General features: G+C 72.3%; 55 protein-coding genes (1 of these 55 only partly in view). 29 read left to right on the plus strand and 26 right to left on the minus strand.

The features are described 5' to 3' along the window. Positions 1-46: 46 nt before the first annotated feature. Positions 47-415, minus strand: a complete 369-nt coding sequence (locus tag ACWGIF_RS16540) for a PRC-barrel domain-containing protein (protein WP_453497323.1) — start codon at positions 413-415, stop codon at positions 47-49. 290 nt (positions 416-705) lie between these two features. Between ACWGIF_RS16540 and ACWGIF_RS16545 the strand changes: the two genes are divergently transcribed. The 5 genes from ACWGIF_RS16545 to ACWGIF_RS16565 all read left to right on the plus strand — a co-directional run bounded on the left by ACWGIF_RS16545 (position 706) and on the right by ACWGIF_RS16565 (position 4,251). After that, positions 706-1,701 (plus strand): magnesium and cobalt transport protein CorA, encoded by a 996-nt coding sequence (locus tag ACWGIF_RS16545; protein WP_453497326.1) that lies wholly within the window; start codon positions 706-708, stop codon positions 1,699-1,701. A gap of 132 nt (positions 1,702-1,833) precedes the next feature. Then, on the plus strand, positions 1,834-2,925 hold the full coding sequence (locus tag ACWGIF_RS16550) for a YihY/virulence factor BrkB family protein (protein WP_453497329.1): 1,092 nt from the start codon (positions 1,834-1,836) through the stop codon (positions 2,923-2,925). Positions 2,926-3,056: 131 nt separating this feature from the next. Next, entirely contained in the window at positions 3,057-3,488 is a 432-nt protein-coding gene (locus ACWGIF_RS16555) for a phage holin family protein (RefSeq protein WP_453497332.1), read from the plus strand. After that, the gene (locus ACWGIF_RS16560; RefSeq protein WP_453497334.1) at positions 3,485-3,988 is read left to right on the plus strand and encodes a DUF3618 domain-containing protein; all 504 of its coding nucleotides are present in this window, start codon (positions 3,485-3,487) and stop codon (positions 3,986-3,988) included. The genes ACWGIF_RS16555 and ACWGIF_RS16560 overlap by 4 nt, the downstream gene beginning before the upstream one ends. Next, positions 3,985-4,251 carry a DUF4235 domain-containing protein gene (locus ACWGIF_RS16565; protein ID WP_453497337.1) on the plus strand — a complete coding sequence of 89 codons (267 nt, stop codon included), beginning with the start codon at positions 3,985-3,987 and terminating at the stop codon, positions 4,249-4,251. Before ACWGIF_RS16560 ends, ACWGIF_RS16565 begins: the two co-directional genes overlap by 4 nt. 121 nt (positions 4,252-4,372) lie before the next feature. Here ACWGIF_RS16565 and ACWGIF_RS16570 read toward each other — a convergent pair whose 3' ends face one another. Genes ACWGIF_RS16570 through ACWGIF_RS16580 form a run of 3 tightly spaced genes read right to left on the minus strand, consistent with a single transcriptional unit; the run spans position 4,373 to position 7,520 of the window. Further along, complete coding sequence (locus ACWGIF_RS16570; protein ID WP_453497340.1) at positions 4,373-4,954, minus strand: copper chaperone PCu(A)C; 582 nt, start codon at positions 4,952-4,954, stop codon at positions 4,373-4,375. Then, on the minus strand, positions 4,951-7,257 hold the full coding sequence (locus ACWGIF_RS16575; RefSeq protein WP_453497343.1) for a heavy metal translocating P-type ATPase: 2,307 nt from the start codon (positions 7,255-7,257) through the stop codon (positions 4,951-4,953). Before ACWGIF_RS16575 ends, ACWGIF_RS16570 begins: the two co-directional genes overlap by 4 nt. Beyond that, positions 7,254-7,520: a hypothetical protein gene (locus tag ACWGIF_RS16580; RefSeq protein WP_453497345.1), complete on the minus strand. Its 267-nt coding sequence runs from the start codon at positions 7,518-7,520 to the stop codon at positions 7,254-7,256. The genes ACWGIF_RS16575 and ACWGIF_RS16580 overlap by 4 nt, the downstream gene beginning before the upstream one ends. Positions 7,521-7,846: 326 nt before the next feature. Between ACWGIF_RS16580 and ACWGIF_RS16585 the strand changes: the two genes are divergently transcribed. Together ACWGIF_RS16585 and ACWGIF_RS16590 are read left to right on the plus strand one after the other, a co-directional pair. After that, positions 7,847-8,812 (plus strand): LLM class F420-dependent oxidoreductase, encoded by a 966-nt coding sequence (locus tag ACWGIF_RS16585; RefSeq protein WP_453497348.1) that lies wholly within the window; start codon positions 7,847-7,849, stop codon positions 8,810-8,812. A gap of 66 nt (positions 8,813-8,878) precedes the next feature. Then, complete coding sequence (locus ACWGIF_RS16590) at positions 8,879-9,973, plus strand: carboxylate-amine ligase (protein WP_453497351.1); 1,095 nt, start codon at positions 8,879-8,881, stop codon at positions 9,971-9,973. A gap of 9 nt (positions 9,974-9,982) precedes the next feature. Here ACWGIF_RS16590 and ACWGIF_RS16595 read toward each other — a convergent pair whose 3' ends face one another. The 3 genes from ACWGIF_RS16595 to ACWGIF_RS16605 all read right to left on the minus strand — a co-directional run bounded on the left by ACWGIF_RS16595 (position 9,983) and on the right by ACWGIF_RS16605 (position 12,374). Next, on the minus strand, positions 9,983-10,216 hold the full coding sequence (locus ACWGIF_RS16595; RefSeq protein ID WP_453497354.1) for a DUF6479 family protein: 234 nt from the start codon (positions 10,214-10,216) through the stop codon (positions 9,983-9,985). 123 nt (positions 10,217-10,339) lie between these two features. Continuing rightward, positions 10,340-11,929, minus strand: coding sequence for a phytoene desaturase family protein (locus ACWGIF_RS16600; RefSeq protein WP_453497357.1), 1,590 nt, complete (start codon positions 11,927-11,929; stop codon positions 10,340-10,342). Continuing rightward, positions 11,922-12,374 (minus strand): SRPBCC family protein, encoded by a 453-nt coding sequence (locus ACWGIF_RS16605; protein WP_453497359.1) that lies wholly within the window; start codon positions 12,372-12,374, stop codon positions 11,922-11,924. Before ACWGIF_RS16605 ends, ACWGIF_RS16600 begins: the two co-directional genes overlap by 8 nt. A 261-nt stretch (positions 12,375-12,635) precedes the next feature. Here ACWGIF_RS16605 and ACWGIF_RS16610 point away from each other — a divergent pair, with 261 nt between their 5' ends. The 5 genes from ACWGIF_RS16610 to ACWGIF_RS16630 all read left to right on the plus strand — a co-directional run bounded on the left by ACWGIF_RS16610 (position 12,636) and on the right by ACWGIF_RS16630 (position 15,084). Then, positions 12,636-13,124, plus strand: coding sequence for a flavin reductase family protein (locus tag ACWGIF_RS16610; RefSeq protein ID WP_453497362.1), 489 nt, complete (start codon positions 12,636-12,638; stop codon positions 13,122-13,124). 132 nt (positions 13,125-13,256) lie between these two features. Then, positions 13,257-13,412, plus strand: coding sequence for a DUF6131 family protein (locus ACWGIF_RS16615; RefSeq protein ID WP_453497365.1), 156 nt, complete (start codon positions 13,257-13,259; stop codon positions 13,410-13,412). A gap of 127 nt (positions 13,413-13,539) precedes the next feature. Next, positions 13,540-13,713, plus strand: a complete 174-nt coding sequence (locus tag ACWGIF_RS16620) for a CsbD family protein (RefSeq protein ID WP_453497368.1) — start codon at positions 13,540-13,542, stop codon at positions 13,711-13,713. A 250-nt stretch (positions 13,714-13,963) separates the two neighbouring features. Further along, positions 13,964-14,452 (plus strand): ATP-binding protein, encoded by a 489-nt coding sequence (locus ACWGIF_RS16625; protein WP_453497371.1) that lies wholly within the window; start codon positions 13,964-13,966, stop codon positions 14,450-14,452. A 65-nt stretch (positions 14,453-14,517) separates the two neighbouring features. Further along, on the plus strand, positions 14,518-15,084 hold the full coding sequence (locus ACWGIF_RS16630; protein WP_453497374.1) for a VanZ family protein: 567 nt from the start codon (positions 14,518-14,520) through the stop codon (positions 15,082-15,084). A gap of 82 nt (positions 15,085-15,166) precedes the next feature. On the opposite strand, the gene ACWGIF_RS16635 is transcribed toward ACWGIF_RS16630, so the two are convergent. Continuing rightward, positions 15,167-15,616: an SRPBCC family protein gene (locus ACWGIF_RS16635; protein WP_453497377.1), complete on the minus strand. Its 450-nt coding sequence runs from the start codon at positions 15,614-15,616 to the stop codon at positions 15,167-15,169. A gap of 228 nt (positions 15,617-15,844) precedes the next feature. Here ACWGIF_RS16635 and ACWGIF_RS16640 point away from each other — a divergent pair, with 228 nt between their 5' ends. After that, positions 15,845-16,912, plus strand: coding sequence for a mechanosensitive ion channel family protein (locus ACWGIF_RS16640; protein WP_453497380.1), 1,068 nt, complete (start codon positions 15,845-15,847; stop codon positions 16,910-16,912). A gap of 22 nt (positions 16,913-16,934) precedes the next feature. Here the strand turns inward: ACWGIF_RS16640 and ACWGIF_RS16645 are convergent, their stop codons facing one another. The 6 genes from ACWGIF_RS16645 to ACWGIF_RS16670 all read right to left on the minus strand — a co-directional run bounded on the left by ACWGIF_RS16645 (position 16,935) and on the right by ACWGIF_RS16670 (position 20,839). After that, a complete protein-coding gene (locus ACWGIF_RS16645; RefSeq protein ID WP_453497383.1) occupies positions 16,935-17,597 on the minus strand; it encodes a DUF4230 domain-containing protein in 663 nt (220 codons plus the stop codon). 41 nt (positions 17,598-17,638) lie between these two features. Next, entirely contained in the window at positions 17,639-17,761 is a 123-nt protein-coding gene (locus ACWGIF_RS16650) for a hypothetical protein (protein WP_453497385.1), read from the minus strand. 130 nt (positions 17,762-17,891) lie between these two features. Next, on the minus strand, positions 17,892-18,356 hold the full coding sequence (locus tag ACWGIF_RS16655) for an ATP-binding protein (protein WP_453497388.1): 465 nt from the start codon (positions 18,354-18,356) through the stop codon (positions 17,892-17,894). A 148-nt stretch (positions 18,357-18,504) separates the two neighbouring features. After that, positions 18,505-19,464, minus strand: a complete 960-nt coding sequence (locus tag ACWGIF_RS16660; protein WP_453497391.1) for an anti-sigma factor RsbA family regulatory protein — start codon at positions 19,462-19,464, stop codon at positions 18,505-18,507. Further along, positions 19,461-19,895 carry an STAS domain-containing protein gene (locus tag ACWGIF_RS16665; RefSeq protein ID WP_453497394.1) on the minus strand — a complete coding sequence of 145 codons (435 nt, stop codon included), beginning with the start codon at positions 19,893-19,895 and terminating at the stop codon, positions 19,461-19,463. The genes ACWGIF_RS16660 and ACWGIF_RS16665 overlap by 4 nt, the downstream gene beginning before the upstream one ends. 8 nt (positions 19,896-19,903) lie before the next feature. Further along, a complete protein-coding gene (locus ACWGIF_RS16670) occupies positions 19,904-20,839 on the minus strand; it encodes a SigB/SigF/SigG family RNA polymerase sigma factor (RefSeq protein ID WP_453497397.1) in 936 nt (311 codons plus the stop codon). 210 nt (positions 20,840-21,049) lie between these two features. Between ACWGIF_RS16670 and ACWGIF_RS16675 the strand changes: the two genes are divergently transcribed. From ACWGIF_RS16675 to ACWGIF_RS16685, 3 genes are all read left to right on the plus strand, one after another. Then, positions 21,050-21,394 carry an STAS domain-containing protein gene (locus tag ACWGIF_RS16675; RefSeq protein WP_453497400.1) on the plus strand — a complete coding sequence of 115 codons (345 nt, stop codon included), beginning with the start codon at positions 21,050-21,052 and terminating at the stop codon, positions 21,392-21,394. Positions 21,395-21,580: 186 nt separating this feature from the next. Beyond that, entirely contained in the window at positions 21,581-25,615 is a 4,035-nt protein-coding gene (locus ACWGIF_RS16680) for a HAMP domain-containing protein (protein ID WP_453497403.1), read from the plus strand. Next, a complete protein-coding gene (locus tag ACWGIF_RS16685; protein WP_453497406.1) occupies positions 25,612-28,038 on the plus strand; it encodes a SpoIIE family protein phosphatase in 2,427 nt (808 codons plus the stop codon). The genes ACWGIF_RS16680 and ACWGIF_RS16685 overlap by 4 nt, the downstream gene beginning before the upstream one ends. A 101-nt stretch (positions 28,039-28,139) precedes the next feature. Here ACWGIF_RS16685 and ACWGIF_RS16690 read toward each other — a convergent pair whose 3' ends face one another. The 3 genes from ACWGIF_RS16690 to ACWGIF_RS16700 all read right to left on the minus strand — a co-directional run bounded on the left by ACWGIF_RS16690 (position 28,140) and on the right by ACWGIF_RS16700 (position 32,243). Next, a complete protein-coding gene (locus tag ACWGIF_RS16690) occupies positions 28,140-29,396 on the minus strand; it encodes a vWA domain-containing protein (RefSeq protein WP_453497409.1) in 1,257 nt (418 codons plus the stop codon). Further along, the gene (locus tag ACWGIF_RS16695; protein ID WP_453497412.1) at positions 29,393-30,730 is read right to left on the minus strand and encodes an AAA family ATPase; all 1,338 of its coding nucleotides are present in this window, start codon (positions 30,728-30,730) and stop codon (positions 29,393-29,395) included. Before ACWGIF_RS16695 ends, ACWGIF_RS16690 begins: the two co-directional genes overlap by 4 nt. Positions 30,731-30,791: 61 nt before the next feature. Beyond that, on the minus strand, positions 30,792-32,243 hold the full coding sequence (locus tag ACWGIF_RS16700; protein WP_453497415.1) for a hypothetical protein: 1,452 nt from the start codon (positions 32,241-32,243) through the stop codon (positions 30,792-30,794). A 442-nt stretch (positions 32,244-32,685) separates the two neighbouring features. On the opposite strand from ACWGIF_RS16700, the gene ACWGIF_RS16705 reads away from it, so the two are divergent. Continuing rightward, positions 32,686-33,942: a serine hydrolase domain-containing protein gene (locus ACWGIF_RS16705; RefSeq protein WP_453497418.1), complete on the plus strand. Its 1,257-nt coding sequence runs from the start codon at positions 32,686-32,688 to the stop codon at positions 33,940-33,942. A gap of 3 nt (positions 33,943-33,945) precedes the next feature. Here the strand turns inward: ACWGIF_RS16705 and ACWGIF_RS16710 are convergent, their stop codons facing one another. The 4 genes from ACWGIF_RS16710 to ACWGIF_RS16725 form a co-directional block, all read right to left on the minus strand. Then, positions 33,946-35,295, minus strand: coding sequence for an MFS transporter (locus tag ACWGIF_RS16710; RefSeq protein ID WP_453497421.1), 1,350 nt, complete (start codon positions 35,293-35,295; stop codon positions 33,946-33,948). Positions 35,296-35,410: 115 nt separating this feature from the next. Next, a complete protein-coding gene (locus tag ACWGIF_RS16715) occupies positions 35,411-35,761 on the minus strand; it encodes an ArsR/SmtB family transcription factor (RefSeq protein WP_453497424.1) in 351 nt (116 codons plus the stop codon). Between the two features lie 115 nt (positions 35,762-35,876). Continuing rightward, positions 35,877-36,704: a CbtA family protein gene (locus tag ACWGIF_RS16720; protein WP_453497427.1), complete on the minus strand. Its 828-nt coding sequence runs from the start codon at positions 36,702-36,704 to the stop codon at positions 35,877-35,879. Positions 36,705-36,716: 12 nt separating this feature from the next. After that, on the minus strand, positions 36,717-36,944 hold the full coding sequence (locus tag ACWGIF_RS16725; RefSeq protein ID WP_326593157.1) for a CbtB domain-containing protein: 228 nt from the start codon (positions 36,942-36,944) through the stop codon (positions 36,717-36,719). 363 nt (positions 36,945-37,307) lie between these two features. Here ACWGIF_RS16725 and ACWGIF_RS16730 point away from each other — a divergent pair, with 363 nt between their 5' ends. From ACWGIF_RS16730 to ACWGIF_RS16740, 3 genes are all read left to right on the plus strand, one after another. After that, positions 37,308-37,727: a hypothetical protein gene (locus ACWGIF_RS16730; RefSeq protein ID WP_453497430.1), complete on the plus strand. Its 420-nt coding sequence runs from the start codon at positions 37,308-37,310 to the stop codon at positions 37,725-37,727. Then, complete coding sequence (locus ACWGIF_RS16735) at positions 37,727-38,638, plus strand: MFS transporter (RefSeq protein ID WP_453497432.1); 912 nt, start codon at positions 37,727-37,729, stop codon at positions 38,636-38,638. The genes ACWGIF_RS16730 and ACWGIF_RS16735 overlap by 1 nt, the downstream gene beginning before the upstream one ends. Before the next feature lie 219 nt (positions 38,639-38,857). Continuing rightward, entirely contained in the window at positions 38,858-39,493 is a 636-nt protein-coding gene (locus ACWGIF_RS16740; protein WP_453497435.1) for an alpha-ketoglutarate-dependent dioxygenase AlkB, read from the plus strand. 143 nt (positions 39,494-39,636) lie between these two features. Here the strand turns inward: ACWGIF_RS16740 and ACWGIF_RS16745 are convergent, their stop codons facing one another. Further along, complete coding sequence (locus ACWGIF_RS16745; protein ID WP_453497438.1) at positions 39,637-39,927, minus strand: YkvA family protein; 291 nt, start codon at positions 39,925-39,927, stop codon at positions 39,637-39,639. 55 nt (positions 39,928-39,982) lie between these two features. Continuing rightward, positions 39,983-40,447, minus strand: coding sequence for a MarR family winged helix-turn-helix transcriptional regulator (locus ACWGIF_RS16750; protein ID WP_453497441.1), 465 nt, complete (start codon positions 40,445-40,447; stop codon positions 39,983-39,985). Positions 40,448-40,561: 114 nt separating this feature from the next. Here ACWGIF_RS16750 and ACWGIF_RS16755 point away from each other — a divergent pair, with 114 nt between their 5' ends. Together ACWGIF_RS16755 and ACWGIF_RS16760 are read left to right on the plus strand one after the other, a co-directional pair. Beyond that, positions 40,562-41,137 carry a DoxX family membrane protein gene (locus tag ACWGIF_RS16755; RefSeq protein ID WP_453497444.1) on the plus strand — a complete coding sequence of 192 codons (576 nt, stop codon included), beginning with the start codon at positions 40,562-40,564 and terminating at the stop codon, positions 41,135-41,137. Positions 41,138-41,205: 68 nt separating this feature from the next. Next, positions 41,206-43,011, plus strand: coding sequence for a glycoside hydrolase family 15 protein (locus ACWGIF_RS16760; RefSeq protein ID WP_453497447.1), 1,806 nt, complete (start codon positions 41,206-41,208; stop codon positions 43,009-43,011). 126 nt (positions 43,012-43,137) lie between these two features. On the opposite strand, the gene ACWGIF_RS16765 is transcribed toward ACWGIF_RS16760, so the two are convergent. Next, positions 43,138-45,318 carry a SpoIIE family protein phosphatase gene (locus ACWGIF_RS16765; RefSeq protein WP_453497450.1) on the minus strand — a complete coding sequence of 727 codons (2,181 nt, stop codon included), beginning with the start codon at positions 45,316-45,318 and terminating at the stop codon, positions 43,138-43,140. A 285-nt stretch (positions 45,319-45,603) separates the two neighbouring features. Here ACWGIF_RS16765 and ACWGIF_RS16770 point away from each other — a divergent pair, with 285 nt between their 5' ends. Then, positions 45,604-46,341: a class I SAM-dependent methyltransferase gene (locus ACWGIF_RS16770; RefSeq protein ID WP_453497453.1), complete on the plus strand. Its 738-nt coding sequence runs from the start codon at positions 45,604-45,606 to the stop codon at positions 46,339-46,341. A gap of 47 nt (positions 46,342-46,388) precedes the next feature. Here ACWGIF_RS16770 and ACWGIF_RS16775 read toward each other — a convergent pair whose 3' ends face one another. Next, positions 46,389-47,294, minus strand: a complete 906-nt coding sequence (locus ACWGIF_RS16775; protein ID WP_453497456.1) for an alpha/beta hydrolase fold domain-containing protein — start codon at positions 47,292-47,294, stop codon at positions 46,389-46,391. Between the two features lie 208 nt (positions 47,295-47,502). Between ACWGIF_RS16775 and tdh the strand changes: the two genes are divergently transcribed. The 4 genes from tdh (at position 47,503) to ACWGIF_RS16795 (ending at position 52,818) form a co-directional block, all read left to right on the plus strand. Next, a complete protein-coding gene (tdh, locus tag ACWGIF_RS16780) occupies positions 47,503-48,531 on the plus strand; it encodes an L-threonine 3-dehydrogenase (protein ID WP_453497459.1) in 1,029 nt (342 codons plus the stop codon). A gap of 101 nt (positions 48,532-48,632) precedes the next feature. Further along, positions 48,633-49,841 (plus strand): glycine C-acetyltransferase, encoded by a 1,209-nt coding sequence (locus ACWGIF_RS16785; RefSeq protein ID WP_453497462.1) that lies wholly within the window; start codon positions 48,633-48,635, stop codon positions 49,839-49,841. Between the two features lie 30 nt (positions 49,842-49,871). Then, on the plus strand, positions 49,872-50,786 hold the full coding sequence (locus ACWGIF_RS16790) for a LysR substrate-binding domain-containing protein (RefSeq protein ID WP_453497465.1): 915 nt from the start codon (positions 49,872-49,874) through the stop codon (positions 50,784-50,786). 118 nt (positions 50,787-50,904) lie between these two features. Then, the gene (locus ACWGIF_RS16795) at positions 50,905-52,818 is read left to right on the plus strand and encodes a S41 family peptidase (protein ID WP_453497468.1); all 1,914 of its coding nucleotides are present in this window, start codon (positions 50,905-50,907) and stop codon (positions 52,816-52,818) included. Positions 52,819-52,911: 93 nt separating this feature from the next. On the opposite strand, the gene ACWGIF_RS16800 is transcribed toward ACWGIF_RS16795, so the two are convergent. Next, entirely contained in the window at positions 52,912-53,691 is a 780-nt protein-coding gene (locus tag ACWGIF_RS16800) for a DeoR/GlpR family DNA-binding transcription regulator (protein ID WP_453497471.1), read from the minus strand. 209 nt (positions 53,692-53,900) lie between these two features. Here ACWGIF_RS16800 and ACWGIF_RS16805 point away from each other — a divergent pair, with 209 nt between their 5' ends. Both ACWGIF_RS16805 and ACWGIF_RS16810 read left to right on the plus strand, forming a co-directional pair. Next, positions 53,901-54,803 (plus strand): SIS domain-containing protein, encoded by a 903-nt coding sequence (locus ACWGIF_RS16805; protein ID WP_453497474.1) that lies wholly within the window; start codon positions 53,901-53,903, stop codon positions 54,801-54,803. Beyond that, on the plus strand, positions 54,800-54,897 hold the beginning of the coding sequence (locus tag ACWGIF_RS16810; RefSeq protein WP_453497477.1) for a class II fructose-bisphosphate aldolase. The gene runs 739 nt beyond the window's last position; the window shows 98 of its 837 coding nt (coding positions 1-98); its start codon is at positions 54,800-54,802; its stop codon lies off the right edge, out of view. Before ACWGIF_RS16805 ends, ACWGIF_RS16810 begins: the two co-directional genes overlap by 4 nt.

Below are 54,897 nucleotides of genomic sequence, written 5' to 3' on the forward strand. Positions count from 1 at the left end.
GCACCCGAGTGGGTGCCGGGACCGGCGTCATGCTGCAGGGACCGGTTCAGGCGGGGCGGCCGCCGAAGGGGGCGCCGGTGCCGTAGTAGGTGCCCAGCTCGTCCCGGTAGCCGGCGTCACCGAGGTGCTTGTCCCGATGGAATTCGGGAGCCGCCTTGATCTGTTCCTTGGTGCGATCGACGAAGACCTTCCTGTCCTCCGGGTCGATCCTGACGACCGTGCTCGCCGGAAGCAGAACCTCCTTGCCGAAGATCCATACGCCGGTGTCCACGACCAGGTAGGCGTCACCGACCTCGTCGGAGTGCTTGTCGACCTTGCCGATGTTCCCGTCGGTCGCCTCGACCTTGTAGCCGGTCAGGTCCGTACCGGCCAGGTGGCCCGCGGTCGGCTGGTAACTCCACACATTCTCAGTCACGCGAAAACAACTCCTCCGGTCAATGGGGGGCGGCAGGGAATCGGATTCCCCGCCGACCCTCCTTGTTCCGTACGCCGTTCGCCTGCCCCGCATTCACCGCTCCACACACCCCGGATCGAATGCAGGCCCGGGAAACCCTGCCGGGAGACACCTGATGCTTCGTCATGACCCTTGCCCTCAAGGACGACGCCGAGGGGCAGCGTGCGGGAAACGGCAGGCCTTGAGCTGTTCGAGCTGTGCGGACGATCGCAGGCGCGCATGAAATCGGGGTTCTGAAGCATGCGCGGCCTATGGAATGCGTGGTGTACGAGGAGCGGTCGGGCCGGTCGGAGACGGTCGAGTGCGGCCTTGACGACGAGGCCTGCCGATTGGTGCTGAAGCGGTTGCGCGGGCTGGGCGACGGCGAATTCGGCTGGGTGCGTCTGGTCGACCCGGCCGAGGGCGAGCTCGTGGAGTTGGCCGCGCAGCTGGGCCTGCACCCCCTGGCGGTCGAGGACGCGGTGCAGGCGCGCCAGCGGCCGAAGCGAGAACGCTTCGGTGACGTGCTGGCCGTCGCGCTGAAGACCCTCTGGTACGTCGAGGAGGAAGCAGCGGTGGAGACGGGCGAGTTGATGCTCTTCGTCGGGCCGCGCTACGTACTCACCGTCCGTCATGGCGAGGTGGATCCGGCAGCCGAGGCGGCCCGCCGGCTGGACGCCGACCCGTCCATGCTCCGTTTCGGCCCCCTGTCGGTTCTGCACGCCGTACTGGATGTCGTCGTCGACGCCTACAGCGAGGCCGCCGAGACGGTGCGCGCCGCGCTCGACCGGCTGGAGGACCAGGTCTTCTCGTCCTCTCGCGTGGACCACACCGAGGACATCTACTGCCTGAAACGGGAGGTGCGGGAGTTCCGGGACGCCGTACAGCCGCTGGTCCCGGTCCTTCCCGGCCTTCTGGGCGGGCTGACCGAGGAGGACCGCCCGTCGAAGGTCCTGCCCTACTTCCGCGACGTGTCCGATCATCTGCACCGCACCGACGCCGAGGTGCGGACGCTCGACGAACTGCTCACGTCGGTTCTCGACGCCCAGCAGGCCCGGGTGGGCACCTGGCAGAACGACGACATGCGACGGATCTCCGCGTGGGCTGCCATCTTCGCGGTCCCCACCATGGTCGCCGGGGTCTACGGGATGAACTTCGAGCACATGCCGGAGCTCGGCTGGAGCTACGGCTACCCTCTCGCCGTCGGCCTCATGGCGACGGCGTCAGGCCTCCTCCATCGTGCCTTCCGCCGTAACGGCTGGCTCTAGAAGACCGGATCCGGGAGCCGCGGCGCGCGGAGGACTTCGCCCTCCGGGTGCCGTACGGGCATGAGTGACGCCGGGGTGGAAAGCCGGGGGAGTATGACACTCCTGCCGAGCCGAGGCCATGACGGTGACCGGGTGCCTGCCGAGACCGGTCCGAACACCGAGACCGTTCCGGACACCGACACCGGTCCGGCCACCCAGACCGTTCCGGACACCCACACCGACACCGACACCGGTCCGATCGCCGGCGCGGGCCCGAACGAGCTGGTCGAGGAGCAGGCCCCGGATCAGCCCTCGGACCTCCCCGCACGCTCCTGGAAGGCGGTGCTGCGCGGCACGGTCAAGGAGTTCCAGGACGACGAGTTGGCCGATCGCGCCGCGGCCCTCACCTACTACGGGGTACTCGCGCTCTTCCCCGCCCTCCTGGTCCTGGTGTCCCTGCTGGGCCTGGCCGGTGAGTCGACGACCCAGCGGCTGTTGGAGAACCTTCAGCAGCTGACCCCCGGCTCCGCCCGGGACGTGATCAGAGCCGCGGTCGAGCAGCTGCAGAACCACAGTGGCGTCGGGTCGCTGATGGCGGTCGTCGGTCTCGTCGTGGCGCTGTGGTCCGCCTCCGGCTACGTGGCCGCGTTCATCCGCTCCGCGAACGCCGTCTACGACATGCCCGAGGGCCGTCCGGTGTGGAAGGTGCTGCCGCTGCGCCTCGCACTCACCGTCACCCTGATGATCCTCGCCTGCGCCAGTGCACTCATCGTCGTCTTCACCGGCGGACTGGCCCGTCGCATGGGTACCGCCCTGGGGTTCGGTGACAGTGCGCTGACGGTGTGGTCGATCGCGAAGTGGCCGGTCCTGGTGCTCCTCGTCACGATCATGATCGCGCTGCTGTACTGGGCTGCGCCGAACGCCAAGGGCCGCGGGTTCAGGTGGGTGACTCCGGGCAGCTTCCTGGCCCTGGTGATCTGGATGATCGCCTCGGCCGGCTTCGCGTTCTACGTCGCGAACTTCGGCTCCTACAACAAGACGTACGGCACGGTCGCCGGCGTGATCGTCTTCCTGGTCTGGCTGTGGATCACCAACCTCGCGATCCTCCTGGGCCTGGAGTTCGACGCGGAACTGGCCCGTCAGCGGGCGATCGCCGGCGGGCTGCCCGCTGACGAGGAGCCGTATGTCCGGCCTCGCGACACCCGCGCGTGGAGCGATCGGGAACGCCGCCGAATGGACCGGTGACCCGTATGGACCCGCTGGGGACATCGGGTCCCCGCAGGGCAAAAGCATCTGCCGGTGGCGTGGGTGCCCGGTTGTTTACCGGGTAGGCGCGTCATGACAACGGCAACCGCACCGTAAAGGGGAGACTCCGCATGAGCACCGTAGAGCGGAAGACCCACAGTATCGATGCATCCGCATCCGAATCCGAATCCGTGGGCGTGCTGGTCTCGCGCGCCTCCCAGCAGATTTCGGAGCTGGTCCGCGAGGAGATGCAGCTGGCCCGGGCGGAAATGGCGCAGAAGGGGAAACGCTTCGGGAAGGGCGGCGGCCTTTTCGGCGCCGCGGGCCTGATCGGAATCCTGGCCGCCCAGGCATTGGTCGCAACCTGCATCGCAGCCCTCGCGTTGATACTCCCGGTGTGGGCGGCAGCCCTCATCGTTACGGCGGTGCTGGCGGTCATCGCCGCAGTTACCGCCATGGCCGGCAAGAAGAAGATCGCCGAGGCCGGTGCCCCCGTCCCCGAGCAGACCATCGACAGCGTCAAGGCCGACCTGGCCGAGATCAAGGAGAAAGTGCACCGATGACCGACGAATCCCGAACCAACATCGGCACACCCACCCCCGAGGAGCTGCGCGAGCAGCTCGAGAGCACCCGTGACGAACTCGGACAGACCGTCGAGGCCTTGGCGGCGAAGGCCGACGTCCGGGCGCAGGCGAAGGAGAAGACCGCCGCGGTCAAGGAGCAGGCCGCTCAGAAGACCGCCGCGGTCAAGGAGCAGGCCGCTCAGAAGACCGCCCTGGTCACCGACCGGATCCGCGCGACGGCACACCAGGCCGCGGAGCTGGTGAAGGACAACACCCCCGATCGGGTCCGGGACCAGGCCGCCCACGCATCCGAAGTGGTCGTCCAGGCCACGGCGCGCGCCGGTCAGCTGGCGGAGGAGAAGACCCCCGACCCGGTCCTCGACAAGGCCCGCCGGGCCGCGACGGCGGCACGCGCCAACCGCACGCCGCTGCTCGTGGCAGGTGCGGCTGTGGTCTTCTACCTGCTGGTGCGGCGCATGCGCGGCCGGGGGAAGCGATGAACACGCGCAAGATCGCCTACAAGCCCGTCGGTCTGGCCCTGGGCACCGCCAGCGGCATGCTCGCGGGTGCCGCGTTCAAGCAGGTCTGGAAGATCGTCGAAGGCGAAGGCGACGCTCCCAGCGCCACGGACGAGGACCGGTCCTGGCAGCAGATCCTGATCGCCGCGGCCATCCAGGGCGCGATCTTCGCCGTGGTCAAAGCCGCCGTCGATCGCTCGGGCGCCCTGGCCACCCGTCGTGTGACGGGCACCTGGCCGGGGTGACCCGCTCGCGGTGCCCCCGCGGGGCCGGCCCCATGGGCACGGCCCCCTCAGGACGCGTCCGGCACGCACAGCAGCGGTAACCCGGTCCGGGAGTGCGCGGCGAGCGTGCGTGCGGCGAGCCTCAGCTTCCGGGCCGGACGACGAACGCCACGGTCCGGACCGGGCCGCTGTCACGGAAGTGCAGGACGAAGGGCACCGCGTCGCCCACCTGCCAGCGGCCCTTGACCGTCATCATCACGTCGAGCGTGCTCGGGGTCATCCGCAGTACCGAGCCGGCCGGAATGTCCGCCGAGGTGACCATGCGCATGGAATCCGCGCCTCGGGCACTCTCGTGCCGGCTGAGCCTGGTGTCCTCGGCTTCGGGGGAGGTCACGGAGAGCAGCTGGTCGCCGGAGCCGCCGGTGTTCGTGATCCGGAAGAACGCCGCGGTGCGCTGCCTGTCGGCGTAGGGCAGGAACACCTGCCCGATGCCGACCTCGATGCGGGCCGGAGTGCCGGCGCCTCCGGCCGTGGTCCATGCGGTCAGGCCGACCAGGGCCGCGAGGCATGCGGTGAGCGGTGCGAGTACGGCGATCAGCCTCTCGCGCAGCAGGCGGGTGTCCTGCCTTTCGCGGGCCGGCGACGAGGGGGAGAGGAAATCGTCCGAGTACTTCACGGAACCGGTCGGGTCATCGGTCGGGTCGTCAGTCGGGGAACGCGTCATCGCTGGAGGCCCTTTCGGCCGAGGCTGGGTGCGAAGCCGCCGGGGCGCTTCGGCGAGGGCTGCCAAGCCCGCAGGCGCAGGCTGTTGCCGACCACCAGCAGGGAGCTGACGGACATCGCGGCGGCGGCGACCATCGGGTTGAGCCACCCCACCGCGGCCAGGGGAACGGTGACCGCGTTGTAGCCGAACGCCCAGACGAGGTTGGTGCGGATCGTCCCCAGGGTGCGACGGGCCAGCCGGACGGCGTCGGCCACCGCCTCGATGTCACCGCGCACCAGCGTCACGTCGGCGGCTCCGATCGCCACGTCCGTGCCGCTGCCCATGGCGATGCCGAGATCGGCGAGGGCCAGGGCGGCGGCGTCGTTCACACCGTCGCCGATGACCGCGACGCGGCGCCCCTCCTCCTGCAGGCGGGCCACCAGTTCGGCCTTCCCCTCAGGCGTGCAGCGGGTGTGGACCTCGGCGATGCCGAGCTCAGCGGCCACGACACGGGCTGTGGCATCGCGGTCACCCGTGGCCAGCACCGGTTCCACTCCCAGCCGGCGCAGCCGGTCCACGGCCCGGTAGCTCCCGGGCCGCAGGACGTCCCCGAGGGCGATCAGGGCCTCGTCGAAACCGTCCACCCGGACCAGGACCGGCGTGAGCGCGGACGCCTCCGCCTCGGCCAGCGCCTGCGCCAACGACTTCGGCAGACCGTCGTCGGCAGAGAGCACGTCGACGCGCCGCCCCTCCACGAAACCGGTGACGCCCGACCCTGCAGTGGCCAGGAAGCCGGTGACCGGGGGCAGCGGGCGCCCGGGCAGCGCACGCTCCGCGTACGACGCGAGCGCGCGGCCCAGCGGATGTTCCGAGCCCTGCTCCACGGCCCCGGCCAAGCGGAGGACCGCCTCGCGCCCGATGCCGCCGTCGACCGCGGTGACGCGGGCGACGCTCATGTGCCCGGTGGTGAGCGTGCCGGTCTTGTCCAGGACCACGGTGTCGACGTGCCGCAGTGCCTCCAGCGCCTGCGGACCGCTGACCAGCACGCCCAGCTGCGCGCCCCGGCCGGTCGCGGCCAGCAGCGCGGTGGGGGTCGCGAGCCCCAGGGCGCACGGGCAGGCGACGACGAGGATCGCGACCGCCGATGTCACGGCGGCCTGCGGGTCCGCCCCGGCGCCAAGCCAGAAACCGAGCACCGTGACCGCCAGAGCCAGGATCACCGGCACGAAGACCCCCGCCACACGGTCGGCCAGCCGCTGGGCCCGGGCCTTGCCGGCCTGGGCTTCGGTGACCATCCGGGTGATACGGGCGAGCCGGGTGTCCGCGCCGACCGCGGTGGCCCGTACGAGGAGCAGGCCACCGGCGTTGACCGCGGCACCCACCACCGTCCGGCCGGGGCCGACTTCCACGGGATCGCTCTCACCGGTGACCAGCGACAGGTTGAGGGCGGAGCTGCCGGAGACCACCACACCGTCGGTGGCGACCCGTTCACCGGGCCGCACGAGGAACTCCTGCCCCACTCGGAGCTGTTCGATGGGGAGCCGCCGGTCCGTGCCGTCCTCCCGTACCGTCACGTCCTTCACGGCGAGTCCGGCCAGCGAGCGCAGGGCCGCTCCGGTGCCCCGTCGTGCCCGCCCCTCCAGATGGCGGCCGGCCAGGACGAACAGCGGTACTCCGACGGCAGCTTCGAGGTAGACGTGCGCGATCTCCCCTCCCGCCGAGGGGAGGAACGTGAACGGCATCCTCATGCCGGGATCGCCGGCGCCGCCGAGGAACAGTGCGTACAGGGACCAGGAGAACGAGGCGAGGACCCCGAGGGAGACCAGGGTGTCCATGGTGGCCGCCGAGTGCCGCAGCCCGCGCGCAGCCCGCCGGTGGAACGGCCAGGCACTCCACACGACGACCGGAGCGGCCAGAGTGAGGCACAGCCACTGCCAGTTGCGGAACTGCAGGGAGGGCGCCATCGACAGCACGAGGACCGGGGCGCAGAGCAGAACGGTGATCAGCAGCCGCTCGCGGTCCCGGCGCTCACCGTTCGTCGGCGGCTGCTCAGGCGGGGAATCCTCGTACGGTACGGCCGGCGGGGGCACTTCGGCGGTGTAACCGGCCCGTTCCACCGCTGCGACCAGGTCCTGGCCGGACACGGCCGGCGGATGGCTCACCCTCGCCCTCCCCGTGGCGAGGTTGACCGTCGCGGTCACCCCGTCGAGCCGGGCCAGCCGCTTCTCCACCCGGCTCACGCAGGCCGCGCACGTCATGCCGCCGACGATCAGATCGGTCGTCTCCAGGGTGACGCCCGCGACGCCCGCGGTGTCCGCAGTCATCGTCCGCCCCCCGAATGCGTGCCACCCATGCCACCCATGCCACCCATGCCGCCCGTGCCGCCGCCACCCGGCGTATCGGAGACGGACCCCGGGCCGGTGCCGCTCGGGCGCATGCCGGGGGCGACCGGGCCGGCGGCCGCACCTACTCCGTAGGAGAGGGCGAACATCGCCGCGAGGAGCACGACGAAACCGGCCAGTGCCGGTGGCGGTGCCCACCGCGGCCCGGCGGCGTCGGTGCGGCTTTCGGGTGGTCGTCCGGCCATCGGTCCTCCAGGTGTGCGGTACCTCTGTGGGACGGCGCCAGCCGCCCGCGGGCGGCGATCAGCGGATCGCGGCCGGAAGCCTCCCGGTACGGCGCGGGAACGGGAGGTGAGGGCCGTCCGCGTGGGAGCCGCCGAGGAGGTAGTCGTGCACGGTCCGCGATGAGTTCCCCGGCCGGCACGGATTCCACGATTTGGTGAGCCTTCCCCGTCGTTCCTGCCCCCGGCCCGGGCTCGGGCCCCGGCCGAACTGCCCCTGTGATCGGCCGTACGGATGCTTGTGGCAGGCGGCAGGTTTCGCGGGCCGCGATCGCGGCTAGGCGCCTCACATGGTGCGTATCGGGTACACGATGATGTCCGAGCAGGCCGGCCCGCGTCAGCTCGTCTCCCACGTGGTGGGAGCGGAGAAGGCGGGCTTCGACTTCTCCGTCGTCTCGGACCATTCCTTTCCCTGGCTGGAGTCCCAGGGGCACGCCTCCTACGCCTGGAGCGTCCTGGGCGCGGCCGCGCAGGCGACCTCCCGGATCCCGCTCATGACGTACGTGACGTGTCCGACCTTCCGGTACCACCCCGCGGTCGTCGCGCAGAAGGCGGCGACGGTGCAGATCCTGTCCGAGGGCAGGTTCCGCCTGGGGCTGGGCTCGGGCGAGAACCTGAACGAGCACATCATCGGCGCCGGCTGGCCCGCCGCCCCCGTACGCCTGGAGATGCTGGAAGAGGCGGTCGACATCATCCGGCGGATGTTCACCGGGGAGAGCGTGAGCCATCACGGCGCCCACTTCGACGTCGAGAACGCCAGGCTCTGGGATCTCCCCGACGCGCTGCCGCCGATCGGGATCGCCGTGTCCGGTCCGCGCTCCTGTGAGCTGGCCGGCCGGTACGGCGACCTGGTGATCGCCACGGAACCGAAGCAGGAGCTCCTCCAGCAGTTCGACGCGCACGGCGGGGCCGGAAAGCCGCGCGTCGGTCAGCTCCCGGTCTGCTACGACACCGACCGCGACGCAGCTGTGGCACGGGCGCACGACCAGTTCCGCTGGGCGCTCGGCGGCTGGAAGGTCAACACCGAGATCCCCGGCCCGGCGGGATTCGACCAGGCCGCACAGCACACCCGGCCCGAAGACGTCGCCGAGGCCATCCCGTGCGGCGACGACGTGGATACGTTCGTCGACGCGGTACGCCCCTACGTGGAGGCTGGATTCACCGAGGTCGCCCTGGTCCAGGTCGGCGGCGACCACCAGGAACCGTTCCTGGAGTGGGCCGAGGCCAAGCTGCTCCCGGCCCTGCGGAACCTGTGAGGACGTCCGCCCTGCCGCTGTCGTGCCCTCAGGGGTGATCATGGTGGATCCGGGTAGCCGCAGCACGTGATCACGGTCGGCGTCGAAGAAGAGTACTTGCTGCTGGATCCCGTGAGGGCTCTGCCCGTGCCGCTCGTGGAGGACGTACGGCGCACCGCGGGCCTCGGGCCGCTGGCGGAGCGTGACGAGGTCCAGGACGAGCTGCTGCAGGCCCAGGTTGAGGTCGCCACCCCCGTGTGCTCGAGCCTGGAGGAGGTGGGCGGCCACCTCCTGCGCCTGCGCCACGCGGTCGCGTCCGCCGCCGAGGAGAACGGCTGCCGCCTCGCCGCCACCGGAGCGGCTCCGCTGCGCGGGGCCGGGGTCGTACCCGTGACCCCGACGCCGCGCTACCTGAAGATGGAAGGGGAGGCGCGGCAACTGGTCGACGAACAGCTGATCAGCGGAATGCACGTGCACGTCGCGGTTCCCGACCCGGCGACGGGCGTGGCGGTGCTGAACCGGGTCCGGGTGTGGCTGCCGACGCTGCTGGCCATGTCCGCCAACTCGCCTCTGTGGGATGGGCGGGACACCGGCTTCGCGAGCTGGCGCACCATCGTGTTCGGCCGCTGGCCCGTCAGCGGTCCGCCGCCGTACTTCGAAGGCGGCCCGGACTACGAGCAGCGCCTGGAGGCGCTGGTGGCGTCCGGGGTGATCGCCGACAGGAAGCAGGCGTACTGGCAGGCGCGGCTGTCCGACACCTACCCCACCATCGAGGTGCGGTGTCCGGATGTGCAGCTACGGGCAGACGACGCCGTCATGCTCGCCGGCATCGTCCGCGCGCTGGTCACCACGGCCATCGCCGAGGAGAAGGCCGGCCTCCCGCCGGCCGGGTGCGCGCCGGAGCTGCTGCAGGCCGGAAACTGGCACGCGGCCCGGCACGGCCTGAACAGCACACTGGTGGACCTGGAGGGCCGCCCTCACAGCAGCGGTGACGTCCTGTGCTCACTCCTCGCCCACATCACGCCGGCCCTGGAGGACTCCGGGGACACCCGGCAGGTGAGCGCCCTCGTCCACCGGCTCCTGCAGGAGGGAACCCCGGCGGACCGCCAGCGCCGCGCCCTGGCCGAAGGCGGCCTGGCGGGGCTGCTCGATCTGATCAATGCGGCGACACCCTCCGGCTGACGTCCGGTGTCACGCGCGGGGGTGCTGCGGATCGGCACTGTCGTCGGGCGTCTGCCAGGAGTCCTGGCGGGCCTGCGCCTGAAGGTTCTGCTCGGCCGGGCGCGCCCCGGGATCCCGGCGGCGCGAGAGGCGTCGTGTGCCGTACCAGAACGCGGCGATCAGAAGCGCGGCCACGATGACGCCGGCAATGATCAAGAAGAGGGACGAGGAAACGGTAGCCGCAAGGGGCGCTGAGGCGATCATGCGCCGCGTCTACCCGATATTGCGCGCCCTGCACGTCTGCACGTGCTGCGCGTCCTCCTCGTCCCACACGTCCTGCACGTCCTGCGCGTCGGTCGCCCGGCTGCCCGAGAAGCCCCCGGCGGGTCAGATGCGTTGGGCGCGGTGCAGGAGACTGCGGAGCCCGTGGGCTCGCAGGGCGGCTCGGGCGGCGTTCGCGCCCGGGGCGCCGTGGACCCCGCCGCCGGGGTGGGCGGCCGCGGAGGCGAGGTACAGGCCCTTGACGGGCGTCTCGGGCCTGCCGGTGCCCGGCGTGGGGCGGAAGATCGCCTGTTGGTGCACGGCGGTGGTGCCGTTGTTGATGGCGCCGTTGTGAAGGTTCTCGTTCATGGCCTGGAGGGTGGTCGGGGCCAGGATGCGGCGGGCGCGGATCAGCCCACGGAAGCCGGGTGCGAACCGTTCCACCTGCGCTTCGACGCGGTCGGCCATGGCCTCCTGCTCGCGGGCGTCCCAGCGGCCGGTGATGCCGTCAGGGCCGGCGTCGGAGGTGATGTGCTGCGGGAGGTGGGTGTAGGCCCACGCCGATTCCGTGCCGGCCGGTGAGCGGCTGGGATCCGCCGTGGTCATCTGACCGAACAGGGTGAACGGCTCGTCGGGGACCTGGCCCATGGCGATCTGTGCGGCGAACCGGGTCAGTCCGTCGACGCCGTCGGCCACGTGGACCGTCCCCGCCCCGGCGGCCTGTGGCGCCGTCCACGGCACCGGGCCGGTGAGGGCCCAGTCGACCTTGAAGGTCGCGAAGTCCCACTGGAAGCGTTCCAGATCCCGCAGCAGGCGGGACGGCAGGTGTTCCTCGCCGACGAGGTCGCGGTACAGGGACGGCGCCGACGTGTCGGCCAGGACGGCCCTCCGCGCGCCGACGGTCTCCCCGCCGGAGGTGGCGACCCCCACGGCGCGGCCGCCGCGTACGACGACGGATGCGACCCGCTCTCCGCAGCGCAGGACCCCGCCGCGGCGCCGGAGCCGGCTCACGAGCGCCGCGGTGAGCGCGCCCGCCCCGCCGACGGGGACCGGGAAGCCGTGGCTCTGGCCGAGCATCGCCATCAGCCAGCCGAATCCGCCGCTGCCGACGGCTTCGGGAGCCAGGTCGGCGTGCAGGGCGTTGCCCGCCAGCAACAGGCGGCCCCCGTCCCCCGCGAACTCCTCCTCGCCCAGGCGACGCACCGGCAGGGCCAGGTTGCGGGCGAGCCGCAGCCCCCCTGCGGCGCGGAGCCGGGCTGCCAGGCGGAGTCCGGGGAGAACCGGGGGGAAAGGCGTGAACAGGGCCTGCACCAGGTCCGGGCCGACACGGCTCCACACCTCGTACATGTCCCGCCAGGCGTCCGCGTCGGCCGCCGCGAACGCTCCCAGCCCGGTTGCGGTCTCCTGCACACGGCGCTCCAGCACCGCGCACCGGCCGTCCTTCAGCGGGTGGGCCAGTACGGACGGGGCGTGGCTCCACCGCAGGCCCTCGGCGGCGAGGTCGAGACGCGCGAGGACCGGGGAGGCCGCGGCCAGCGGGTAGAAGGCACTGAAGAGGTCCGACACGTAGTCCGGATGGACACCGCGGTCGCTGCGCACCGCCCCTCCGGGCTCCGGCTGCGCCTCCAGGACTTCCACGCTCCAGCCGGCGTCGGCCAGAACGTTCGCGGCCACCAGCCCGTTCGGGCCGGCGCCGATCACCACCGCGTCAGGCATGGCGGACCACCGGGTGCTCCTCCTCCACGACCTTGGCCAGGCGGGCGAGCATGCCGCGGTGCCGGAGCTGGAGCAGCGCCTCGCTCGCGGAGTTGTGGAGGGTGGCGCCGATGCCGCGCAGCGGGTGTTCGTCGCAGATGACGAGGGTCTCCTCGCCCCACGGACGGAGCTGGAGGAAGACCCTCGCCGTGCCGAGGGACTTGAACGAGGCCTCCAGTTCCAGCTCCCTGCCCGGCTCCCGGTGGCGTACGGTCGTCACCCCGTCGGTCGACCAGGGGCCCAGCCGCACGGTGTAGCGGAGCCGGGAACCGACCTCCGGCCAGGCCTCGTCGAGGGGTGTGGACCCGGACGTTCCCACCACCCAGTCCCCGTACCGGGCCGGATCGGCCAACACGGCCCACACGGCCTGCGGGGGACGACGGATCAACTGATGACGGACAGCCATGAGAGGAGTCCTCCTGCCAGGACGGACGGAGAGCGGCGCGGCCGCGTCGTGGCCCGTCCCCGGCGCGTCGATGGTGGTGTCAAGGTCATGGTGCGGGTACCCGGGCCACCGCGCATCTCACCTCCGCTGGACGAGGGTGGTGCCCGTTCGCCGTCGACGAGCCGTGGACACCGCTGGTGCCTACTCTGGGGACGATCGTGGGCGGACCCGTTCAACGCCTTCCAGTGTGTGGTGGGATTCCCTAGGACAGGAGCAGGCGCCGTGACGGAGCTGGACCCCTTCACCGAGGTACTCGACGACCCGGTCTACGTGGTCACGGCCGCTTCCGGCGGTGAGCGTGCGGGATGCCTGGTGGGTTTCGCCTCACAGTGCTCCATCGACCCGCCGAGGTTCACCGTCTGGCTGTCGATCGCCAACCACACCTACGAGGTCGCGCGCGAGGCCGAGTACCTCACCGTGCATGTGCTCCGCAGGGAGCAGCACGCGCTGGCGGAGCTCTTCGGAGAGGAGACGGGCGACAGGGTCGACAAGTTCGCGGGGGTGGGCTGGCGGCCGGGAGAGGGGGGCAGTCCGGTGCTGAACGAGGTACGCACCTGGTTCACCGGCCGGATCGAAGGGCGCATCGAGGGCGGTGACCACGTGGGCTTCCTCCTGGCGCCCGCGGAAGTGTGCCCGCCGGCCGAGCGCCCGCTGCCCGCACTGCTCCGGTACCGGGAGGTGCGGGACCTGGAGCCCGGGCACCCGGCCTGACGGAACACAGCACCGGAACACAGCACCGGAACACAGCACTGATAAGGACCGTGTTCGAGGGTAGACGGCACTTGAGACGTCACGGCGGATCCAACTGTTCCGCCGAATTCCCAACGTGAAAACGAGGGCATCATGGTTTTCGCCGGACTCATCCTCCTGCTCATCGGCTTTCTGACCGGAATTTCCGTCCTGTGGACCATCGGCATCATCCTGCTCGTGGTCGGGGCGGTGCTGTGGGTCCTGGGCTCGGTCGGGCATGCGGTGGGCGGCCGGCGCCACTACTGGTAGCCGGACCCCTGGGCCCGAGCGCATTTCTCGGCCGCTGCGCCGAGTGGGGGGGTCCCCGGGTTTGACGCCCGGAATCCCGGCCAGGAGGAGAACGTACGCTTTCTATTCCCTCAGGGAGTGATGGGCTGTGTCGGAGAAGGAAAAGAGCCGGGCCAAGGCCGAGCAGGCCAAGGGAAAGCTCAAGGAGACGGCCGGCCGCGCGGTGGGCAACGAACGCCTGACCGCCGAGGGCCGCACCGAACAGGCCAAGGGTGACGCCCGCCAGGCCAAAGAGAAGATCAAGGATGTCTTCAAGCACTGACGTGTAGCAGCATCGGCCGTGGAGGTCCCGCACCCGCGAGGGGTGCGGGACCTCGGCATGTACGGGCCGGGGTCCGAGTCATGGGACGGGCCGGTGTCCGCCCGATGCCCGGGTCGGTCACCCCGTTCACCGCTCTTCACGTGTCCCGGCGATCAGGACGGGCAGACGCGAAACAGGGGACGACGGTGGCGGGCACGGAGCCGCTGCTCTCCATCGGACACGGACAACGTCAACGGTCGGGGTGAGGCGAGTGAGCATCACGGGAGCAGCCACCAGCGGTCCTCCACGGAGTACGGGAGAACCGGTCAAGGGCCAGCGCCGTCGGCTCGCCTTGCGCAGTATCCGCGGCGCGGTCGGCAAGGGCCGGGAGTTCACCCGTCAGACCCTCCGGGACTGGGGGTGGGACCGGTACGAGAGCGCCGAGGACGCCCTGCTCGTCGTGTCCGAGCTGGTGACCAACGCCGCCTTGCACGCGGGTGGCTGTCACGAGCTCGTACTGACCGCCGGTGACACCCTGCGCATCGATGTCGTCGACGGCGCGACGGTGCTGCCACGCGCTCAGGCGGCTGTGGGCCGGCCGGGTGTGCCCGGTGGCCACGGCCTGCAGATAGTGCAGCGGCTCTGCGACCGGTGGGGCACCTACCCCCACGGCACCGGCAAGGTGGTCTGGGCGGAGATCGAGGGCCCCCGGCTCGCCACCGGGCGCCGGGGCCCGCACGCCCCGCCCCCCGGCTCCTGATTCAGGCGCGCGCATCGCCGGAGAGGTCCCGCGTACCGGATCGTCCACGGGGTAGACGCGCCCGCATGACATGGAGGTACGCGCGGCGGCGCGGTGAGAAATCGGTGGACGGGGCCTTACCGGCCACCTGGAGGCGACGCCCTCCGGCACACCCCGCGGTCCGGGCGCTGGCCATGGTGGCCGCCTTCATCGGGACCGTCCTGTTCAGTGCGGTCCTGGCGCGGCTGACGCTGGAACCGTCCGCAGCCTCGGCGGCGCTCGTGCACAGCAACGTCCGCCCCGGCCGGTCGATCAGCGCCTACCTGAACGGGACCTCGACGATCGAGGCGGCGCGCCAGTTGGGCGGAAACGTGCTGCTGGGCGTGCCGTTCGGGGTGCTCCTGCCCGTCCTGCTGCCCACGGCCCGCGGTCTGCTGCGGGTCGCCGCCGTGACGGTCTGTCTGATGACCCTGGTGGAACTCACCCAGGGCGCCCTCGTCACGGGACGCGTCTTCGACATCGACGACGTCATCCTCAACACGGCCGGAGCGCTCCTCGGGTACCTGCTGATCGGCCGGCGGCTGGGGCGGGCCGTGCACCCGCGGCGCAGGCACTGGTGGCACCGCTGGACCCGTCCCGCTTCGGCGGAGTGAGGTCGGGGCGCCGAACGGCCGGGCCCACGGTGCGGGCCCGGCCGGGATTCCCTCGCGATCAGCCGCTCAGCCGCTCAGCCGCTCAGACCTCGCCGCGCCAGGCGCCCGTCTCGACCCCGCGCGACTCGATGAACAGCTTGAACCGCTTCAGATCACCCGCGACCTGACGCTTGACGAAGCCGAGTTTGTCGGCGGCCGACTCGGCCAGACCGTCCGGCACCCAGTTCATGTGCAGGACGACCTTGGTGGTGCTCGCGTCGATCGGCTGGAAGGTGACGAGCCCGGCCTGGCGGGGGTCCCCGTCGACCGTCATCCAGGCGACGCGCCGGTCCGGGAGCTGCTCGGTGATCCGTGCGTCGAACTCGCGCCGCACACCGTTCACGTTCGTCACCCAGTGGGTGAGCGTGTTCGTGCGCTGCTCGATGCGTTCGACTCCCTCCATGAAGGCGGGGAAGTCCTCGAACTGCGTCCACTGGTTGTAGGCCGTGCGTACGGGGACGTTGACCTCGACGTACTCCTCGACGTGCGACATGTGCACCCCTTCCGTGGTTGAGGACATCTCGAGGCGCGGCTACCCGCCCCCGAAGGCCCCATGCACCGGCCCTCGACGTGGGAGGCATCGGTGAACTGGGCGCATGCGAAGCAGAGTTGGCAACGCCCGGAGTGCCGCACAGCTCGGGGGACAAGGGGAGTCGTGTCAGTTCCCTCCCAGGGGGCAGGCGCGTGAACGTCCATGCCGCCTTTCATCCGCTGAGGAGATATGAACAGCGCTCTACGCCTGCCGGCCGTCCTGGGCGGCTCGATCCTGCTCACCCTCACGGCCGTATGGGCCGTCGACCTGCTGTTGCGCCGAGCCGACGCACGGCACCCCGAGACCCCACTCTGGAACCTGCTGCGCCGCTGCCGCCGCCCCCTGCAGATCGTGCTGCTCGCCGCGCTGCTCAAGGGCGCCTACCGGCAGACCGCGTGGCCGCCGCTGCAGGACAACGCGGCCACCGTGGGCCGGATCCTCTCACTCGCGCTGATCGGTGCCGGGGCCTGGCTGATCGTCGCCGTGGCCTCCGCCGTCGTCGAGTCGGGGTACGCCCGTTACGCCACCGGCACCCGCGACCCGGCCCGGGTGCGCCGGGTCCGCACCCAAGTGACGCTGATCATGCGGGTCGTCACGGTCGTCGTGGGCGTCGTCGCTGCCGCCGCGATGCTCCTCACCTTCCCGAGCTTCCGCGCCCTCGGCACCTCGATGCTCGCCTCCGCCGGGATCATCGGCATAGTGGCGGGCGTCGCGGCCCAGTCCACCCTCGGAAACCTCTTCGCCGGCTTCCAGATCGCCTTCGGAGACATGGTGCGCATCGGCGACACGGTCGTGGTGGCAGGCGAGTGGGGGGTGGTCGAGGACATCACCCTCACCTTCCTCGCCGTACGCACCTGGGACGAACGCCGCATCACCATGCCCGTGTCGTACTTCACCACCCGCCCCTTCGAGAACTGGTCCCGCGGCGGCGTCCAGATGACGGGCACCGTCTTCCTCCACTGCGACCACAGTGCGCCCGTCGACCTCATGCGCGACAAGGTCCACGAGATCCTCCTCGACTGCCCGGAGTGGGACGGCCGCGGCTGGGACCTCGCCGTCACGGAGGCGACGTCCTCCACCATCGTGGTGCGGGCCATCGTCACGGCCAAGGACGCCGACGATCTGTGGACGGTACGCTGCGCCGTACGGGAGCGGCTGGTCGCGTGGCTCGTGGAGAAGCACCCGGACGCCCTGCCGCGCGTCCTCCTGGGCCCGGCCCCGGGAGCGGGGGACGCCGGGGCCGAGCGCAGCCGATGACGGCGCGCGACGACGGTACGGCTCAGCCGTACGCGACCGTCACCTTTCGGAAGCCCAGGGAACGCAGCAGCCCCTCCAGCATCGACGTGGTGTTCTTCTCGGCGCGCTCGGCGAGACCGCTGTCGCGGGCGGCTGCGTTGATGTGCTGTACGGCGAGCTTCTGCACGGCCTGCTCGCCGGCCGGGTTGTCGGAGAACAGATCGCCGATCCGGTCCAGCAGGCCCCGCTGCTTCGACACCGCGTACGAGCGGTTCGGGTCGAGGGCGGCCGTCCCGAGCACCGCGTGGGGCAGCCGGATCGAGGCCTCGGTGCGGTCGCCGTTCACGGTGACGTTGCGCTCGTCGAGTCGGCCCAGGTCGACGTACCCGCTGACAGATCCGGAGCCCACGTACAGGGTGCGGGTTCCGCGGATCGCATCCGGCAGGAGCGCCGCGTCCTTCTCCAGGTCCACGACCACCTGGAAGTTGCCGACGGCGCCCTCGTAACGCGCCATGTCCTGGATCGACTTGAGCAGCGCGGGACCGGAGCGGTCCCGGGTCTCCTCGCCGAACAGGCCGCCGAATCCCGGAATCAGGCTGAAGCGCTCCACGAGCACGATCAGCACCACGACCATCGCCAGGCCTACGGCGATCCGTCCCCACCACGGGCGCCGCGCGCCGCCCGGCCGTTCCGAAGAGGTTTCCATGCTTCGCGGATACCCCGTGGAAGGCGGATCCAGCGCGGTTGTCAGCGGTGCCTGGCGAGCGTGTGTACGAGGACGAGCAGGGCGAAGGCGATGACGAGCAGGTGCACCCAGGCGGGGCCGGGCACCGGGGTCAGGGACAGCGTCGTGATCTGATGTGAGGTCATGATGCGCTCCTGCCCGCGGCAGCCGGATCGACGCCCCTCGCCACAGGGCGGGGGCGGTCCGAGCAGGCCGGGCGGTCCGAGCATGCCGGGCGGGCCCGGCAGACCGGGCGGTCTGTGCGGGCCGGCCCGGTCATCGTCCCGTGGGCCTGCCGGACACCAGTCGGGAGGCCTCGATCTCCGCCCAGACGGCCTTCCCGTGTTCATGCGTGTGGACGCCCCAGCGGTCGGACAGCCGCTCCACGATGTAGAGGCCGTGGCCGCCCGGGACACCGCGTTGCGGGGCCGGGTGGCGGCGCGGCGGCGTCGTCGTGCCGTCGCACACCTCGATACGCAAAGCCTCCCCGGCCGTGAGCACGAGTTCGTGACAGCCGTCCGCGTGCAGTGAGGCGTTGGTCAGCAGTTCGGACACGAGGAGCAGGGTGTCCTCGGCGGTCTCGGTCCCGTCCCAGCCCCAATCATGCAGGGCCTGGCGCGTGAAGTCGCGGCCCTTGCCCACGGCGCCGCGGACGCCCGCCAGGGCGAGCCGACGGCGCTGCCCTCCGGCGGGAAGGCCGGCGCTCACTGGATCGCCCGTTTCCGGACCGATGGTCTCCACTGTGCTCTTTCACCCCCACGTTGACACTGGTCTGTGCTCTCGGCATCTGCCCGGCGTGGCCACGGTCGATGTCTCGGACTGTCGGTACGCCCCCCGGCGGGCCGGGCCCGCACGAGCCTGCCCGGGACAGTGTAAGGCGCTGCCGTTCTCAGGACGTCGCCATGTGAAGCCGCAGCGTGAAGCCGCCGTCCGTGGCACGGACCTCGACCAGGTCGCAGAGCTGGTGGATCATCCACAGACCACGGCCGCCGTTGGCCGACGCCAGGGAAGGGCGGCGACGGCCCGCCAGGGGGTCGGCCAGGCGGCCGCCGTCGTGGATCTCGGCGACGACTCCCGCCCCGGCGGCGCCGGCCGTGGTCCACAGCCGGAGGGTGCCTTTTCCGCCTCCGTGGGAGAGGGAGTTGGCCGCCGCCTCGCTGATGGCGAGGATGAGATCACCGCGTCGTGCCGGGGACAGGGCCGTTCCGTGCGCCCAGGCCTCGGCGTAGTCGCGCACCTCGGCGAGTCCTCCGTGGGAGTACTCGAGCCGGGGCACCTCGCCGTCGTGTTCGGGCAGGGGGCGATCGCAGTCCGCGGAGACCGTCGCGACGTCGGTGTAGACCGGGCTCAGCAGGTCCCGGCCCTGCTCGATGAGCGTGGGGTGGGTGCGCCGGGCGTCGGCCACCACCGAGGGCGCCAGACCCCGTACGTCGTAAGGGCAGAGGATGGTGGCCGCCCGGCCTGCGAAGGCCGTGTTGATGAGGGCCTCGTGCCGGGTGGCCTCCAGCACCTCGGCGGGGGAGCGGCCGGGCCATATCGGCTCGCCGACGATCCGGGCGGCCCGGCCCGCGTGCCGGTCGGCGAAATCCTGCAAGGCGGCCAGAATGCGCCCGGGATTGCGGCCCAGCTCCGTCATGTCCGTCCAGGCGATCTCCGGCGTGCTCTCGCCGAGGGTCTCGCGCAGGGCGTCCAGGTGAGGGCCCGGCACGGCGACGAGGACGGGTTCGTCGACGGACAGCGCCCCACGTACGAAATCGCCCACCCCGGTGAGGTACTCGGCGAGATCCCCGTAGAAGAGGGCAGGGTGGACGAAGGCCCCGGGCCCGGCGGGCGCAGGAACAGTGATCATGCTGCGACCTCCAGCGCGGCGCATTCGTCCGGGAACATCTCCACTACCTTGCGCAGCGAGTATGGCGGGTCGTGGAGCAACAGGCGCCGCCCCTGACCGTCCAGGGCGGCCGAGGCCTGCACCAGGGCGGCGACTGCGGTCGTGTCGAGGAAGGCCACGGCGGAAAGATCGAGGTGGACGACGGGCCCGGGGATCCCGGTCACGACTCCGAGCGCGGCGGACAGGGCCTGCCGGGTGTCGAAGTCGCAGCTGCCGCTCAGGCGTGCGCCGGGCCGGTCCCGCAAGGGGAGGGCGGTCAGCGGGGTCGCCGCGCCCGCACCCGTCCGCCTGTCCCCGCACCGCGCGACCGCGCCCGCCCCCGCCACGTCGTCATGGTGCGCTTGTGCGCCGACGGGGGAGGCGGACCGGTCGCGTCGGTGAGAGGACGTCATTCCCGGGCCTACTCCGTCAGCATGCCGGCGCGCAGCCGGGCCAGCGTCCGGGACAGGAGACGGGAGACCTGCATCTGGGAAATGCCCAGCTCGGCACCGATCTCGGCCTGGGTCTTCTCCTGGCCGAATCGCATCTGCAGGATGCGCCGGTCACGCTCGTCCAGCTGTTCCAGCAGGGGTGCCAGGGTGTGGAACTCCTCGAAGAGCTCCATGGCGGGGTCGACGTCGCCCACGCGCTCCGCCAGCGGCCGGGTCGTCCGGCTCGTCGAGGACGGCACGTCGCTCTCCGAGCCGGAGGTGTCGAGCGAACCGCTCGTGTAGCCGTTCGCGGCCACCAGCCCGTCGATGACCTCGTCCTCGGACAGTTCCAGGTGCTGGGCGACCTCCTTGACCGTCGGCGCCCTGCCCAGGACGTCGGTCAGCGCCTCCTGCGCCTTGGCGAGTTCCGTACGCAGTTCCTGCAGGCGGCGCGGGACGTGCACGGCCCAGGTGGTGTCGCGGAAGTAGCGCTTGATCTCACCGGTGATGTACGGAAGCGCGAGGGTGGAGAATTCGACCTCGCGCTCGGGCTCGTAGCGGTCGATGGCCTTGATCAGCCCGATCGTTCCGACCTGGATGATGTCGTCCATGTCGAGACCGCCGCCGAGTACGCGGGCACGGAAGCGCCGCGCGGCGAACTGCACGAGTGAGAGGTTCATCTCGATCAGGGTGTTGCGCGTGTACTGGTACTCGCGCGTCCCCTCTTCCAGCGTGCGCAGCGTGCGGAAGAAGACCCGCGACAGCTCGCGTGCGTCGGCGGGCGCCATTTCGCGGGCGTTCTCCACACGGACCAGATCCTGATCCTGAGTTGGAGCTGGCGCTTCCGCAGTGCCGTGGTCATCACGAACAGTGACCTGCGTGTCTATTGCACGAATAAGGCCTACCACGGTGGCCGAGCGAGACATGGTGGCCGCTCCCTCCCGATTGACTAACGGCTGCCGGGACGCTTGTGCCCCGGCTTCGCAGTTCTAATCATCTTGGTGACGTGAGTCTCTTCTTCGGGTCGCCCCGCGCCGGAAAGGCGGGGGCGCCGTGCCGGGAGACGCCCTCCTCGGTGGAACGAGCAGGCATACTCCCTGAGGACAACGTACAGGTGGCGATCCGGGGAGGCGGACATGACCGGAGCAAGAGACGCGTACCAGGACGGTGTGGTCGGTGACGGCTACCCGGCGGCGGACAGCTGGGTGGTCGCGGCCCGCGGGGAGCTCGATCAGGACACGCTGGCCCCCCTGGAGGAGGCTCTCACCTCCGCGGCGGGCAGCTACCCACTGGTGGTTCTGGACGCGAGTTCCATCACCTTCGGTGACTCCTCGTTCCTGAACCTGCTTCTGCGGCTGCACCACCTCACCGCCCTGCGCATCGCCGCCCCCGGCGAGCAGTTGCAACGGCTCTTCGCCGTGACGGGCGCCGACACGGTCCTCTCCCTGCACGCGAGTGTCGAAGACGCCCTCGGGGCGTGAACTCGCACCGCCTCCGGTGTGGTCGGTCGTGTCCTGTCGCCCCGTCGGGGCCGTTAGCCTTCACCGGACCGGTTCCGCGGTGACGACGGACCCAGGCGGAGTCGGGCGCTCCGGCATGGCCTGAAGCCGGGGGCCGGTCCTTTCCCGCGTATCGGAGCGGTTTGGTATCGAGAGTGAGGTTGGCGAATGGCCGAGCGGGCGGGCACGGATGCACGCAGCGGGGCACCCGTGCTGCCGGGTGAGAGCGGTATCGGCGAGACGGAGCTGCGCCAGTTGCTGGCCGGGCTGACCGCCGTACGCGACGGGGATTTCCGCACCCGGCTGCCCGATGGGGCGGACGGGCTGCTCGGGGAGATCGCCACCGTCTTCAACGGGATGGTCAACCAGCTCTCGCAGTTCACCTCCGAGGTGACGCGGGTGGCCCGCGAAGTGGGCACCGAGGGAACGCTGGGCGGCCAGGCCGACGTGCCGGGAGTCGGGGGAGCCTGGCTGGACCTCACCGATTCGGTCAACTTCATGGCCGGAAATCTCACGGCCCAGGTGCGCTCCATCGCCCAGGTCGCGACCGCCGTGGCCAAGGGCGACCTCTCGCAGAAGATCACCGTCACGGCTCGCGGGGAGATCCTGGAGCTGAAGGAGACAATCAACACGATGGTCGACCAGCTCTCCGGTTTCGCCGGGGAGGTCACGAGGGTGGCCCGTGAAGTCGGCACCGAGGGCCGCCTCGGAGGCCAGGCGGACGTGAAGGGCGTCTCCGGCACGTGGAAGGACCTGACGGAATCGGTCAACGTCATGGCCGACAACCTCACCGCCCAGGTGCGCTCGATCGCCGAGGTCACCACCGCCGTGGCCCAGGGCGACCTGACGCAGAAGATCCGGGTGGACGCGCGCGGCGAGATCCTGGAGCTGAAGGAGACCATCAACACGATGGTCGACCAGCTGTCCGCGTTCGCCGACGAGGTCACCCGGGTGGCCCGCGAAGTCGGCACCGAGGGCAACCTGGGCGGCCAGGCCACGGTCCGTGGGGTCTCCGGCACCTGGAAGGACCTCACCGACAACGTCAACGTCATGGCGTCCAACCTCACCGGTCAGGTGCGGTCCATCGCCCAGGTGGCCACCGCCGTCGCCCGCGGCGACCTCTCGCAGAAGATCACGGTGGAGGCGAAGGGCGAGGTCGCCGCGCTGGCCGGGGTCATCAACACGATGGTCGACACCCTCTCCGCGTTCGCCGACGAGGTGACGCGGGTGGCCCGTGAGGTCGGCACCGAGGGCCGGCTCGGCGGTCAGGCACAGGTCCCCAACGTGGCGGGCACCTGGAAGGACCTCACCGACAACGTCAACTCCATGGCGAACAACCTCACCGGCCAGGTCCGCAACATCGCCCTCGTCACCACCGCCGTCGCCAACGGAGACCTGTCCAAGAAGATCGACGTGGACGCCCGCGGCGAGATCCTTGAGCTGAAGACCACCATCAACACGATGGTCGACCAGCTCTCCTCCTTCGCGGCCGAGGTCACCCGCGTCGCCCGCGAGGTCGGCAGTGAGGGCCGACTCGGCGGCCAGGCCGAGGTCGAGGGCGTCTCCGGCACCTGGAAGCGCCTGACCGAGAACGTCAACGAGCTGGCCGGCAACCTGACCCGCCAGGTCCGGGCCATCGCAGAGGTCGCCAGCGCGGTCGCCGAGGGCGACCTGACCCGCTCGATCACGGTCGACGCCTCGGGTGAGGTCGCGGAACTCAAGGACAACATCAACTCCATGGTCGGGTCGCTGCGCGAGAGCACCCGGGCCAACCAGGAGCAGGACTGGCTCAAGTCCAATCTGGCCCGCATCTCCGGCCTGATGCAGGGCCACCGGGACCTCGCCGCCGTCGCCGAACTCGTCATGGACGAACTGACGCCGCTCGTCGCCGCCCAGTACGGCGCCTTCTACCTCGCCGAGGACGGCCCCCGCGGCACCGTGCTCACCCTCGTCGGCTCCTACGGCCGTCCCTCGGGCGCCGAGGAGCCCACCGTGTTCGCCCTCGGCGAGTCCCTGGTCGGGCAGGCGGCCCGCAGCCACCGGATCATCGCCACCGACCAGGTCCCCGGCGACTACGTCATCTCCTCGGGGCTGGGCCGCACCACCCCGGGCGCCTTGATCATCCTGCCGATCGTGGTGGACGAGCAGGTCCTCGGAGTGATCGAACTCGCATCCTTCACGAGATTCACCCCCGTGCACCGCGACTTCCTCACCCAGCTGATGGAGACCATCGGCGCCAACGTCAACACGATCGTCGCCAACGCCCGGACCGACGAACTGCTCGGCGAGTCCCAGCGACTGACCGCCGAGCTCCAGGCCCGCTCGGAGGAACTCCAGGTCCAGCAGGAGGAACTCCAGCGCTCCAACGCGGAGCTGGAGGAGAAGGCGGCCCTCCTCGCCAGCCAGAACAGCGACATCGAGGCCAAGAACCTGGAGATCGAACAGGCCAGGCAGGAACTGGAGACCCGCGCACAGCAGTTGTCACTGGCCTCCACCTACAAGTCCGAGTTCCTGGCCAACATGAGCCACGAGCTGCGGACACCGCTCAACAGCCTGCTCATCCTCGCGCAGCTGCTCGCCCAGAACCCCACTCGCAACCTCACCCCCAAGCAGGTCGAGTACGCGGGCATCATCCACTCGGCCGGCTCGGACCTGCTCCAGCTGATCAACGACATCCTCGACCTGTCCAAGGTCGAAGCCGGAAAGATGGACGTCCATCCCGAGCGGGTGGACCTGCCCCAGCTGCTCGAGTACGTCGACGCGACCTTCCGGCCGATGACCACGCAGAAGAGCCTCGACTTCACCGTCACCACCGCCCCCGACGCACCCGACGACCTGCTCACCGACGACTCCCGGCTGCGCCAGATCCTGCGCAACCTGCTGTCCAACGCGGTCAAGTTCACCGAGCGCGGCGGCGTCGAGCTCCGTATCGAACCGGCGGCCGTCTCCGAGATCCCCGCCGGTCTTCCCCGGCGCGGCCCGCTGCTGGCCTTCCGGGTACGGGACACGGGCATCGGCATCCCCGAGCAGCAGCTGGAGTCCGTGTTCGGAGCCTTCCAGCAGGCCGACGGCACCACCAGCCGCAAATACGGCGGCACCGGCCTCGGGCTCTCCATCAGCCGCGAGATCGCCCAGCTCCTGGGCGGGGCGGTCACCGCGGAGAGCACACCGGGCCAGGGCAGCACCTTCACCCTCTACCTGCCGGTCAGCCGCGCGGACTACGAGGCCGCCCCCCACTCCGACGCCGTCCACGCCGAGACGCCTGTGACACCGTCGCGCGGCAACGCGTCCAGGGCGGCCGATGCGGACCGTCCGGACACCCCCGCGCTCCCGGCCCAGCGGCGCCCCCGCCGCCTGCTCGTGATCGAGGAACGGCCCAACGGCCTGCTCACCCTCGTGGCCGAGAGCGCCGACCGGGACGTCGTCCCCCGCCCTCAGGTGACGGGGGAGCGCGGCGGCAGCCATGTGGTCAACGCGACGAGCGCACGGGAGGCCGCCGCGGCCCTGGCATCCGACTCCTTCCACTGCGTCGTCCTGCAGCTGGACATGCCCGACGGTGAGGCGCTGCGCTTCCTCGACGCGCTCGACGGCGACCCGGCCCTCTCCTCGCTCCCCGTCCTCGCACACGACAATCCCCGGGTCGGGACCGGTCAGGAGAAGGCCCTGCGGGAGCGGTCCGCAGCCCGCCACGTGGAGATGCTGTCCAGCCTGGACGAGCTGCGGGAGCGCATCGCGCTCCACCTGTCCGCCGAGCAGCCGGGGGACGTGCCGCCCCTCGTGCAGGGAGACGCGCAGCGGCAGCCGGCCACCCATGTGCTCGACGGCGAGCTGGCCGGACGCACCGTCCTCGTCGTCGACGACGACGCACGCAACCTGTTCGCCCTCAGCGGGATCCTCGAACTGCACGGCATGCACGTGCTCCACGCCGAGGACGGCCGCAAGGGCATCGACACCCTCACCCGCAACGCAGGTGTCGACCTCGTGCTGATGGACGTCATGATGCCCGAACTGGACGGCTACGCCGCCACCGCCGAGATCCGGCGGATGCCGGAGTACCAGCGCCTGCCCATCATCGCGGTCACCGCCAAGGCGATGCCCGGGGACCGGGAGAAGAGCCTCGCCGCGGGCGCCAGCGACTATGTGACCAAACCGGTGGATGCCGACGACCTCATCGCCCGCGTCCGGCACTGGCTCACGCGATGACCGCGGACACGCAACGGCACGACGATGCCCGCCCGCAGCGTACGGCGACCCGCGATCAGGCCGCGAGCGTCGTCCCGCACCAGGCGCCGACCCCGCTCGGACGTCTCGTCGCGACGGTCGAACGGCTGCGCCGTGAGGTGCTGGAGGCACACGCGGCAGCCGACGGCAGGGCCTTGGTCGAACTGGCCAAGGGCGTCCTGATCGGGCAGCTGAACTGCACGCCGGCCGCGGCGGCACAGCAGCTCGACGTGCTGTGCCGCGAAAGTGGGACGTCCCTCTTGGAACTCGCCGCCGACATCGTCAACCAGGCGTCCCGCGACCGTGTCAGCGAGATCGCCGCAGAATTCGTCGAGCGGACCGCCACGGCCGGCGCCCCCGCCACCGAGCCGCCCTCCGCGGTGTCGGTGCGGCTGCGCACCGCCGAGAGCGGCATGCTGGCCGCCGCCGCCGACACCCAGGCGGTGGCCGAGTCCCTCCTGACGAACGCCCTGGGCCCCCTGGGAGCGGTCGCCGTCGCGGTGTGGACCGCGGTGCCCGACGGCTCGCTGGCCCTCGCCGGCCACGCCGGATTCCCGCCCGGGGAGGCCGCCCGCTGGCGGCACGTACCGCCGGGCGTCTCCACCGTCGCCCGCCTCGCGCTGGGGGAACGCCGACTGGTCACCGTCGCCGACCTCACGCGCGAAGGGCTGCCCTCCATCGGTCACCTCCAGTGGCCCGACGGCGGACGGATGGCCGTACCGACGGGGACGGGCGGACGGATCCACGGCGTCCTCGAAATCTGCTGGCCGCAGCCCCTGGCACCGCAGTCACCGCAGATCGAGCGTCAAGTCGAGGCCCTCGCGGAGCTGTGCGCCCACACCATGGACGTTGCGCCCCCACGCGACCCGGTGACCGCCGACGCGGTGCTCCCGGACGTCGTGGAGCTCATCGACCTCGCCGAGGGACTGCAGGATCCCGCCGTGGTGCTCACCCCGGTCCTCGACCCCGAGGGCGGGCTCGGCGACTTCCGGATCCGTCACGTCGGCAGCCGGTTCGTCGACCCGGTGGGACGGCCGCGCGGTGACGTCAACGGTGCGCTGCTGCTGGAGGCCTATCCGATGGCCGCCGGCGAGAGCGGGCTGTTCGACATCATCGAGCGCGTGCACGCGACGGGCGAGCCGTTCAGGGCCGAACGCATGAGCCTGACCGCGCTCGTCGACCAGATCCCGCTCACCTCGGTCGCGGACATCAGCGTGAGCCGCCACGGCGCCGCCGTCCTGCTGATCTGGCGGATCGAGGACGAGACGGCCCGGCTGGCCAACCTCCTCCAGCACGCCCAGCGCCTGGGCCGGATCGGCGGTTTCGAGGAGAACCTCGCCACCGGAGAGACCACCTGGAACGCGCAGCTGTACGCGCTGCACGGACTCCCGGCCACCGAGCCCCCGGTACGGCTGCGGGAACTGCCCGGCTACGCCCATCCGGACGACTCCGCCGCCCTCGGCCGCTTCCTGCGGGCGGTGCTCCGCCACCGTCGTCCCTCCTCGGTGAACTTCCGCCTCCGGAGACCCGACGGAATCACCCGCCACATCCGGGTCGTCGCCGAGCCCGTCCTCGACGCCGACCAGCGGCTGCATGCCGTGCGCGGCGCCTACCAGGACATCTCCGCCCAGCACTGGACCGAGGTGGCGCTGGCCGCGACCAGGGACCAGCTCGCCCACACCGAGGCCGAGTCCGCCGAACGCAACCGGCTCGCCCTGCAGTTGCAGCACGCCATCATGCCGCCCTCGCCCCCGGCCATCGAGGCGCCGGGGCTGCGGGTCGCCGTCCGTTACCGGCCGGCGGAGACCGAGTCACTCGTCGGAGGCGACTGGTATGACGCCGTGGTCCTGCCCTCCGGGCTGATCATGGTGTCCGTGGGGGACGTCGCCGGTCACGGCATCGAGGCGGCCACCGGCATGGTCGTGCTGCGCAACGCCCTGCGCGGCCTCGCCGTCACCGGCGCCGGGCCCGCCCAGTTGCTGTCCTGGCTCAACACGGTCACCCATCACCTGGCCAAGCACGTGACGGCCACCGCCGTCTGCGGCCTCTTCGACCCGAGCACCAGGGTGCTGCGCTGGGCGCGCGCGGGTCACCTGCCGCCCGTACTCGTACGCGGGGGCGAGGCCGGGGCCTTCCCGCTCATCGAGGGCCTGCTCCTCGGAGCCCTGCCCGATGTCACTTACGTGGAGCGGGAGATGCAGCTCGAACCGGACGACACCCTGCTGATGTTCACGGACGGTCTGGTGGAACGGCGGGACTGCTCGGTCCAGGACTCGCTCGGCCATCTCGTGAACGCGGCGGCCGCCGCGGCCGGGGACCTGGACGGGCAGCTGGACCGCCTCCTCGCCGAGAGCCGGTCCGACACGGACGACGACACGTGCGTGATCGGCATCCGGGTCGGCTGAGGCGCGTACGTGGGGTGGTGGTCAGAACAACGTCGCCGCCACTCGGAGGTCTCCGCGGCGGAGTTCGGCGCCGGAAACTCCCGCATGTCCGTACCGCCGTCTCACCGGGCGGCGGGAGTGGAGCCGATGGTCACCACGCGCGCCCACTCGGGCGGCGCGTCCGGTGTGTATGCGGGGTCGGGATCGTCCTCGTCCCACCCCGCCTCCCGGGGGAACAGGCCCACCACCGTCCGGCAGGGCGGTCGGGACGCCGGCCAGGACGTCTGCCCGTCGGTCAGGACGACGATGACGTCCGGCCGGGGCCCCGCCCGCAGTGCCTTGGCGAAGCCCGTACGCAGATCCGTACCCCCGCCGCCCAGCAGCGGGATGCCCTCGCCCCTGCACAGAGGATGCACGATCCGGGCCGCCGCGTCACACGGCACCACGGTGATCAGGTCGCGACGGCCGCCGACGGCGTGGGAGATCGCGGCGACCTCCAGCAGCGCACTGCCCAGTTCGGCGTCGCTGACCGACCCGGAGGTGTCGATGACCACCGAGACCCGGGGCGGCCTGCGCAGCAGGCTCGGCAGGACGGCGCCGGGCACACCGGCCGAGCGGCGCGACGGCCGGCCGTAGCTGTAGTCGTGGCCTGCGCCCGAGCCGGAGGCCGCCGAGCGGACCGCCGCCCCCAGCAACGCCCGCCACGGCTGCGGCGGGTGGAACGCCTCCTCCGCCCACCGCTTCCACGCCTTCGGGGCGTTCCCGGGACGGCCGGTGATCCCCTGTGCCACCCGGAACCGGACCGCGTCCCGGGCCTGCTCGCTGAGGCCGTCCGCGCCGTCCGGCCCCAGGTCCCACTCCCGTTCCAGCCCGTCGGCGCCGCTGCCGCAGTCCAGCCAGACCAGTTCCCGCGTCATCGGCCCGAGGCTGAACCGGCGCAGGTAGTCCTCCATGAGCAGCCCCGGGGGCAGGCCCAGGCACTCCGGCTTCACGACGTCGTCGGGGCACGTCAACCCGTCCCCGAACGCATCGTCGTTGATCTCGCAGTCCGCGGCGATGTTCATCCGCAGCCGTTCCCCGGGGCCGCTCAGCCCCTGCTTCCGCGCGACGCGGTCGCCGCGCCCGTGGTGATCGCGCAGCAGGTGCGACACCTCGTGCACCCAGACTCCCGCGAGCTCCTCCACCGGCGTCCGGTCCACGAACGACGGCGAGACGTAGCACCGCCAGTGCCGGTCGACGGCCATCGTCGGTACCCGCCGTGACTCCACGGTGTGCAGGGCGAACAGCGCCGTCGCAAGGTAGGGGCGGACCCGGGCCGCGTGCAGCCGGGCGGCGAAGAGCTTGTCGCGGTCCAGTGCCCCCGCCGTGTCCGGGCTCACCGGCCGGCCCGCGCGGGGGCCGCGGCCCGGTCCGCCGTGCGGGCCGCCGCCCGGTCCGCACGCTGGGACAGGCCCACCACTCCGGCGAGCCGTTCGATCAACGCCGGAACGTCCCAGTCCTCCCGGCGCAGCGAGGCGAGCGTGGTCGCGGGAACGACCACCAGGTCCGGGGCTCCGGTCTCCACCGCCCGGACCAGGAGCGCCCACGCCGCGTCCCAGCGGGCCTTCTCCGGGCGCTTGCGGACCGCTGCCACCACCGCGTCGAGCACCGCTTGGCGCAGGTCCCCCCGATCGGGCAGGACGGCGCCCGACGGGTCGGCGAGCAGCGACTCGGGGTCGGGGAGGTCCAGCCGGTCCAGTGAGGCCAGCAGCTCCAGCCCCGGACCGTCCCCCACGGTGCCCCTGACCAGGAGGGAGAGGACTTCTCTGGAGGAGCCGGCGGCGGTGGCGAAGGCGATCAGACGCAGTGTCATGTCCCAGCTGCGCGGGGACGGCCAGGGGCCGCCCCGCCGCGCTTCGTTGCCGGGCAGCAGGTGGACGAGCGCGGGCCGGGCGGCGAGGAGCGCGCACACCGCACGCCGGGCGTAGTCCACGGCCGCCGGCAGGCGCTGCGCGTCGAGGCGCGGCAGGGTGGCCCGGGGCCAGGTCCCGCCCAGCCCGCGGACCACGACCTCGGGGTCGTGGGTCCACCGGAGGTGGACGAACCGGTTGGCCAGGGGCGGGCTGAGCTCCCAGCCGTCGGCCGCCGAGGACCGCGGATTGGCGGCGGCCACGATCCGGACCGCGGGCGGCAGGTGCAGGGTGCCGATCCGCCGCTCGAGCACGAGGCGGAGCAGTGCGGCCTGGACGGCGGGCGGCGCGGTGGACAGCTCGTCCAGGAAGAGAAGTCCGCTGCCTGCCCGGACCAGACGCACGGCCCAGTCCGGCGGGGCCATCGGGACGCCCTGCTCCGCGGGATCGTCTCCGACGATGGGCAGACCGGAGAAGTCGGACGGCTCGTGCACACTGGCGATGACCGTGGTCAGCGGAAGGCCCAGGGTCTCGGAGAGCTGTGTCAGGGCCGCGGTCTTGCCGATGCCCGGCTCACCCCACAGGAGCACGGGCAGATCTGCCGCCACGGCCAGGGTCAGGGCCTCCAGCTGGAGGTCGGGGCGCGGCTCGGTGGTGGTGTCGCGCAGCAGGTCCAGCAAGGCTCCGGCGATGTCGAGTGGGGAGGCGTGGACCGGGTCGAGGGGGGCGTCGGCGGCGGCGGACGTGATGCCGGCGGCTGCGGACGGGAATCCGGGGCCGGGGCAGGGGGCGTCGGGTGCGGAGAGCGGGGCGTATACGGGCATGCGTGATCACCTGTGGGTTTCGTGAAGGGTCGAGTGGGTGCGGGGACGGAAGGTCCCCGGGTCAACGAGAGTTCGCCCGGCGAGGGTGGGAGCGGTCGTGCCGCGGGCGGCGGGCCCGCGGGGGAGTGCGGCCGGGCCCCGGTCCGGCCAGGCCCGCACGGAACAGTCCGTAGGTGATCCGCCGCTGCGCGGCCGCCTCCAGTGCGTCCCGCAGCGCCCCGGTGCGCAGCGTCGCGTCCGGACCCAGCAGGCCCTCGACGACGGCCAGCGCCCCGGCGGTGTCACCGTGGTCCAGGCGTTCGCGGACCCCGGTGAGGCAGTCCGGACGACGGTGCGCCGCATCGATGGCCTGCAGACAGGGGAGCGGAGTGCCGGTCAGTGCGACCAGCAGTTCCTCCCGGCGGATCTCCGCCCGATCGTGGTCCAGCGGCGCCAGTACCCCGTCCACCAGGCCGATCCGGTGCTGTTCCCCGCGACATTCGACGAGGCGCGGCGGCCCCGCCCGTTCCGCGGTCCCGGACGGAACGGCCGGCGGACGATCCGGTACCAGTGCCGAGGCGACCAGCGGATGCAGCCGGCCGGCCTCGATCGAACCGGTCCGGATCAGCTCAAGGTCGGGCAGCACCCAAGCCGCGGCGTCGGGCAGGACCGGCAGGGCCGAGGCGCTGCCGTCCGCGGGCGCCGCCGTGATCCGCATGGCTGGCCGACCGGGGCAGTTCCCGTCCGCGCCTCCGCCTCCGTCCGCGTGCACGTCAAGGACCAGCCGTTGCCGGGACCCGAACCGCACGGTGACGGATCCGGTCCCGGTGGGCCGCCCCTCGGCGCGGAGCAGGATCTGCGCCTCGGCGGCCCAGCGGTCGACGGCGCAGCGATGCCCCTGCGGGAGCGCCTCCAGGAGCTCCGGGTCCCGTACCGGGAGGCCCTCGGCGGGTGACCGGTCGGCCCCTGCCCGGACCCGCAGTTCGCCGGTCCTGCGGGCGTCCCACAGGTGGCGGTGCAGGTCGAGGCGGAAGCGCCGGTCGGGACGGTCCCTGCGGTCGGGGCGGTCCCGGCGGAACGGGTCACCCGCGACGCCTGTTCCGGAGCGGGATCCGTCCCACAGCGCGAGGCTGATCCGCTGACCGCCGTCCGCCCAGGCCGGTGGAGTCCTGGCGACGAGGTACACCCGCCCGGCCTCGTCAGGCCCGGCCGTGTCGTACCGGGCCAGAGCCATGCTCAGACCCGGGCGCAGCAGCCCGTCGGGAGCGATGCGCGGCATGTGCCAGCGCAACAGGTCCGGCGCGATATGGCGAAGATCGGACCGGATCCGGGCCGCGAGGTCGTCACCGTGCGAGCGCGCCACACGGCGCAGGTTGAAGTCGACATCGATGTTTGCGGCGGCGCACGCGCCGGCCCAGTCCCCGACGGAACGGCGGGCGGTCGCAGACTCGATCATGGACGGCGGTACGGCGTACTCGCGTACCCGCCGCCAGAAGGAAAGGCGGGAATCCCCATACGCGGTCTGAGTGAGCATCAGCACTCACCTTGCGCGGACGGGACCCCCGATCTGTGAGCAGCATGGGTGGTCATCGCGGTGATCGTATAGGCCCGGACCGCGCGCTGCCAGATCTTTTCGTCGCCGGGCCACGAGCCACGGTCCGGAGGCGGACGGCGGACGGCGGACGGCGGACGGGGCGCCGGGGCACTCGGCTGATGGGCTGTCAGGTCAGCTGGGCCCTCCCCCCTGAGGCGGAGACCGGTGTGGGCCGGGGGTACCGGTCGCGGGCGGAGCCGGGACCTGGGCCCCTCGTGCCCGCGAGCGATGCAGCGGACGGGGGCCGATTCCTAGGGTCGGTGCATGCGGCCACGAGCTTCCCCCACGGGGGAGCCTGCGGCCTGTCGACCCGGCGACCGCGCCGAGGCCGGCCCACCCCGACTGCCCGATGCGCCCGGCAGGGTGCACAAGGAGGGTTACCATGACCGACCGTTCTCGTCAGCCCCGGCCCGCTCGCGCCTCGTCGTCGGCCGGGCCGCGACGCGGCATCACGATGGTGGCCGTGCTGGCCGCCGCCCTGGCGGTGGGCGGCACGCTCCCCGCATCCGCATCCGCATCCGCATCCGCGTCAGCACCCGCTTCAGCACCCGCGTCCCCGTCCGCGTTCACGGGGCAGGCCCGCGGCTCCGGTGACGCCGTACGGCACGGTGTGGAGCGCCTGGTGAGCGACGACCGGTATCCGGCCGCCCTGGCCGCCACCGTCGGCCGCGACGGACGGACCCGCAACTACACCGCCGGGGTGGCCGACATGCGAACCGGGGCGAAGGTGCCGGTCGACGGGCAGGTGCGGGTGGGCAGCAACACCAAGACGTTCACCGCCACCGTCGTCCTGCAGCTGGTCGGCGAGGGCAAGGCCGAACTCGACGCCCCCATCGAGCGGTACCTGCCCGGCCTGGTGCGCGGCGAGGGCATCGACGGCCGTGCCATCACGGTGCGTCACCTGCTCCAGCACACCAGCGGACTGCCCAACTACACCGACTTCATGATCGACGACTTCCTGAAGGCGGGCGGGCACACCTACTACGAGCCCCGGGCCCTGCTCGACCTCGCCCTGTCCCGCAAGGCGCTCTTCGCTCCCGGGACCGACTGGTCGTACAGCAACACCAACTACGTCCTCGCGGGTCTGCTCATCGAGAAGGTCACCGGCCGCCCCCTGGCCGAGCAGATCACCCAGCGGATCATCGACCGCGCCGGACTGCGCCACACCTACTTCCCGGGCGTGGGCGACGAGACCATCCGGGAGGCCCATCCCCGCGGCTACCACGCGACGCAGCCGGGGGGGCCGCTGGGGGACATCACGCGGATGGACCCCTCCTGGGGCTGGGCCGCCGGGCAGCTGATCTCCACCCCGGGCGACCTGAACCGCTTCTTCGCCGCCCTGATCGGCGGCAAGCTGCTGCGACCGGCCGAGCTCGCGCAGATGCGCACCACCGTCCCGATCCCCGACCGCACCGGCACGGAGCCCGGTGTCCGTGCAGGGCTCGGGATCATCAGCACGCCGCTGAGCTGCGGCGGCCTGATGTGGGGTCACGGAGGTGACATACCCGGCTACACCACCCGCAACGGCGTCACCGACGACGGCCGCGCCGCCGCGGTCGCCGTCACCGCCGCCAAGGCACTCGCCCCGCAGGGCCCCGACCACGCCCAGACCCTCGTCGACACCGCCCTGTGCAGGTGAGGCCTAGAGGATGCCCTCGGGCCACCGGTGGTGGTGCTGGTCGATGACGTAGTGGTGGCCGTGCCGCCAACCGCCCCCGGCCGGGCGGGCGTCGACGAGGTGCGGATGACCGGGCGGCAGGTCCGGGTGTACGTGCTCCAGCCGGTACGGGTCACGGGTGGGCCAGATCGCGGCCGCGGCCGCGGTGGAAGCGAGGGCGACGGCCCCCAGGACCACGGCGGTCAGCGACAGGCCCGCCTCCGTGCCGAGCCAGCCGGCCAGGGGATAGGTCAGCAGCCAGCAGCCGTGGGAGAGGGAGAACCGGGCGGCGAAGGCGGCGGGCAGATCCGCGTCGGCGCTGGAGCGGCGGATCACGCGGCCCCCCGGCGTCAGGACGGCGGAGCAGGCCGCGCCGATCGCGGCCCAGAGCGCCAGGAGGGCGGGCCAGGACCAGGCCGCCGGGGCGGTCGCGGTGAGCGCCGCCGCGGCCGCCAGGATCACCGGGAGGGCGAAGGCGGCGCGGACCATCACCGTACGGTCGGCGGCACGTCGCAGAAGGCGGGGCAGAGCCAGGACGGTCAGCATGGAGCCGGCGCCGTACGCGCCGAGGGCGAGCGAGACGGATGCGGCCGGGCGGTCGAAGTGGTCGCGGACCAGGGAAACGGTGTCGACGAAGACGATCGCTCCGGCGGCGGCGACCGCGAGGTCGAGGGCGAGCAGGGCCCGCAGCCGGGGAGTCGCCCGGAAGAGCCGGGCGCCGAAGGCGACCTTCGCGCACACTCCGCCGGTCCGTTCCACGGGGGCGGGTTTGGGCAGTGCGGTGGCGACGACGAGCGCGGCGGAGGCGAGGAAGCCGACGGTCGTGCCCGCGAACAGCCACTCGTAGGAGACGAGACTCAGCAGTGCCGCAGCCAGCGCCGGACTGAACAGGCTCTCCAGGTCGTAGGCGAGCCGGGTCATCGACAAGGCCCGGGTGTAGTCGCGTTCGGCGGGCAGCACCACGGGGACGGTGGCCTGGAAGACCGGGGTGAAGGCGGCCGACGCCGCCTGGAGCAGGAAGATCAGGAGGTGGATCTGCCAGACCTCGGTGACGAACGGGAGGGCCAGTGCCACGCCGGCGCGGGTGAGGTCCATCGCCGCCATGAGGGTGCGGCGGGGCATCCGGTCGGCGAGCGCTCCGATCACCGGCGCGATGGAGACGTAGGCGATCATCTTGATCGCCAGTGCGGTGCCGAGGACCGCGGAGGCGCCGTCGCCCGCGAGGTCGTACGCGAGCAGGCTCAGCGCGACGGTGGCGAGCCCGGTCCCGACCAGGGCGACGACTTGGGCGGTGAACAGACGGCGGTAGGTGCCGTTGCGCAGTACGGACAGCACGGTCCCCCGTCCGGTCGGCGGATCGATGACACCGGACCAGCCTAGCCAACGTGTGCGTACGTGTGCACGTATGGCAGCCGGATACGCTCCACGCCTCACCCGAGAGGGCCCGTGGTCAGTCGTGCGGCGGCAGCGAGCCGAGCTGGTGGTCGGCGACGTTCAGGGCCTCGTCGACCAGCCCGCGCAGATGCCCGTGGCGCAGGGCGTACACGACCCGGCGGCCGTCCTTGCGGGTGGTGACCAGTCCGGCGAGGCGGAGCTTGGCCAGGTGCTGGCTGACGGAGGGGCGGGCGGCCCCGCACGCCTCCGTGAGGGTGGTGACGTCGGCCTCGCCGCGGCCGAGCCGCTCCATCAGCGCCAGGCGTGTGCGGTCCGCGAGCAGGGCCAGCACGGACGCGGCCGTCTCCAGCCGGTCACCCCGCTTCTGCCACATCCGTGCACCTGCCGGATGCGTGCCTGCGCTCATGTGCACATCGTAGGGCGGCCGGAGTACGACACCTGCGCCGGTGCGCGCTTGTGCGCGGGCCCCGCCGACCCCGCAGGGGGGTGACGGGGTCCGCGCACAGGCGTCGCGGAGGTGATCAGCCGGCGGCGGGCGCCGTCTGCCGGGCCGTCGCCTCCGCGCCGTCGGCGCGCGCGGCGAGGAGCCGCTGGGCCAGGACGCCGAAGACGACGCCGAACACCGTCCACAGCACCAACTGGACGGCCAGCGAGGCGATCCGGAACTCCCACAGCAGGGCGGCGGGGAAACCGGGCTTGACCGCGTCGTCGTTCCCCGGAAGGAACACGAACGCGAGGGCGGCGGCGAGGATGAAGCCGCCGCTCGCGGCCAGTGTCGCGTTCCAGTTGCCCAGGCGCGGTGCCAGCCGCCGTCCGAGGATGATCGCGCCGATGCCGAGCAGCACGCTGAGCAGGATCATCAGGAAGAACAGCGTGGTGCGCTGACCGATCGTGTCCGGGTTGCCGACCGCCGGCGGGGTGGCCGGGTACTTCAGGAACGGCACCAGGTAGACCGTGGCGAAGGCGCCCGCCGCGGTGAGCGCCGCGGTCGCCCGCGGGCTGAACCCGCCCACGCGACCGAGGGCGAACGAGAACGCGAGCGAAGCGATGCCGCCCAGCGCGACCCCGTAGACCAGGACGCCCGTGGCCAGTCCGACGGTGGACTGCACCGGTCGGCTGACGGCTTCCTCCTCCTCGGCGGCTCCGCCCGCCGCGGCGTCGCCGCCGTGCCCGGCGTGACCGCTCGGAGCGCTCGCGGCGTCCTGGGCGGCCTGGGCCTCCTCCACGGCGATGGAGCCGCGTACCGGAGGCTCACCCACGACGTAGGCGACGGCGAAGGCGAACAGACCGGCGATCAGGCCCGCGAGCATGCCGCGGACCAGCAGGCCTCTGACAGTGGAGGCGTACATGTGCACAGCCTCTCAGTGGCAGGGGAAGCCGAGCAGGTGACGCCCATCGTGCACCCACTCGTGCACGCCTTCGCCGGCGAACACGGACGTGGCGCCCTGTTCGGCACCGACGAAGTAGAGGGCGACGAGCATCAGAAGACCGACGAAGAGCGCCCAGGGCAGCACCGCGCGCACGGGCAGCGGAGCCGACAGGGAGCCGGCGGGGGTGGATACGGCAGCGGAAGCGACAGCCTCGGCCATGATGGAACCTCCTCGGGGAACAACGCGTCCCATACGGTGGTGCAGGACGACGGTCCTCGGGTCTGACTCGCCGCGGCGCCACCCTGAGGATGCCGCCACAGCACACAGTGGCGCGACCATGCCGGATTCACACCGGGCTTCCGTCTCGCCGTCGTCGCTATGTGTAGATGTCGCCGTGACGGTACCGCGTGCCGGGCCTGCGGCCAAGACCGTGAGTTCCTGATCACACGCGCACGCTGCAGGATTGTCCCTTCGGCCCGCGCCCGAACCCCGGTTGTCCGGCAGACGGCCCGACAGGCTGCTAAAATCACCGCGTTGGCCTTCGGCGAACGTGCCCCGTGCGCGCGTCCGGAGGCTTTTTTCATGCCTTCGCACCCCTCCACCCCTTCCTGCCCCGGCCACCCCACCGACCCTGTCCCGCACGGCACCGCCGAACCCGCCGAACCCGCCGCGCCCGCCAACACCGGCTATCGCGACCTGCTCCGCAGCAGGGAGTTCGCCGGGCTGTACGCCGGCTTCACCCTCACGGCCTCCGCAGGCACCTTGTCCGCTTTCGCGCTCGGCTCACTCGTCAACCGGCAGACCGGATCCCCGTTCCTGACGGCCGTCAGCATGTACGGCGCCACCTTCGCCACGGTGGTGGGCGCCCTGACCCTGATGTCGGTCGCGGACGGCGAACGCCCCCGCCGGACCCTGCTCCTGCTCCAGTTCCCTCGCTGCTGGGCGTCGCCGCCCAGGCGATCCCCGGCCTGCCGTCGGCCGCCCGGTTCGGTCTGCTGCTGATGCTCGGCTTCTTCCAGGCCCTCGGGACCGGCACGCGTCTGGGGCTGCTCGCGGAGGTCGTGCCCATCTCGGCCTACGCGGCGGCCCGTTCGCTGATGAACATCACCTCGGGCGGTACGGCGATCCTCGGCTACGCCGTCGGCGCGGTACTGCTGAGGCACTTGAGCCCGTACGGAGTCTTCCTCACCGCCGCCGCCCTCACCGCCCTCGGAACGGCCGCGGTGGCGGCCACCGTCCGGGAGCGCACGATCCGGCTCACCCGCCGCCCCGGACTGCGCCGGACCTGGACGACGAACGCCGAGCTGTTCGCCGACGCCCGCCGGCGGGTGCTGCTGCTGAACCTGTGGGTCCCCAACGGTCTGATCGTGGGCTGCGAGGCCCTGTTGATCTCCTACGACCCCGGCCACGCCGGCACCCTGCTGGCGGCCGGATCGGCGGGCATGCTCCTCGGGGACCTGGCCGTCGGCCGACTGCTCACCGCCGACGGGCGCCGCCGCCACGCGTTCGCCCTGCGTCTGCTGCTCGCCGTCCCCTTCCTGCTGTTCGCGCTCCATCCGCCCGTCCTGGTCCTGACAGCCGCGGTGTTCCTCGCCGGCGCGGGATTCGCGGCCACCCTGCCGCTGCAGGAGCAACTCCTCGCACTGACCCCCGAGCCGGTCCGCGGCCAGGTCCAGGGAGTCGAGTCGGCCGGGCGGATGACCTGGCAGAGCCTCGGCGCCGCGATCGCGGGCGGCCTGGCCCAGTACCTGGCCCCCGGAGCGGCGATCGCCCTCGTCGCCGCGCTCTCCGTCGCCGTGACCGTCCTCTCCCGGCCGTCCGGCCGCAAGGGCCCGTCGGCCACCGGTGCGGCGGGGTGGAGTCGGACCCCCGCAGGGACCACGGTCCGCGCACGGGTGACGGGTGACGGGTGACGGGTGACGTGTGAGGGGTGGTGTCCGACGGTGAACCGCGCAGTCCGCCGGCCCGTTCCACGGCCCGCCTCACGGCCCGCCTCACGGCCCGTCCCAGGCGGCCGGTCCGAGTCGGCCCGGCCGAGTCCGTGAATCCACAGCCTCCGGCCGGTGGATGAGGTGCGGTGCCCGGGCGATGTATTCGTGCACGTGTTCGGTTCGTGGGGCTAGGCTGGAGTCATGTACGGAGTCCAAGGCCTTCAGGGTTCCCTGTTCGACCAGGGTGACGAGATCCGGCTCGGCCCTCTCGGCGGCATGCGGCGGACCGAGCTCGGCGCCGGAGCCTGGGTCGATCACCTGCCCGGCTGGCTGAGCGGCGCCGACGCGCTCTTCGAGCGGCTGGCCGCCGACGTGCCGTGGCGCGCCGAGCGCCGGCAGATGTACGAGCGCGAGGTGGAGGTGCCCCGGCTGCTCGCCTTCTACGCCGAGGGCGAGCCGCTGCCGCACTCCTCGCTCACCGAGGCCCGCGAGGCGCTGACCCGCCACTACGCCGCCGAGCTCGGCGAGCCCTTCGCCACCGCCGGTCTGTGCCTGTATCGCGACGGCCGTGACAGCGTCGCCTGGCACGGAGACCGGACCGGCCGTTCCTCGACCGAGGACACCATGGTGGCCATCGTCTCCGTGGGCGACCCGCGCGATCTCGCCCTCCGCCCGCGCGACGGCGGGGCCACCCTGCTGCGCCTGCCCTTGGGTCACGGGGACCTCGTCGTCATGGGCGGCTCCTGTCAGCGGACCATGGAACACGCCGTACCCAAGTCGGCGCGGGCCGTCGGACCGCGCATCAGCATCCAGTTCCGGCCCCGGGGCGTCCTCTGACCCGGGCTCCCGCCCCCCCGCCGGAGGCGCGGCCGCATCATCGCAGGACGTCCAGCTGGTGCGCATGGTCCGGGCGCGTTCCCACGTGTGCGCCGGGCCGTGCCGTCGACGGGGCGGCTCCGCCCCGTCGGGCGGAGGTTCCTTCACAAGGTGCCGGGCTCCTTCGCGGGCCGGCTCGCCGCCGCCGCGTGCAGGGAGCGCAGCGCCAGCATCAGGACCCCGATGTCGTCGAGGTACACCGGATCCGGAATCAGGTCCACCGGCGAGACGGTGTAGATCACGGCGACCCAGAACAGGGCCTTGTCGCGCACCGGGATCCCCGCGTCGAGCAGCAGCCGCCGCGCCTTGAAGACCCGTACGAGCAGCACGGCCGCGGCGATCGCGAGGCCCACCGCGACGAGCGCGGCCAGCGTGAGCCAGACCTTTCCGTCCATGGCGCCCCTATACCCCGGTACCGGGCCGCGCTACCCGGTCGGCGGCCGGAACCACTCAGGCCCCCTGTCCGCGCAGCCGGCGTCCGACCTCGCCCAGCCCGTCGGCGAGCGCGTCGAGCTGCCCGGGAGTGAGGACGTCGACCAGGACCTCGCGGACCGTCGCCACGTGCCCGGGTGCGGCCTCCTCCAGCTTGGCGGCGCCCGCGTCGGTGAGCACGGCGAAGACGCCGCGCACGTCGGAGGGGCAGCTGCGCCGGCGCACGAGCCCGGCCTTCTCCATCTGCGTGACCTGGTAGGTCAGCCCGCTCTTGGAGTTGATCAGGCCGTTGGCGAGCTCGGTCATCCGCAGCTCGCGGCCGGGCGCCGCAGCGAGCCGCACGAGGATCTCGTACTGGGGGTGCGAGAGGCCGGAGTCGTCCTTGAGCTGCTGGTCGAGCCGGCGGTTCACCAGGGCCGACGCGGCCAGGAAGCCGCTCCAGGCCCGCATCTCGCGCTCGTCCAGCCATCTCGGTTCAGCCATGGCTCCAGACTACACGGGTTGTTCCAATTTGAATCAGTGGTTAGGGTCGACGGCTAGCGGTTCGAATTTGAACAACTCTTCTGCCCCCGGGCCGCTCGACCGGAAGGATCCCCGATGACCAGCCCCTCCGTCACCGCGACGAAGCCGCAGGCCGCCGCCCCGGACGCGCAGCTCCGCGCCGCAGCCCTCTCCACCCCCGGCCACGACACCGGCCTGCTGCTCCTGCGCCTCGTCCTCGGGCTGACCATGACCGCACACGGCACCCAGAAACTCTTCGGCTGGTTCGGGGGCGGCGGCGTCAGCGGCACGGGCCGCTTCTTCACCGCCAGCGGCTACCCCGCAGGCGACGCCATGGCCGTCCTCGCCGGCCTGACCGAGACCCTGGGCGGCCTCGGCCTCGCCCTCGGTCTGCTCACCCCGCTCGCCGGCGCCGCCGTCGTCGGCACGCTCGTCAACGCGATCGCCGTCCACGGCGCAGGCGCCTTCTTCGCCCCGAAGGGCATCGAGTACGAGCTGCTGCTGACCGCGGGCGCCGCGGCCCTCGCCCTCACCGGCCCCGGCCGGTACGCCGCCGACCGCTTCCTGCCCGTCCTGCGCGGCCACCGCCTGGCACACGGCGCGCTGGCCCTCACCCTCGGCCTGGTCCTCGCCGCCGTTCTGCTGCTCGTACGCGACCAGGGCGTCGCCTAGGCGTCGTTCCAGGGGTGTCCGGGGCCCTGAGCTGATTGGCCCCGGACATTCGCGGGAAGAGCGCACAAATGACACAACCCATCGAAGACTACGCACTCATCGGCGACCTGATGACCAGTGGACTGGTCGGCCGCGACGGGTCCATCGACTGGCTGTGCCTGCCGCGCTTCGACTCGGCGGCCTGCTTCGCCAAACTCCTCGGCGACGAGGAGAACGGCCACTGGCGCATCGCACCCCTCGGCGCCGCCGACGGCGAGCCGTGCACGCGCCGCGCGTACATCGACGGGTCGCTGGTCCTGGAGTCGTACTGGGAGACCGACACCGGGACCGTCAAAGTCATCGACTTCATGCCGCAGCGCGACGTGGCCCCCGACGTCGTCCGCATCGTCGAGGGCGTCACCGGCACCGTCAGGATGCGCAGCACCCTGCGCCTGCGGTTCGACTACGGCCACGTCGTGCCGTGGGTGCGCCGCAGCAACGGTGACCGGGTCGCCGTCGCCGGGCCCGACTCCGCATGGTTCCGCAGCGAGCCCCCGGTCCGCACCTGGGGCGAGGAGAACAGCACCCGCTCCCAGTTCCCGGTCACCGCCGGCCGGCGCGTCGCCTTCGTCCTCACCTGGCACCCCTCCCACCAGCCGCAACCCGAGCCCACCGACCCCTTCGAAGCCTTGGAGTGCAGCCTCGCCGACTGGCGGGAATGGGCCTCCCAGTGCCGCTACGAAGGCCCCTACCGGGAGGCGGTGACCCGCTCCCTCATCACCCTCAAAGCCCTCACCTACGCCCCGACCGGCGGCATCGTCGCCGCGGCCACCACCTCCCTCCCCGAGGAGATGGGGGGCATCCGTAACTGGGACTACCGCTACTGCTGGCTGCGGGACTCCACCCTCACCCTCGGCTCGCTCCTCTCCACCGGCTTCCTCGACGAGGCCCGCGCCTGGCGCGAGTGGCTGCTGCGCGCGGTCGCCGGCAACCCGGCCGACCTCCAGATCATGTACGGGATCGCCGGCGAGCGGCGGATCCCCGAGACCGAGCTCCCATGGCTGCGCGGCTACGCCTCGTCCGCCCCGGTCCGCGTCGGCAACGCGGCCGTCGACCAGCTCCAGCTGGACGTGTACGGGGAGGTCATCGACTCCCTCCACCTCGCCCGGTCCGCAGGCCTGCCGTCCGAGCGCCACGCCTGGCGGATCCAGCTCGCACTCCTCGACTTCCTGGAACGCAACTGGCGCCGCCCCGACGAAGGCCTGTGGGAGGTCCGCGGCCCGCGCCGCCACTTCGTGCACTCCAAGGTGATGGCGTGGGTCGCCGCCGACCGGGCCGTCCGGGCCCTGGAGAACGACCCGTCGATGCCCGGCGAGGTGGAACGCTGGCGCGCCATAAGGGACGAGGTCCACAGCGAGGTGTGCACTCACGGCTACGACGCCGAGCGCGGCACCTTCACCCAGTACTACGGATCCCGCGAGCTCGACGCGGCGACCCTGCTCATCCCCAGGGTCGGATTCCTGCCGCCCGACGACCCTCGGGTCATCGGCACGGTCGACGCGGTGCGCGCGGAACTCGGCAGCAGCGGACTGGTCCGCCGCTACAGCACCCAAGGTGCGGCCGTCGACGGACTGCCCGGCGACGAAGGGACCTTCCTGGCATGCTCGTTCTGGCTGGCCGACGCGCTGCACCTGACGGGCCGGGAGCAGGAGGCCCGCGCCCTCTTCGAACGGCTGCTGGCCGTACGCAACGACGTGGGACTGCTCGCGGAGGAGTACGACCCGGTCGCAGGCTGCCAACTCGGCAACTTCCCCCAGGCGTTCAGCCACGTCGGGCTGGTCAACACGGCGGTGATCCTGGCGGGCGGCGAGACACGCGCCCCCGACGCGGGGTGAACGCCGGCCGGCGTGCGGGACCACCGTCCGGCGGGGACGCGTCACGCGCGTGACACACCCGGGCCCGTGCGGCCTGCACGCAGCCGCCGTCGTACCGGCCCTCCGGGTGGTGCGGCACCCGGCGGTCTACGGGTCCCCGCCCCTGCGGCATGCCAGCAGGAGGGCGATGTCGTCCGGCCGGTCCATGCTGCTGCCCGCCTCGCCGACCAGCCAGTCGGCGGTTTCGGTCAGCGGGGACGGCCGGGCCGCGGCCAGGGCCGTCCGCAGCTGTTCCACCCCGACGTCGATGTCGATGCCCGGCGTCTCCACCAGGCCGTCCGTGTAGAGGGCCAGAACCGAGCCCGTCGACAGCCGCAGTTGGGTGACCGGGTACGAGGCGTCCGGGTCGATGCCGAGCACGACCCCGCCCGCCAGGTCGAGCACCTCGGTCCGGCCGTCGGGATGGCGCAGCAGCGGCTGGGGGTGGCCGGCCCGCACGGCCCGGACGGCACCCGACGCAGGGTCGAGCAACACGTAGCAGCAGCTGGCGAACTGGCCCGGGTCCAGGTCGATGAGCAGCTGGTTGGTGCCCCTCATGACCTGCTCCGGCGCGCTGCCGCTCAGCGCGAAGGCCCGTACTGCGCTGCGGAGTTGACCCATGGTCGCCGCGGCCGCCACACCGTGCCCCTGGACGTCCCCGATGACCAGGGCCAGCAGGCCGCGGCCGGTCTCGATGACGTCGTACCAGTCGCCGCCGACGTCCATTCCCAGGGTGCCGGGGAGGTAGCGGCCGACCGTGTCCACGTTCTCGGACACCGGCAGCCGGTGCGGCAGCAGGGCCGACTGCAGCCCGCGGGCCAGCGCCGCCTCGCTGTCGTAGCGCCGCGCCCGCGCCAGGGCCTGCGCGATCAGTCCGGCCAGTGCGGTCAGCACCGTACGCTCCTCCGGGCTGAAGCCGCGGGGCGAGTCGAAGCCGAGGATGCAGGAGCCGACCGGCCGGCCGGAGGCGATCAGAGGCAGGAACGCGCGGGCCCCGACGTCGGCGTCCAGCGGAATGCCCGGATAGGCGGCGGCCAGGTGTTCCATCGACTCGAAGAACAACGGCCGGCCCGTGGTCAGGGTCTCCACGCCCGGCAGCCGGGCGTCGAGCGCGACCCCGTCGAACCGGTCGAGGAAGCCCGTCGGGAAACCGGTCTCCCAGGCGAGGTGCAGATGCCGTTCGTCGAGCAGGTAGATCGCCAGCTGGCGGCCGCCGAAGGCCGGCAGCAGCTCCTCGGTGACGACCGCCGACACCTGCCGGGCCGTGACCGCCTCCGTCAGCGCGATGGCGAGGGCCACCGGCCGGTACAGCGCAGAGGCCTGGTCGGCGGGCGAGCCCACGCCCGCACCGGGCGGGGCCACCGCCGTGGGCGCGTAGGAGGGCTTCTCGGTTCCGCCGATCGTCAGGGTCACTCCGTCAGGGGCCGGGTACAGGTCCACCGACAGCCACTCCCACGGCGGGTGCCGGCCGCGCCGGGCGGGGAAGTGCACCGGCTCGCCGGACATGAAGGCGGACCGGAAGTGGTCGTCGTAGGCGGGATTCCCGAGCCAGGGCTGCGCCTCCCACAGCAGCCTTCCGCGCAGCTGCGGACCGCCGAGGCCGAGCAGGTCCTCGGCCGCCCTGTTGACGAAACCGATCCGGCCCTGCCGGTCCAGGGAGAGCACCGCCTGGGCGAGCCGGTCCACGGCCTCGCGGGCGCCCTCGGCCCCCGGATTCGGCGGCGGCGTCGGCACACCCACCGGGTCGCCCTCCCACGTCACCGGAGCCCCGGCCGCCGTGAGCGCGGCGAGGTCCTGCGCCAGCCGGTCCGCGGCCTCCCGCAGCCGTTCCCGGTCCGCGGCCCCGACCGGGACGCCGGGGGTCGCCGCGCGCAGCACCAGCAGCACTCCGAACCGTTCCGTCCCCGCCGTCACCGGTTCGTACAGCGAGGCGAAGGGGAACGGCAGCCCGGCCATCAGCTGGGGGAAGCGGCTCATGGCCGACTCCGCGTCGGGCAGGTGCACTGCCTGCCCGGAGCGGTATGCCTCCGCGACCGGGTAGGGGCGGTTCACCTGCATCCGCCACCACGGCCGGTACAGGGGCAGCGGCAGGCCCGTGAAGACGGCCAGGAGCAGGAGCCCCTCGCGGCGCGAACGCAGGTAGACCCCGCCCGCGAACCCGCCGACGGCCTCCACGGCGCTCACGGCGCCCTTCGCGAGCGCCTGGGCCGTGGCATCGGGGGCGGGGCCGCCGCTGTCCGCTCTCGCGATCACACAGTCAGGATGCGCCCTGGGTGGCGGCCACTGCATCCCGGCCGCGCCCGCGCCGCCCCGAGCCCCGTACCGGGAGGATCGCGACGACGCGGCCCTTCGGCATGGCCTGCACCCGCGCCACGGAGCCGACGGGGCGCCCGCCCGGCTGCGCGCCTGGGCCCGCGAGCCGATGCCGACGGGCCATGAGCGGCCGGAGCAGTCGCGATAGGCCGACCGCTTCCCTCGTGCGGGGGACGTACGGGTGTACGGGCAGCCCCCGTACGCGCCGCGGGGCACGATACGCAGGCGTCCCACCCCCGGCAGGCCCCCGGAAGGCAGAGCATGCGGTTCCAGTACGACACCATCGGCGAGCGCTACGCGGAGTCCACGAACACGGCGGCCTTCTCGGCGGCCGACACCTACACCCTGCACGGAGCCCTCGACGCGCTCGGCGGAGTACGCGGGCTCGACGCCCTCGACCTGGCCTGCGGGTACGGCTACAACACCCGGCTGCTGGCCCGCGGCGGGGCCCGGCGGACCGTCGGCGTGGACGTCTCGGAGGAGATGATCCGGCTGGCCCGCGAGCACGAGGCGACGAAGGACCGCCCCGACGTCGAGTACGTGGTCGCCGACGCCGCCGGCCTTCCCCACCTCGGCCCCTTCGACCTCGCCACCGCCGCGTACGTCTTCAGCTACGCCCCCGATCGCAGACACCTGCACGCGATGTTCCGGTCCGTGCGCGCCAACCTGCGCCCCGGCGGGCGGCTGCTCGCCATCGTGCCCAATGCCGGGGCGTTCCCGCGCGTGGACTGGTCGCCGTACGGGGTCCGCATCGTCGACCGGATCCCGGACGGCGACGCGCCCCTGCTGAAGGCGCAGTTCCTGACCGAGCCGCCGGTGCCCTTCGAGTTCCGTGAATGGGCGCACGCCGACCTCGCCGAGGCGGCCGTCGAGGCGGGTTTCGTGACGGTCGGCTGGCAGCCGAACCGCACCCCGCCCGCCGACCACGTACGTGACGAGGCGTACTGGACGGCGTACCGCGCCTGGCCGATCAGCTCACTGATGACCTGTACGGCGTAAGGGCCCCGAGCGCCGCCCGGTCAGCGCCATCGCAGCCGTCGCAGCCGTCACAGGTCCGCCGTCCCCCTGATCAGCTCGACGATCCGGTCGCGCGCCGCCCGCCCCTCTGGCACCGGCAGCAGCGGGTACGCGTGCAGGAGCCCCGCCTCTTCGTGGAACTCCACCTCGGCGCCCTCCGCACGGGCCCGGCGCAGCAGCTCCCTGCTGTCCGTGGTCAGCAGGTCCCGGGTCCCGGTGAACACCGTCAGCGGCGCCAGCCCCGCGAAGGTTCCGTGCAGTGGGCTCACCCGGGGATCGTCGGCGGCCAGGGTCCCGGCGTACAGCCGCCCGGCCTCCCGCAGTCCCGGGCGGGCCAGCATCGGATCGGCCGCCTCGATGGCCTCCTGGTCCGGATGGCTCATGCTCACGTCCAGCCAGGGCGAGATCAGGACGATCCGGGACGGCTGGGCCCCGGTGGCGTCGCGCAGCCGCTGCGCGGCCGCCAGCGCCATCCCGGCCCCGGCCGAGTCCCCGATGAGCACCGTCCCGCCGTCGCCGCTCTCGATCAGGCCGCTCAGCAGGTCGGTGGCGACCGGGACGGTCCGGTCGGCGGTACCGCGCGGAGCGAGGATGTACGCCGGTACGACGACCCGCGCCCGCGCCTGCGTGACGAGGGTCCGGATCAGCGACCAGTGCGGGCGGACCAGTTCGTTGATGTAACCGCCGCCGTGCACGTACAGCACCTGGGCCGCGGGCTCGGCCCCGAGGGGGCAGACGTCGTACACCGGCCAGGCTCCGACGAACGTCCGCGAGACGTCCGCGACCCGGCCCAGCCGGCGCGGCGGCAGATGCGACGCGGGCCGGCGGGCGGACTGCGCCACCCGGGCCCGTACCGCCTCGGCGCTCGCGAACCGTCTTCGCCGCCCCGCCACGGTCAGCGCCGCCGACAACGCCCTGCTGCGCAGACTCGGCACGCCCTCACCTCCCCTTTTCCCCGTGCCCGCACCGGCACGGGCCCCTGCCCGTCAAGGGAGGAGCATAGGCGTGAAGCTGCGCTGTCGACCCGCTTAAGAAAGTCTCGATGGACTGATCACCACGCCGATCGGCAGATTGGTGCCCGTCACCGACGCCGTCCGGGCCCGCACGCCCGCGGCGCCCCCTTCCGCATGCCTGGAGCCACCCATGAAGGCACTCGTCAAGCACAAGGCCGAGCCCGGCCTGTGGCTCATGGACGTCCCCGAGCCCGAGTACGGCCCCGGCGACGTGCTGATCAAGGTGCTGCGCACCGGCATCTGCGGAACCGACCTGCACATCCGTGCCTGGGACGGCTGGGCGCAGGGCGCGGTCAAGACCCCGCTCGTCCTCGGCCACGAGTTCGTCGGCGAGGTCGCCGCCCTCGGCGCGGACGTGCGCGACATCGAGATCGGCGCGCTGGTCAGCGGCGAGGGCCACCTGGTCTGCGGCAAGTGCCGCAACTGCCTGGCCGGCCGCCGCCACCTGTGCCGCAGCACGATCGGCCTCGGCGTGGGCCGCGACGGCGCCTTCGCCGAATACGTGGTGCTGCCCGCGCAGAACGTGTGGGTGCACCGCACCGCCGTGGACCTGGACGTCGCCGCGATCTTCGACCCGTTCGGCAACGCCGTGCACACGGCGCTCTCCTTCCCGCTGGTCGGGGAGGACGTGCTGATCACCGGCGCCGGGCCGATCGGGATCATGGCGGCGGCCGTGGCCAAGCACGCCGGCGCCCGCAACGTGGTGATCACCGACGTCAGCCCCGAGCGCCTGGAGATCGCCCGCAAGGCCGGCGCCACGCTCGCCGTGAACGTCGCCGAGTCCTCCATCGCCGAGGCGCAGGCGCGGCTCGGTCTGCGCGAGGGCTTCGACGTCGGCCTGGAGATGTCCGGTCGCGCCGAGGCGATGCGCGACATGATCGACAACATGACGCACGGCGGCCGGATCGCCATGCTGGGTCTGCCCGCGACGGAGTTCCCCGTCGACTGGGCGAAGGTCGTCACCTCGATGATCACCATCAAGGGCATCTACGGCCGTGAGATGTTCGAGACCTGGTACGCGATGACGGTGCTCCTCGAGGGCGGGCTCGACCTCGGCCCTGTCATCACCGGCCGCTACTCCCACCGCGAGTTCGAGGCCGCCTTCGACGAGGCGTCGACCGCCCGCAGCGGCAAGATCATCCTGGACTGGACGGCGTAACCGCCCTCCGTCCCACCGCACCATCTCCCACCGGCCGGGCCCCGCAGACCCTCCCCCCTCCGCGGGGCCCGGCCCCCTCCGCCGCACAAGGAGAACGCAGCATGTTCGAGACCGTCCGCGACGACCTCCGCAGCACCCTCGACGAGATCCGCTCCGCCGGTCTGCACAAGCCCGAGCGCGTCATCGGCACCCCGCAGAACGCGGCCGTCGCCGTCACCTCGGGCGGCGCCGCCGGCGAGGTGCTCAACTTCTGCGCCAACAACTACCTCGGTCTGGCCGACCACCCCGAGGTCGTCGCCGCCGCGAAGGACGCACTGGACCGCTGGGGCTACGGAATGGCCTCCGTCCGCTTCATCTGCGGCACCCAGGAGGTGCACAAGGAGCTGGAGGCCCGGCTCTCCGCCTTCCTCGGCCAGGAGGACACGATCCTCTACTCCTCCTGCTTCGACGCCAACGGCGGCGTCTTCGAGACCCTGCTCGGCGCCGAGGACGCGGTCATCTCCGACGCCCTCAACCACGCCTCGATCATCGACGGCATCCGCCTCTCCAAGGCGCGCCGCTTGCGCTACGCCAACCGCGACATGGCCGAGCTCGAGACGCGCCTGAAGGAGGCCACGGAGGGCGGCGCCCGGCGCAAGCTGATCGTCACCGACGGCGTCTTCTCCATGGACGGCTACGTCGCACCCCTCCAGGAGATCTGCGACCTGGCCGAGCGCTACGACGCCATGGTCATGGTCGACGACTCGCACGCCGTCGGGTTCGTCGGCCCCGGCGGCCGCGGCACCCCCGAGCTGCACGGGGTCATGGACCGCGTCGACATCATCACCGGCACCCTCGGCAAGGCCCTCGGCGGCGCCTCCGGCGGCTACGTCGCCGCGCGCGCCGAGATCGTGGAGCTGCTGCGCCAGCGCTCGCGCCCGTACCTCTTCTCCAACTCCCTCGCCCCGGTCATCGCGGCCGCCTCCCTCAAGGTCCTCGACCTGCTGGAGTCGGCCGGCGACCTGCGCGAGCACCTCGCCGCCAACACCGCGCTCTTCCGCACGAAGATGACCGAGGCCGGCTTCGAGATCCTGCCCGGCGACCACGCCATCGCCCCGGTGATGATCGGCGACGCGGCGGAGGCGGCCAGGATGGCCGAGCTGCTCCTGGAGCGCGGCGTGTACGTGATCGGCTTCTCCTACCCGGTGGTGCCGATGGGCGCTGCGCGCATCCGCGTCCAGCTCTCGGCGGCCCACTCGACGGCCGACGTGGAGCGCGCGGTGGCCGCCTTCATCGACGCCCGTGCGGCGCTCGGGACCGCTGAGGCCTGAGGGACCTCTGCACCCTGAGACAATGGTGGGGTGATCGACCCCCGCCGGCTGCGCATCCTGCGGGCCGTGGCGGACCACCGTACGGTGACCGCCGCGGCCGCAGCCCTGTACCTCACCCCCTCGGCCGTCTCCCAGCAGCTCGCGGCGCTGGAACAGGAGACGGGCCACGTGCTGCTCACGCGCAGCGGCCGCGGTGTCCGGCTCACCGCGGCAGGCGAGATCCTGCTCGGCCACGCCCACGAGGTGCTGGCGCAGCTGGAGCGGGCGGAGGCCGAACTCGCGGCGTACGCGGGCGGTTCGGCGGGCGAGGTCACCGTGGCCGCCTTCGCGACGGGTATCGCGGAGGTGCTGGCCCCGGCGATCGCCCGCCTCGCACTGGAGCACCCGGGGATCCGGCTGCGGGTCCGGGACGCGGAGGGCGACCAGAGCCTGCCGCTGCTGCTGGACGGCGAGGCGGACCTCGCGCTGGCGGTCGAGTACCGGGGCGGGCCCGGCGCCGACGACGGGCGGCTCTCCGTCCTCCCGCTGTACGCGGAACCCTTCGACGCGGTCCTGCCCTCCGGCCACCCGCTCGCCGACCTGCCCGCCGTGTCACTCGCGGACCTCTCCGACTCGGACTGGGTGGGCCAGTACCCCGGCAACCCGTGCCACGACGTGACGCTGCTCGCCTGCGAACTGGCCGGCTTCCAGCCCCGGTTCATCCACTCCTCCGACGACTTCCGCGCCGTCACGGCGCTCGTGGGGGCGGGCGCCGGAGTGGCCCTCGTACCGCGCTCGGCGCTGCGGGGCATCGACCTCAAGGAGGTCCAGGTCCGCCCGGTCACCGGGCCGGCCGCCACCCGCCGGGTCTTCGCCGCCACCCGCCGGGGCGGCGAGACCCACCCGTTGATCGCGCCGGTCCTGGCCGCCCTGGTCCGCGAGTCGGAGCGGCTCCCGGCGCACTGAGCGTGCGGGATCACGCCTGCCGTACGGGTGAACTGATGTGCGGGCCCTGAGGAAGGCGGCGGGAGCGGCCGATGACTGGGGTGAGCCGCAGGAGCCGTACCCCGACCACGGAGGCATCATGGGCCGAAGCACCGCCGAAACCGCTCCCGAGTACCTCAGCCAGACCGCCGAACCGGTGCGTGAGCACCTGGCCGCCGCCACACAACTCGACACCTTCCTGGCGGGTGCGGGCACGCTCACCCTGGAACAACGGATGCTCCTCGTCGACCAGGCACTGGTGCTGCTGGAGCAGAACTACGTACACCTGCCCCTGAAGGTCGCGATGCACGCGGTCAATCCCGTGCAACGGCTGCGCCTCCTGCGCCGGCAGCTGGAGCAGCAGACGGCGGCCACCATGCCGCCGGAGTGGATCTTCCACGCGGAGATGTCGAAGGTGTTCCACTCGGTCCGGGACCTGCACACCAATTACGTGCTGCCCGCGCCGTTCCGCAACAAGATCGCCTTCCTGCCCTTCCGGGTCGAGGAGACCACGGAGGGATCGACGTCCCGCTTCCTGGTCACCCGCATCACCCAGGGATTCTCCGCGCCGGGGTTCGCGCCGGGTGTCGAGATCACCCACTGGAGCGGCATCCCCATCGAGCAGGCCGTCGAGCTCAACGCGGCCCGGTTCGCGGGGAGCAACGTGGCGGCGCGCCGCAGCAGAGGCGTCCAGTCGCTGACGGTGCGCTCGCTCTCGGCCCATCTCCCCCCGTTCGAGGAGTGGGTGACCGTGAGCTACAAGGCCACCGACGGCGCCGCGCGCGAGCTGCGCGAGAACTGGCAGATCGTGGAAAACCTCCCGCCGATGGCAGGCCCGACCGGTGAAGCCGCGCTCGTCATGGGCATGGACTACGAGGCCGACGAGATCAGCCGCGCCAACGTCATGCTCTTCGCCCCCCACGTCGTCGAGCAACAGCAGGCCGTGGATTCGGGACGTGCCCCCGACTCCGCGGCGGACGAGATCGCCGGCACCATGCCGCAGGTGTTCACGGCCCGCACCGTCCAGACCCCGTCGGGCACCTTCGGGCATGTCCGCATCCACACCTTCTCGGTCGACAGCGCCGACGCCTTCGTCCAGGAGTTCGTCCGGCTCATCGGCCTGCTGCCCAAGAACGGTCTGATCGTCGACGTGCGCGACAACGGCGGCGGCCTGGTCTGGGCGTCGGAGCTCACGCTGCAGACCCTGACGCCGCGCCGCATCACGCCGGAACCGTTCCAGTTCGTCAACACCCCTCTCAACCTGCGCATCTGCCGCAGCAGCCGCAGCCTGAGCCCCTGGGTGCCGTCCATGGAGCAGGCGGTCGAGACCGGGGCCACCTTCTCCGCCGGCATCCCCCTCACTCCGGAGTTCCGCGCCAACGAGATCGGTCAGCAGTACTTCGGCCCGGTGGTCCTCATCACCAACGCCCGCTGCTACTCAGCCACCGACATCTTCGCGGCCGGCTTCCAGGACCACGGCATCGGCACCGTGCTCGGCACCGACGACAACACCGGGGCCGGCGGCGCCAACGTCTGGGGGCAGGGACTCTTCCTCACGGACTTCCCGGTCGCCGAATCGCCCTACCGTCCCCTGCCGAACGGAGCCGGCATGCGCGTGTCGATCCGCAGGTCCCTGCGGGTCGGCGACCGGTCCGGTACGCCCCTGGAGGACCTCGGCGTCGTACCGGACGAACGCCACCGGATGACCCGCCGGGACCTGCTGGAGGGCAACGTCGATCTCATGGCGCGGGCCGGTGAACTCCTCAAGGGCCAGCCCGTGCGGGAGTTGACCATCGCCGACGCCACGCGCGCCGACGGCTCGCTCCGCCTCAAGCTGAAGACCGCCAACCTCGACCGCGTGGACGTGTACCTCGACCGGCGTCCCCGCACCTCGGTTGACATCCCCGACGGTCAGGCCGACGTCACGGTACCGGGCGCCACCGCGGCCCGGTCGGTGCGGGTGGACGGCTTCGCCCGGGGAGAGCTCGTCGCCAGCCGCACCAGCCCGCTGTAAAGGGCAGGGGGCGGGGCCGGGGCCGGGGGCGTTCGGATCTTGTCGCCCGGCAAGATCCGAAAGACACGCCCCACACCCGGGCCACCCCGCCCCTCACACCCGCAGTACCTCCACACCCGCCGCCGCGAACTCCCGCGCGACCTCCGCCGTCAGACCCGTGTCCGTCACCAGGACGTCCACCGACGAGGTCGCGCAGATACGGGCGAAGGCGCGTACGCCCAGCTTGCTGGAGTCGGCCGCGATCACCACCCGGCGGGCCCGCTCGCACAGCAGACGGTTGACCGAGGCCTCGTCCTCGTGCCGGGTCGCCGCACCGTCCGCCGGATCGAAGCCGTCCACGCCGAGCACCGCGGTGTCCACGGCGAGCTGCCCGAGGACCTGCTCGGCGAGCGGACCCGTCAGCTCGAACGACTGGGGGCGGGCGACGCCCCCGGTCAGCACGATCTTGAACTGCGGCCGGATCACCAGCTCACCCGCGATGTTGAGGGCGTTGGTGACCACCGTGAGCGCCGGCGAGCCCTGGGCCAGGTCCGCGCGCCCGGCCAGGGCCCGCGCCACCTCGGTGGTCGTGGTGCCGCCCGTCAGGCCGATCACCTCGCCCGGGCTGACGAGGGCCGCCACGGCCTCGCTGATCCGGCGCTTCTCGGCGGCACGGCGCGAGGTGCGGTAGCGCAGCGGGAGTTCGTAACTGACCCCGTGCAGCACCGCTCCGCCGCGCGTGCGGACCAGCAGCTGCTGCTCGGCGAGCTGGTCGAGGTCCCGGCGGATGGTCGCGGCGGACACGCCGAGGGCCTCCGCCGCCGGTTCCACCTCCAACTCGCCCCGCTCCACCAGCAAGTCCAACAGTGCCTGCCAGCGCTCCTTGCGGGTCATCGGCCGCCCCCTTCGGTGTCCTGCCACATGTGTTCTATGACTCTTCCACGGCGCTCTCCAGCGGCCTCCATTGGCCTATCCGGCGACACTAACTCAGCCGCCTCGGCCATGGATGCTTGAAGTTGCGCGAAACCGGCAGCTACGTTGCAAGAACACGCATACGCACGCCTACACACATGCAGACCCGCCTGTCGCACGAGGGAGCCGGTATGAGTCACGTCGCGTACGAGTTGGGCACGCAGCCCGCATGCTGGGAACGGGCCGCCGAACTGGCCCCGGCCCGGCGGGGCGTGCTGCCGCAGCCGGGGGAGCGTACCGCGATCATCGGGTGCGGGACCTCGTACTACATGGCCCAGTCGGCCGCCGCGTTGCGCGAGGAGGCCGGACAGGGGGAGACCGACGCCTTCCCGGCGTCGGAGTTCCCGCGCCACCGCCGCTACGACCGGGTCGTCGCCCTGACCCGCTCCGGCACCACCACCGAGGTACTGGACCTGCTGGCGGGGCTGCGGGACGCGGGCGTGCCCACGACCGCGGTCGTGGGCGATCCCGCCACCCCGGTGACGACCCTCGCCGACGACCTCGTCGTCCTCGACTTCGCCGACGAGCAGTCCGTCGTGCAGACCCGCTTCGCGACCACCGCCCTCACCCTGCTGCGCGCCCACCTCGGGCTGCACACCGCCTCCGTGGTCGCCGACGCCGCCACCGCGCTCACCGAGCCGCTCCCCGCCGAGCTGCAGAGCCGGGGACAGTTCACCTTCCTCGGCCGCGGCTGGAGCGTCGGCCTCGCCCACGAAGCCGCGCTGAAGATGCGCGAGGCCTCACTGTCCTGGGCCGAGTCCTACCCGGCGATGGAGTACCGGCACGGGCCGATCAGCGTCTCCGGGCCCGGCACCGTCACCTGGTCGCTCGGCGACGCCCCCGACGGGCTCGCCGAACAGGTGCGCGCCACCGGCTGCCACTGGGTGGCGGGGCGGCTCGACCCGCTCGCCGAACTGGTCCGCGTGCACCGCCTCGCCCTCGCCGTCGCCGCCCACCAGCAGCTCGACCCGGACGCACCGCGCCACCTCACCCGCTCGGTGATCCTCACGGCCGGAGAGGAGGCGGTCCGATGAGCCTCGTCCCTGCGGGCACGCTCGTCCTGGAGGCGGCCGCGGCCCGTCGAGCCGTCGCCGCCTTCAACATCATCACCCTGGAACACGCCGAAGC

The organism is Streptomyces sp. NPDC054849 (assembly GCF_053610945.1).

What these genes read in the sequence shown, in the direction of transcription:
- ACWGIF_RS16645 (WP_453497383.1), bottom strand. Translation starts at nt 17,597, where the DNA reads ATGGAAACCTCTTCGGAACGGCCGGGCGGCGCGCGGCGCCCGTGGTGG.
- ACWGIF_RS16715 (WP_453497424.1), bottom strand. Translation starts at nt 35,761, where the DNA reads ATGAGCGCAGGCACGCATCCGGCAGGTGCACGGATGTGGCAGAAGCGG.
- ACWGIF_RS16660 (WP_453497391.1), bottom strand. Translation starts at nt 19,464, where the DNA reads ATGATCACTGTTCCTGCGCCCGCCGGGCCCGGGGCCTTCGTCCACCCT.
- ACWGIF_RS16600 (WP_453497357.1), bottom strand. Translation starts at nt 11,929, where the DNA reads ATGCCTGACGCGGTGGTGATCGGCGCCGGCCCGAACGGGCTGGTGGCC.
- ACWGIF_RS16545 (WP_453497326.1), top strand. Translation starts at nt 706, where the DNA reads ATGGAATGCGTGGTGTACGAGGAGCGGTCGGGCCGGTCGGAGACGGTC.
- ACWGIF_RS16695 (WP_453497412.1), bottom strand. Translation starts at nt 30,730, where the DNA reads ATGCCCGTATACGCCCCGCTCTCCGCACCCGACGCCCCCTGCCCCGGC.
- ACWGIF_RS16570 (WP_453497340.1), bottom strand. Translation starts at nt 4,954, where the DNA reads ATGACGCGTTCCCCGACTGACGACCCGACCGATGACCCGACCGGTTCC.
- ACWGIF_RS16665 (WP_453497394.1), bottom strand. Translation starts at nt 19,895, where the DNA reads ATGACGTCCTCTCACCGACGCGACCGGTCCGCCTCCCCCGTCGGCGCA.
- ACWGIF_RS16800 (WP_453497471.1), bottom strand. Translation starts at nt 53,691, where the DNA reads ATGACCCGCAAGGAGCGCTGGCAGGCACTGTTGGACTTGCTGGTGGAG.
- ACWGIF_RS16670 (WP_453497397.1), bottom strand. Translation starts at nt 20,839, where the DNA reads ATGTCTCGCTCGGCCACCGTGGTAGGCCTTATTCGTGCAATAGACACG.
- ACWGIF_RS16675 (WP_453497400.1), top strand. Translation starts at nt 21,050, where the DNA reads ATGACCGGAGCAAGAGACGCGTACCAGGACGGTGTGGTCGGTGACGGC.
- ACWGIF_RS16560 (WP_453497334.1), top strand. Translation starts at nt 3,485, where the DNA reads ATGACCGACGAATCCCGAACCAACATCGGCACACCCACCCCCGAGGAG.
- ACWGIF_RS16585 (WP_453497348.1), top strand. Translation starts at nt 7,847, where the DNA reads ATGGTGCGTATCGGGTACACGATGATGTCCGAGCAGGCCGGCCCGCGT.
- ACWGIF_RS16565 (WP_453497337.1), top strand. Translation starts at nt 3,985, where the DNA reads ATGAACACGCGCAAGATCGCCTACAAGCCCGTCGGTCTGGCCCTGGGC.
- ACWGIF_RS16745 (WP_453497438.1), bottom strand. Translation starts at nt 39,927, where the DNA reads ATGGACGGAAAGGTCTGGCTCACGCTGGCCGCGCTCGTCGCGGTGGGC.
- ACWGIF_RS16630 (WP_453497374.1), top strand. Translation starts at nt 14,518, where the DNA reads ATGACATGGAGGTACGCGCGGCGGCGCGGTGAGAAATCGGTGGACGGG.
- ACWGIF_RS16580 (WP_453497345.1), bottom strand. Translation starts at nt 7,520, where the DNA reads ATGGCCGGACGACCACCCGAAAGCCGCACCGACGCCGCCGGGCCGCGG.
- ACWGIF_RS16805 (WP_453497474.1), top strand. Translation starts at nt 53,901, where the DNA reads ATGAGTCACGTCGCGTACGAGTTGGGCACGCAGCCCGCATGCTGGGAA.
- ACWGIF_RS16650 (WP_453497385.1), bottom strand. Translation starts at nt 17,761, where the DNA reads ATGACCTCACATCAGATCACGACGCTGTCCCTGACCCCGGTGCCCGGC.
- ACWGIF_RS16760 (WP_453497447.1), top strand. Translation starts at nt 41,206, where the DNA reads ATGACACAACCCATCGAAGACTACGCACTCATCGGCGACCTGATGACC.
- ACWGIF_RS16595 (WP_453497354.1), bottom strand. Translation starts at nt 10,216, where the DNA reads ATGATCGCCTCAGCGCCCCTTGCGGCTACCGTTTCCTCGTCCCTCTTC.
- ACWGIF_RS16680 (WP_453497403.1), top strand. Translation starts at nt 21,581, where the DNA reads ATGGCCGAGCGGGCGGGCACGGATGCACGCAGCGGGGCACCCGTGCTG.
- ACWGIF_RS16795 (WP_453497468.1), top strand. Translation starts at nt 50,905, where the DNA reads ATGGGCCGAAGCACCGCCGAAACCGCTCCCGAGTACCTCAGCCAGACC.
- tdh (WP_453497459.1), top strand. Translation starts at nt 47,503, where the DNA reads ATGAAGGCACTCGTCAAGCACAAGGCCGAGCCCGGCCTGTGGCTCATG.
- ACWGIF_RS16735 (WP_453497432.1), top strand. Translation starts at nt 37,727, where the DNA reads ATGCTCGGCTTCTTCCAGGCCCTCGGGACCGGCACGCGTCTGGGGCTG.
- ACWGIF_RS16685 (WP_453497406.1), top strand. Translation starts at nt 25,612, where the DNA reads ATGACCGCGGACACGCAACGGCACGACGATGCCCGCCCGCAGCGTACG.
- ACWGIF_RS16720 (WP_453497427.1), bottom strand. Translation starts at nt 36,704, where the DNA reads ATGTACGCCTCCACTGTCAGAGGCCTGCTGGTCCGCGGCATGCTCGCG.
- ACWGIF_RS16575 (WP_453497343.1), bottom strand. Translation starts at nt 7,257, where the DNA reads ATGACTGCGGACACCGCGGGCGTCGCGGGCGTCACCCTGGAGACGACC.
- ACWGIF_RS16705 (WP_453497418.1), top strand. Translation starts at nt 32,686, where the DNA reads ATGACCGACCGTTCTCGTCAGCCCCGGCCCGCTCGCGCCTCGTCGTCG.
- ACWGIF_RS16700 (WP_453497415.1), bottom strand. Translation starts at nt 32,243, where the DNA reads ATGCTCACTCAGACCGCGTATGGGGATTCCCGCCTTTCCTTCTGGCGG.
- ACWGIF_RS16555 (WP_453497332.1), top strand. Translation starts at nt 3,057, where the DNA reads ATGAGCACCGTAGAGCGGAAGACCCACAGTATCGATGCATCCGCATCC.
- ACWGIF_RS16730 (WP_453497430.1), top strand. Translation starts at nt 37,308, where the DNA reads ATGCCTTCGCACCCCTCCACCCCTTCCTGCCCCGGCCACCCCACCGAC.
- ACWGIF_RS16605 (WP_453497359.1), bottom strand. Translation starts at nt 12,374, where the DNA reads ATGGCTGTCCGTCATCAGTTGATCCGTCGTCCCCCGCAGGCCGTGTGG.
- ACWGIF_RS16755 (WP_453497444.1), top strand. Translation starts at nt 40,562, where the DNA reads ATGACCAGCCCCTCCGTCACCGCGACGAAGCCGCAGGCCGCCGCCCCG.
- ACWGIF_RS16615 (WP_453497365.1), top strand. Translation starts at nt 13,257, where the DNA reads ATGGTTTTCGCCGGACTCATCCTCCTGCTCATCGGCTTTCTGACCGGA.
- ACWGIF_RS16765 (WP_453497450.1), bottom strand. Translation starts at nt 45,318, where the DNA reads ATGCAGTGGCCGCCACCCAGGGCGCATCCTGACTGTGTGATCGCGAGA.
- ACWGIF_RS16770 (WP_453497453.1), top strand. Translation starts at nt 45,604, where the DNA reads ATGCGGTTCCAGTACGACACCATCGGCGAGCGCTACGCGGAGTCCACG.
- ACWGIF_RS16640 (WP_453497380.1), top strand. Translation starts at nt 15,845, where the DNA reads ATGAACAGCGCTCTACGCCTGCCGGCCGTCCTGGGCGGCTCGATCCTG.
- ACWGIF_RS16725 (WP_326593157.1), bottom strand. Translation starts at nt 36,944, where the DNA reads ATGGCCGAGGCTGTCGCTTCCGCTGCCGTATCCACCCCCGCCGGCTCC.
- ACWGIF_RS16740 (WP_453497435.1), top strand. Translation starts at nt 38,858, where the DNA reads ATGTACGGAGTCCAAGGCCTTCAGGGTTCCCTGTTCGACCAGGGTGAC.
- ACWGIF_RS16785 (WP_453497462.1), top strand. Translation starts at nt 48,633, where the DNA reads ATGTTCGAGACCGTCCGCGACGACCTCCGCAGCACCCTCGACGAGATC.
- ACWGIF_RS16750 (WP_453497441.1), bottom strand. Translation starts at nt 40,447, where the DNA reads ATGGCTGAACCGAGATGGCTGGACGAGCGCGAGATGCGGGCCTGGAGC.
- ACWGIF_RS16635 (WP_453497377.1), bottom strand. Translation starts at nt 15,616, where the DNA reads ATGTCGCACGTCGAGGAGTACGTCGAGGTCAACGTCCCCGTACGCACG.